Below are 55,778 nucleotides of genomic sequence, written 5' to 3' on the forward strand. Positions count from 1 at the left end.
GGTGGCCGCCGCCGCGTCGGCCGCCACCTGGCGCAGCAGGGCCTGCTGCTCGGCGGGCACGCCGTTATTGGCCAGCGCGGGCAGGGCCAGCGGCGAGGCGCCGGTGAGGGTGGTGTAGAGCATCAGCGCGGTCAGATAGGCGCCGGCCGGGGCGGAGTGGTTGCCGTCGCCGGCATGCAGAACCAGGGCCGGGTGGCGCTGCAGGGCGAGCTCCCAGGCCTGGCCGATCGGGGCCACGCAGGCCGGCTGCTGGCGCGCGATGCCGGCGTGCAGCGCGTAGATGCGCTCGGTCTCGGCCACACCCAGGCGGGGCCATTCCGGGAACATCACCGGCATCGCGCCGAGCTCGCGGGCCACCCGGATCAGGCTCTGGGCCACGCTGGTCGAGTAGCTGTTCTGGCCGGTGGTGCTGTACTTCTGCGCCTGCAGCACCAGCACCGTCCAGCGCCGGCCGCGCAGCAAGGCCATCGAAGCGGCATCGGCCAGCCGCTGGTCGAGGAACATCCAGCCCGGCGCCTCGGTGGCGGCCACGCTTTTGCCGGGCAGGCCGGCGCGCAGCAAGGCCTCCAGTTGCCGGGGCAGGGCGTTCAGCGAGGTGTGGCTGTTGCCCATCATCAGCAGCGTGATGTCGGCATCGGCGGGTGCCGGTGCCGTCGGCTGCTGCTCCGGGTCGACCGGCGCCGGGCCGCCGCCGCCGCCACCGCAGGCCAGCGCGCCCAGCGTCGCGGCCATCAGGCTCAGCCGCAGGCACCAGCTGCGTGAACCGCCATCGTGATCGTCCCGCACCCAGGCCTCCTGCCAGCGGCCGCCGAGCCCGTCCCGGCAGCCAACCTTCAGTAGGCCGCGAGCCGGGCCGGAGCCACAAGCCCGGTCCGCTCCAAACCCTGTCCAAAAAATATTTCTTATGGCCCGACAAGCACTTGCGTGCGTCGCCGGGTTCAGCGCGCCTGCATCAGATCGGCCACGGCGGTGTGGGCCAGCTCCACCCAGGCGCAGCCATCGGCGGCCAGCGCGAAGCTGGCCCGCTCCGGAAAGCTGCCCAGCGCATGGCTGCTGAGCAGCTGGGCCGGGCGCTCGCCGGCCAGATCGAGGCGGCGGAAATACTCGGCCTGGCTGCCGCGGGTCAGCAGCACCAGCCCCTGCGGCCCCAGCCGCCAGTCCAGCAGGGCTTCGCCCTCCGGCACGGCGGCCGCCATCGGCTGCTCGGGCCCGCCCGCCAGCGGGCGCCGGCGCAGCTCGTGGCTGAAGCGGGCCTGGTAGAACAGGGCGCTGCCGTCGGCCGTCCACTGCAGTGCCGGGCCGGGTGGCCGCTCGGTGTCCAGCGGCGTGGCGGCCGGGCTGCCGGCCAGGTCGAAGCGCCAGAGCTGCCAGCGCCCGCCGCGGTCGCTGGCCACCCAGACCTCGCTGCCGCTCGGATGCCAGCTGGGCCGGCCGTACTGCGCCGCGTCGGCCGCCAGCGGCCGAACTTGCCCGCTGGCCACATCGAGCAGGCACAGGCCGGCTCGCTTGCCGGGCCCGCAATTGCCGAGAAAGGCCAGCCGCTCGCCGCCCGGCGAGGCGGCCGGCGCGGCGGGCTGGAGGTCGAGCTGGGTCAGCCCCCGAGTCCGGCCGTCTTGGCCGCCTCGGGGCTCGGAGCGCCACAGCTCGGCCCGGCCGGAGCGTGCCGAGACAAAGAACAGGCCACCGGTCGCCGGATCGGCGGTCGGGGCGCGGTCGTTGACCACCGCGCCGGGCAGGCGCTGCGGCTGCGCGCCGGCGCCCCAGTCCAGCCGTGCGATGCCGATGTGCGAGCGCATCAGCGCATAGACCAGCGGGCCGCCGGCGCTGCGCAGTGGCGCGCTGCCCTCCAGGCCCAGCGGCAAGGCCTGCCCGGTCTCGCGCTGCCAGCGCATCAGCACCCGGCTGTCCTGCCAGGTCGTCGAGAAGATCAGGTCGCGGCCGTTCTCGGCATGGGTCAGGCCATGCAGCGGGTACAGGCGCAGCTGGCTCAGGCGCTGCACCCGGCCGTCCAGGCCGGTCTCGTAGAAATCGCGGCTGCCGTCGGCCGGATCCTGGCGGGCGAACACCAGACGCCGGCCATCGGGCGACCAACTCGGCTGGTGGTCCGGCATCGCGGCCGGCGGGGCGCTGCTCAGGCGCCGCAGGCCGCTGCCATCGGGGGCCACCAGGAACAGGCCGCCGACCCCCTCGGCCTCGGCGCTGAAGGCGATGCTGCGGCCGTCGGGCGACCAGGCGACGCTGGGCGTGAACAGCGCGCTGCAGCGCGCCAGCGCCTGCGTTCGCTCGCTCAGGCGGTAGACCCGGAGCTGGCACTGCCCGTCGGCGCTCGCGGCGATATAGGCGATGGCGCTGCTGTCCGGTGACCAACTCAGGCCCTGCACATCCAGGCCCTCGGGGCTGAGTGCCTGCGGCGCGGCGTCCAGCTCGGTGGCCGGGCGCAGATACAGCCGGCCCCCGCCCTGGCCCTGCCACCAGGCGAAGGCCAGCAGCCGGCCGTCGGGCGAGAGCTGGCCCAGGTATTCATAGCCGGGCTGGTGCGTCAGCGGCCTGGCCTCGGGCAGGGCTGCGGGCGCCATGTCGCCCGGCCGCAGCCACCAGACGGCGAGGAGGCCGGCCAGCACCAGCAGGCCGGCCAGCAGCGGCCAGCGCGGCGCGGGCAGTGCTGTCGTCGGCGCGGGCGCTGGGATCGGCGGTGCCATGACCTGCGGCGGCGGCAGCGCACGTACCGGCGCGATCAGCCGGTAGCCCTTCTTCGCGATGGTCTCCAGATAGCGCGGCGCTTCGGGGTCGTCGCCCAGGGCCTGGCGTATGGTCCAGACGGCGGTGTTGATGGCCTTGGGGGCGACGAAGCGGTTGCCCTGCCAGATCGTGTCGATGATCTCCTCGCGGCCCACGGTCTCGCCGGGCCGGCTGGCCAGCAACACCAGCAGAGCCATGGCCTTGTGGCGCAACGGCCGGACCTCGGCGCCGCGCTGCAGGCGGTTGCCGGCGGCATCGACACGCCAGTCGCCGAGCTCGAAGATCTCGCGGGTCGGGTCCATGGGTGAATCAGCGCTGGCGATTCGTCAACCGGCGCAGCGCCAGCCAGGCCGCCAGCGCGGTGAAGGAGGCGATCAGCAGCAGCATCAGCCAGAAGCCGTGCGCATGATCGGCCAGCGGGATGCCGCCGACATTCATGCCCATCAGGCCGGCGAACAGATTGATGGGCAGGGCCAGCACGGTGACCATGGTCAGCGTGAACAGGCTGCGATTGTTCTGCTCGGCCACCTGGGAGGCCGACTCGTCCTGCAGCAGCTTGACCCGCTCGTGCAGCGAGACGATGTCGCGCAGCGCCACCGCGAACTCGTCGTTGACGCGGCGCAGCCGGTCGCGCTCCTCGGCATTGAGCCAGGCCGGCGGGTTGGCCAGCAGGCGCAGCAGCGCGCCCGGCTCGGGCGCCAGCAGACGCTGCAGCCGCACCGAGAGGCGGCGCAGCCGCGCCAGCTCGTCGCCGCCCTGCAGCTTGTTGCGCCGTGCCAGCATCGCGTCCTCGATATCGTCGACCTTGTCGCTGGCGCTGCGCACGATGTGCTGCAGCTCGTCGGCCTGGTCGCTGAGCAGATGCTCCAGCAGGGCCACCGGGCTGACGATCGCGTCGCCGGCGCCGACCGCGCGGCGCAGCCGGTCCACCGAGCGCAGCGGCTGCACCCGGGCGCTGACCACCAGGCCCGGCTCCAGACTCAGCCACAGGGTCGCGACGTTCTCGGGGTCGAAGGAGAAGTCGAAGGTCACATCGTTGATCACCGCCATCAGCCGCTCGCCCAGCCGCGTGATGCGGGTCGAGCGTGAGCCCTCGCGCAGCGACTGGTGGAAGTCGTGCGGCAGGCTGGTGTGGGCGCGCAGCCAGCCATGGGCGCTGGTATGGGTCAGGTTGAAATGCAGCCAGATGAAGTCGGCCTCGCTGGCACTCGCGCCGCGATGCAGCCATTGCTGGGCCGCCTGCGTGTCCACGGGCCGGGCCGGCTGGCCGGCCTGGAACAGATAGCCGCAGATCAGGCCGTGGTCGTCGGCCGGGGTGGCGAAGCTTGCGGTGGGCGTGTTCATCGTCAGTCGCGGGGCTGAATGGTCGGCGCATCATAGTGACAGGCCCGGTGCTGCGGCCGTCGTCAAAGCGTCACGCCGGCGTCATCGCCCTGGCATCTGCGTCGGCGCCAATGGCGGCCATGCGCATGCCGCCGGGTTTTCATCTGCTGATCGCCGCGCAGTTCGCCTCGGCGCTGGCCGACAACGCGCTGCTGATCGTCACGATCGCGCTGCTGCACGAGCAGGGCCTGCCCGCCTGGTGGGCGCCGCTCCTGAAGTTCTCGTTCACGATTTCCTATGTGCTGCTGGCGCCCTGGGTCGGGCCGCTGGCCGATGCGCTGCCGAAGGCGCGGCTGATGGCCTGGATGAACGGGGTCAAGATGCTGGGGCTGGTGGCGCTGCTGGCCGGACTGCATCCGGTGGCGGCCTATGCGGTGGTGGGTCTGGGCGCGGCCTGCTATGCGCCGGCCAAGTACGGGCTGGTGACCGAGCTGGTGGCACCGCGCCAGCTGGTGGCGGCCAACAGCTGGCTGGAGGTGTCCATCGTCGGCGCGGCGCTGCTGGGCACGGTGCTGGGCGGGGCACTGGTCAGCGAGGGGCTGCGCGCGCTGCTGGCCTCGCTGGTGGCGCTGCCGGGGCTTGCGTCTTCGCTGAGCGCCTCGCTGGCCTTGTTGCTGCTGCTCTACGGCCTGGCCGCCGTGGCGCAGCTGGGTGTGCCCGACAGCGGCGCCCGCTATGCCCGCAGCGCCAGCCTGCGGCCCGTCGCGCTGCTGCGTGATTTCGTGCGCGCCAACCGGGCGCTGTGGCGCGATGCCGAGGGCGGCGTGTCGCTGGCGGTGACGACCCTGTTCTGGGGTGTCGGTGCGACGCTGCAGTTCGCGGTGCTGCGCTGGGCACAGCAGGTCTTGCAGCTGGGGCTGGATCGCAGCGCCTATCTGCAGGCGGTGGTGGCGGTCGGCGTTGTGGTCGGCGCTGCTGCTGCCGGGCGCTGGGTGCCGCTGACGCGGGCGCTGCGGGTGCTGCCGCTGGGCGTGCTGCTGGGCCTGCTGATGGCGGGGCTGGCCTGGGTCGATGCCTTTGCGCTGGCCCTGCCGCTGCTGGCCCTGGTCGGCGCGGTCGGCGGCCTGCTGGTGGTGCCGATGAATGCGCTGCTGCAGCATCGCGGCTACCAGCTGCTGACGGCCGGGCGCTCGATCGCCGTGCAGGGCTTCAACGAGAACCTGAGCATCCTGGGCATGCTGGCCCTCTATGCCGGCGCGCTGGCACTGGATGCGCCGCTGCTGCCGCTGATGACGGTGTTCGGCAGCCTGATCGCGCTGGTGATGCTGGCGCTGATGCGCTGGCGCCGGGCCTCGATCGGGCTTCAGCAACCGGGTTGAGCGGCCGCGATGTCGGCGCGCGCCGGAGCGGCGGGCAGGGCCCGGCCGTCGATCACCGCCGCGTAGATGTTCTCGACATTGGCGACGATGCCGGCCCAGCTCTGCGCCTCGGCGGTCAGCCGGGCGGCCTGGCCCATCGCCCGCAGCGCCGCGGGCTCGCGTGCCAGCTCGGCGGCCTGGTTCAGGAACTCGGGGCCGTTGCCGAAGGGTGCCAGCAGGCCGTTGTGGCCGGGCTTGATCAGCTGGGAGGCGGCCGCGTAGTCATAGGCCAGCACCGCCAAGCCGCTGGCCATGGCCTCGGGCGTGACATTGCCAAAGGTCTCGGTGATGCTGGGGAAGATGAAGGCGTCGGCGCTGGCGTAGTGGGCGGCCAGGTCCTCGCCATGGCGCATGCCGGCAAAGATCGCCTCGGGCAAGCGCTCCTGCAGCTGCTTGCGCGCCGGCCCGTCGCCGACCAGCACCAGGCGCGCGCGCGGCTGCACCTGGCGGAAGGCCTCGAAGGCCTCGGCCAGCGTGGCCAGGTTCTTCTCGGCCGCGAGCCGGCCCACATGCAGGACCACCGGATCGTCGGCACCGGCGCCCCAGCTCTCGCGCAGCGCGGCGCTGCGCCGCAGCGGGTTGAACAGCGCGGTGTCGACGCCGCGCGCCACCACGCTGACGCCTTTGAAGCCCAGCTCGTCGAGCTGCTGGCGCAGGCCGGCATCGGGCACCATGGTGCACTGCGTCTTGTTATGGAATTTGCGCAGATAGACCATGATGGGCTTGTGCAGCCAGCCGACGCCGTAATGCTTGCTGTAGGCGTGGAAGTTGGTGCGGAAGTCCGAGCAGATCGGCAGCTTCAGATAGCTGGCGGCCTGCAGCGCCGACCAGCCCATCGGGCCCTCGGTGGCGATGTGGACGATGTCGGGACGCCGCAGCGTCCACAGATTGACCAGGCTCTTCTTCGAAGCCACGCCCATGCGCAGATGCGGGTAGCGCGGGATCGGCAGGCCGCGCATCAGCACCTCGTGGAAGCGCTCGTCGTCGCCATCCGACTGCTCGCCCTTCAACTGGCGCGGCCGCACCAGCTGCACCGCATGATTGCGCGCCCGCAGGCCCTCGACCAGGCAGGCGATGGTGCGCGCCACGCCGTTGACCTCGGGCGGGTAGGTTTCGGTGACGATGGCCACGCGCAGAAAACGCTGCAGCGGCGGGGCCTCGTCGACCTCGATATCGGTGTGCGCGGGCAGCCTCATGCTGCGCATCATCGGCGGCGATTGCGGCGCTTCGATGACGGCGAGATGACGGTTCAGCGCGGCATGGCTGCCGCCGGCCGCTCGTACAGCACATCCGGGCAGCGCTCCTCGTTGCCGCTGCCATCCGTGAACGCGATGGCCACGAAGCCGAAGCGCTCGTAGAAGCGCCGCGCGCCGAGGTTTTGCTGGAAGGTGTAGAGCCGCAGATCCCGGGTCTGGCCGGCGATCAGTGGTCGCAGCAGGGCCGAGCCTATGCCCAGGCCGACCCAGGCGGGGCGCAGATAGAGATGGTCAACCCACCGGCAGGCATCGCCCTCGGTGCTTGCGATAAAGCCAAGCAGCTCGCCACCCTCCTGCGCCACCGTGACCTGGGCCGATGGCAGCAAGTGCTCGCGCATCCAGTGTTTCACTTCCTCGTCGCTGTGCGCCAGCGGCGCATAGGGCAAGAAGTGCCGGCGCGAGCACAGATAGAGCTGAGCGATCTCGGCGGCATCGGCCGGTGTGGCGGCGCGCAGGGCGATGTGGCCGTTCATTCAGTCCGGCGGCGCGAAGCGTGCATCGACGTAGACCCAGGCCTGCCGCCCTGAGGAGAGCTTGGCCAGCACCCGCTTGTAGGCCGAGACCTCGTAGCGGTCGGCGCTGGCCAGCTCGGCCTCGCTGATCTCGAACACCGTGCCCGGCACGCGGCTGGCCGCATCGCCGTTGAACTTGACGATGGGGTGGTGGGTCTTGCCGCTGGTCGCGATGACCTCCGGATCCTCGATGCGCAGCATCGCCATCTCGAACTCGACCAGATCATCCGGTCGCCCGCCCAGCCGCCGGCCGAAGGTGGACAGCTGGACGTTCTCTTGCTGCAGCGTGCCGTAGGAGAAGAGCAGGGGCATGGTGGGTGGTGGCTGTTCGGTTTGATGGCGCGGTGGTAATCGGTCACTGCGGCTTCGGGAAGCGGCTCAGATGCTCGTGAATGATACGAAGCTGGCCGTCTTCTCCCTTCAGCAAGACACGGCTGCCCCGGCCCTGGATGCGGAAGTCGCGGCCGTCCTGCGAGCCTTCCCAGTTGTAGGTATAGGTGGCCGTCGCGCTGAACTGATCGGTGCTCAGAACGACGATGTCCGACAGATAGAAGCGTGTCTTCCTGACCCCGGGCGTGCCGCACCATGTTTTCTCGAACACGGCCTGGATCGCCGCGCGGCCGAGGAAGTCACCATCGTTGAAGCGGAAGAATGCCCGCTCGTGAATCATCTCGCGGATCAGATCGAAGTCCTCCTTCATCGCGAGGTCCTCGAAGCGGTGCAGGAATTCGATCACGGTGTCGACGGGGATCGGGTGCTGCATGCGGGCATCTCCTGGACGGTGGCGGGTTCGATGAACCGAGGAAGGCTTCGGAGCGAATGGCCTAGCCTGGGGGCTTTGCCGCCAAACGCTTGTGTCGCATGGACCGCGCAGCGAGGAAAACGATCAACGCCAATGCCCAGCAAAAGACGGGCATGCCCCAAGGGCCAAACCCCTGATGGAGAAGAGAGCTCAAAAGGGCGTGAGCGCCGTCAAACGGAGGGTGCGGCGGATCGAGGATCAGAACAGAGCCAAAGGCTGCCGATGCACCGGCAGCAACATACAGCGCCGTTTCCTGGCTGGTCGCACCTGGACGAAACCCGCGGGTCGTGACAGACCGATGAAACGGCTTCCTCGCGGTCCTGCTTCGCTCCAAGCACTCCCAAACAATGAAAGCAGCAAGAGCGCCGAGAGACAGGAAGAGGAAGAGATCTCCGGACATTGAAGTGCATTGCAGCCTCGTGCTGCCCCTCGTTACTCTACAAAGACGGCTGTGCCGCTCGCCGTCACCATCAACAAGCCATTGGTTGTTCCTAGCGACTCGTAGTCCAGCTTGACGCCGACAACCGCATTCGCGCCGATCTCGCCCGCCCGTCCTTGCATTTGCCGAAGTGCGAGAACCCTGGCCTGGCCGATTTCCTTCTCATAGGAACTTGCACGTCCACCGAAGGTATCTCTGAACCCCGCAGCAAAGTCCTTCAGAAAGCTTGTCCCCAGGATCATCTCGCCTGTGACGATGCCACAGTATTTTGTGATCCTGGTGCCCTCGATGGTCGGTGTTGTCGTCGCGATCATGTGAGTGACTTGCTCCCTGAAGCATGACGTGATTGATGTGGCGGCCAGCGCTCGGGCTCGGCTCTACTGCTGGGAAGTCACAGTTTAGGCGGACAACTTTTGACTGCAGCTCCCACCTAAGAGGGGGGAGGCCGGGCCAGGTCATGAACCGGCGATGCGGACGGCTGTTGATCGTCGTGCCCTTCATTGCTCGGCGCAGGCGATGCCGGCCCAGCCCGACCGTCACCCACATTTCACAAACCACCGTCACCATCCCGCCACGCCCGCGCTTGGCGCGCGGGGTCAACAGGAGCGACGGTGAAAGACTTTCTGAAGGCACTCGAGATCCAGCGCTGGGATGACCCCCGCTATTACCACCACAGCCGCATCAACCCGTCGCTGCACCTGCTCAGCGCGCTGAGCTGTGTGCTGGCCTATCTGATGCTGTTCAAGGACCCGGCGGTGGCCGCGCTGATCGGCTGGTTGGTGTCGATGACCAGCCGGCAGGCCGGCCACTTCTTCTTCGAGCCCAAGGGCTACGACCATGTGAACAAGGCCACCCACGAGCACAAGGAAGAGATCAAGGTCGGCTACAACCTGCAGCGCAAGGTGGTGCTGATGGCGCTGTGGGCCGCCTCGCCGCTGCTGCTCTATATCGACCCGACCCTGCTGGGGGCCTTCGAGCCGGCCGAGGCGCCGCTGGAGTTTGTGCGCCAGGTCGGGATGATGTGGTTGTGGCTGGGTGTGGCCGGCCTGCTGTTCCGCACTGTGCATCTGTTCATCATCAAGGATGTGCAGACCGGTCTGGTGTGGATGAGCAAGATCCTGACCGACCCCTTCCACGACATCATGCTGTACCGCAAGGCGCCGCTGCACCTGCTGCGCGGCGAGCTGATCGATCCGATGGGGCATGCCGCCGAGCGCGGCTGAGCTTAGGCAGAAACCTGGTCCTGGCTCTGAGTCGTGGTCGGGCGGGGCCCCGGGCTGCGGGCGGAAGCGTCCACGCCATGTCCTCCGGCCGCTGCGCGGCCTCCCCCGTTTACTTGCGTGGCCGCTCCCGCCCGCCGCCCTGCGTCGTCACCACTGATCAAAACCGCTCGGCCAGCATCTCCCTCAGGATCTGCCGCTTGATGGTCTTGTTGCTGAGTCCTTCGCCCTGCCACCACCAGCCGTCCTGCTGCATGCGGCGGGCGGCGGCCAGGCAGCGGCGGCAGACCTCGTCGAAATCGGCCTCGCTGTAGTCCAGGCTGAAGATCAGCCGGCCGCTGCCGACCCAGGACAACCACAGCCCCTGCTCGCGCAGATAGAACTGCAGCATCCAGTTGTAGCGCGAGGGCAGCTCGAAGGTCAGGGTCCAGATCGAGGACAGATGGGCGGCGCGCAGCGGCAGCCCGGCCTCGCTCATCAGGCGGTTGAAGCGCGCGGCGCGCGCGTCCTGCTGCGCCTCCAGATCGCGGTAGAGGGCCTGCACCTCGGGCCGCTGCAGATGATCGAGAAAGACTGACATCGCCCCCATCACATAGGGATGGGCGTTGAAGGTGCCGCGCGCGAAGCAGATGTCGGCTGGCCGCTCCTCGCGCCAGCGCTTCATCAGCGCGGCCTTGCCGCAGACCACGCCCACCGGCAGGCCGCCGCCCAGGCTCTTGCCGTAGGTGACCATATCGGCCTTGACGCCGAAGTACTCCTGCGCGCCGCCACGCGCCAGCCGGAAGCCGACAAAGACCTCGTCGAAGATCAGCACGATGCCGCGCTCGCTGCAGACCTGGCGCAGCTGCTGCAGCCAGGCGGTGTAGGCGGCGCGGTCAAAGCCGGCGCTGCGCGAGCTGTCCACCAGGGTCGAGTCGCCCGGCGCGCCGCGATTCGGATGCAGGGCCTGCAGCGGGTTGACCAGCACGCAGGCGATGTCGCGCCGCGTGCGCAGCACCTGCAGGCTTTTCTCGTCCATGTCCTTCAGCGTGTAGGTGTCACGCGGCGGCTGCGGGTTGCCGGGGCCGGGCTGCACGTCCTCCCACCAGCCGTGATAGGCGCCGCAAAAGCGCACCAGATGGCTGCGCCGCGTGTGATAGCGGGCCAGGCGCACCGCCTGCATCACCGCCTCGGTGCCCGACATATGAAAGCTCACCTCGTCCAGGCCCGAGATCGCGCGCAGCCGTGCGACGTTCTCGGCCACCACCGGGTGGTAGGCGCCCAGCAGCGGCCCGAGCTCGGCCACCCGCGCGCCGCCCTCGGCGATGCTGCGCTTGTAGAACTCGTGGCCGAACAGATTGACGCCGTAGCTGCCGCTCAGGTCCCAATAGCGCTGGCCGTCCAGATCGATGAGGCGGTTGCCCGCGCTGGCCTGCATGAAGCTGCCCAGCTTCAGGTGCTCGCGCAGATAAGGGCTGAACTGGAAAGGCACGCGATAAGCGCCGGTGAACTGCAGATCGGAGATCGCCTCGCGGGCCTGGGCCGTCAGCGCGATGCTCCGGGCATGACGGCTGTTGAGCTCGGCAGCCAGTGCGGCGAAGCCGGCGCGGCGCGTCGCCTGCACCTCGACGGGGGCCGCGTCGGCGCCGAAGAAGCGTGCCTCGTCATAGGCATAGCCGGGCAGCAGGCCGGCGACGCGCTTGGCCATGCGCGAATGGCCGGCCAGCGAGCGGTGCTTGGCACGCGAGAGCTGCAGGCGCTGGCGCGCGCGCGGCAGCGCCGCCACCAAGGCCAGCGCGGCGGCGGCCACCAGGGTCAGCTGAAAAACGGGCAGGGTTTCAATCATCGCGGCTCACCATCGAGATGTCACAGAGGACGGGCAGACTGCATCTGTAACCCAGGCTCTTGACTCCTTGATGAAAGCCATCCAAGCCGCCGCCACCCGCTGGCGCGACCGCCTGCTGCTGCAGGAGGACCTGAACTTCCTGCTGACCAACCGGATCCCCCGCATCGCGGTGAGCCGCTGGATGGGCCGCTTCAGTCGCATTGAGAGCCCGCTGCTGGCGCGGCTGGCTATTGCCGTCTGGCGGCTCTTCACCGAGCTGGACCTCAGCGACGCCAAGCACAGCCGCTTTCACAGCCTGCACGACTGCTTCATCCGCGAGCTCAAGCCCGGTGCACGGCCGCTAGCTCCCGAGCCCGGCGCGCTGGTGAGCCCCTGTGACGCCATCGTCGGCGCCTGCGGCCGGGTCGAGGCCGGCCGGCTCTACCAGGCCAAAGGCTTTCCGTACCGCATCGAGGATCTGTTCGGCGATGCCGCGCGCGCCGCGCCCTATCGCGATGGCAGCTTCGTCACCTTGCGGCTGACATCGGCGATGTACCACCGCTTCCATGCGCCGGCCGATCTGCGCATCGAGCATGTGACCCATATCGCCGGCGACACCTGGAACGTCAATCCGATTGCGCTCAAGCGCATCGAGCGCCTGTTCTGTCGCAACGAGCGCGCCGCGCTGCATGCCCGCCTGGCCGATGGCCGGCCGATCGCGCTGGTGCCGGTGGCGGCCATCCTGGTGTCCAGCCTGCGTCTGCATGCGCTGGACCTGCTGCTGCACACCGGCTATGCCGGCCCGCATGAGCTGCCCTGCGATGCGAGCTATGCCAAGGGCCAAGAGATGGGCTGGTTTCAGCATGGTTCGACCATCATCGTCTTCCTGCCGCCGGGCCTGGCGCTGCGGGTAGGTAGCGGCCAGCGCTTGCGCATGGGCCAGCTGCTGGCCTCTTGAGGCCGAGGCCAGCCCCCCCGGGAAACAAGGCTTGATTCTTGCGGCCGGGCATAGCATGCTCGGGCCGAGGTCCTCCACCCCCACCATGCTGCCGCCCACCGTTCTCGATGTTGAAGCCTCCGGATTCGGCCGCGGCAGCTATCCGATCGAGGTCGGTTTCGTCGAGCCCGAGGGCGGCCTGTTCTGCAGCCTGATTCAGCCCTTGCCCGACTGGCAGCACTGGGACGAGCAGGCCGAGGCCTTGCACGGCATCAGCCGCGATCTGCTGCACAGCCGCGGCAAGCCGGCCGACTGGGTGGCGCATCAGATCAATCTGCGCCTGCACGGCCAGACCGTCTACTGCGACGGCTGGGGCCATGACTATCCCTGGCTGGCGCGGCTGTTCGAGAGCACCGGCCAGGTGCCGGGCTTCAAGCTGCAGGACTTGCGCATGCTGCTCAGCGAGGCCGAGGCGGCGCGCTGGCACGAGACCATGCTGCAGGTGCGCGCCGAGCAGAACCTGCGCCGCCATCGCGCCAGCAGCGATGCGCGGGTGCTGCAGCTGGCGCTGCAAAGAGTCAAGCGGGTGGCGGCGCTGCTGTAGCGGGGCCGCCGCGATAGCAGCCGCGGCCGGCCCGCTTGGCCTCGTAGAGCCGGGCATCGGCCTCGGCCACCATGCTGTCCAGATCGGCCGAACCACCGGCGGCCACACAGTAGCCGATGCTGACGCCGATGCTGAGCTCCAGCGCCTCGATGCTGAAGGGCTGGGCAATCGCCCGCAGCAGCTTGGCCGCCACCGCTTCCGCATCCGCCGCCGAGGGCAGGGCCGGCAGCAGCACCGCGAACTCGTCGCCGCCCAGCCGCGCCACCAGATCCTGGGGCCGCAGCGCATGGCGCAGCCGGCCGGCCACCGCCTTCAGCAAGGCATCTCCCACTGGATGGCCGTGCTGGTCATTGACCGGCTTGAAGCGGTCCAGGTCCAGATAGAGCAGGGTCAGCAGGCTGTTGTGCTGGCGGGCGTGGGCCAGCTGCTCATCGGCACGCAGCGCGAAGCCGCTGCGGTTGAGCAGCTGGGTCAGCGGGTCGGTCTGCGAGGCGTCGCGCAGCCGCGCCTCCTCGGTGCGGACCTCGGTGATATCGCGGGCAATGCTGATCACGCCTTCAATCTCGCCACTCTCCAGCTGCAGCGGCGCATAGTGCAGCTCGATGACCAGCGGCGGGTCGGTATAACTCTTCTCCAGATAGGCGACGCGGCCGGCCAGCGCTGCCTCGATCAGCGGCCGGCTCAGCCCATAGTCGGCCTCGCCCAGCAGCTCGCTCAGGGGCCGGCCCAGCCAGTGTTCGCGTTCGCGCTCGATCCGGAAACGCTGGGCGAAGGCGCGGTTGAAGAACAGCAGGCACTGATCGCAGTCCAGCACGGCAATCATCGTCGTCGCTGCCTCGGCCACCGCCTTCAGCATGGCCTCGCTGCGCTCGCGCTCGTGCTGGGCCTGCACCTGGTTCGAGATGTCGCGCAGCAGCAGCGAGACGGTCGCTATCTGCTGGCGCTCGTTGCGATGCACCAGCACCGTGCTGGCCACCGGCACTTCCCGGCCCTGCAGGTCCAGCACCGCGCTGCGGCCCTGCCAATGGCCTTGCTGCAAGGCCTCGGCCGGCACCGTGTCGAGAAAGCCGCGCGGCTCGCTGCTGCGCATGAAACGCCGATAGTCCAGCCCGTCCAGCGCGGCATCCGGTGCCAGGCCCAGGCGCTGCCGGCCGGCCGGGTTCAGATACAGCAGCCGGCCTTCGGTGTCGAACTGGCAGACATAGTCGGGCGTGCGGTCGAAGATCGCGCCCAGGGTCAGCTCGGCCTGGCGCTGCGCGACCCGCTCGGTGACATCGTCGACCGTGCCGGCCGCGCCGACCACCCGGCCGTTGACACGCAGCGGCGCGGTACGCACCGAGAACAGGCGCTGCTGGCCGTCGGGCCGCAGCAGCGAGCGCATTGCATTGATGGCCTCGCCCTGGCCGATACGCTCACGCCAGCGCTCACGCACCTGGGCCCGCTCGGCCTCGGGCACCATCTCCAGCCAGCCCCATTCCTGCCGCTCGGCACCGAAGCCATGCAGGCGCAGATAGGTGTCGTTGGCGTAGACGATGCGGCCGTGGGCGTCGCAGCGGAACAGGCCCAGCGGCGAGGCATTGCTGGTGGCCAGCAGCGCGGCATCGCGCTCTCGCGCAGCCCGCTGCATGCGGGCCAGCATCAGCGTGATCAGCAGGGCCGCGACCGAGATCCCGGCGCTCAGCGTCAGCAGCAGATTGCGCTGCTCGGCATGGTTGCCCAAGGTCGCGCTGAGGCCCTGGGCCAGCAGCACCTTGACACCGAAGTCGTCCAGGGTCTCGAAGCTGACCAACCGGGCCAGGCCGTCGGTGGCGGCGCCGCTGCTGACGAAGCTGCCGCTAGCACCCGCCAGCGCCTGGCGGCGCCTGGGCTCTTCGGCAAACAGATCGCGCCCGACAAAGCCGGCCAGCTCGGGCACGCGCAGCAGGCCCAGGCCGTCGCTGCGCAGCAGGGCCACGGCGCTCTCGTCACCACGCGAGTAGGGCCGCAGCAACTCGGCCAGGCGCCGGGTGTCTATCATGGCCACCAGGCTTTGCAGCTCGCCGACCGGCGCGCTCATGCGCATCGCCAGCGGCAGATAGATCGGGCCGCCGGCGCGCAGCTGCAGCGGTGCGCCGAGCAGGCTGCCCTCGGCCTCGGGCGAGGCCAGCAAAGTGATGAAGTCGGCCTCGGGCAGGGTCGCGAAGGGCTGGCCGGGCTGGGCCGGCAGGCGGAAGAGGCGGCCGTCGGCGCTGGCCAGCATCACATCGACCAGCTCGCGCGAGGTGCCGCGCAGGGTCTCGGCCAGCTGGATCAGCGAGGCATCGTTGAGCGGGTCGCCGCGGCTGCGGGTCAGCAGCCACAGATCGAGGGTGCGCAGATTGCCCTCGGCATCGCGCAACACCGCCTCGGTCTGGGCGGACGCGGCGGCGGTCTGGCTGGCCAGCTCGCGCTTGTACTCGTCCATCAGCCGCTGCGGGTAGACGATGGAGAACCAGGCCACCACGCCCCACAGCATCAGCAGCACCAGGCCCAGCGCGACAAAAGGCCCGGCCGCCAGCAGGCGCTGGCCGGCCCGCGAATCGAGCCAGCGGCCCGGCGCGGGTCCGGGGGCAGCGCCGGCTACGGCGTCGAGGGGCGGACTCATGGGGAGTCTATTGTGCCAAGCAGGGCGGGGGGATGCAGACTTTTACAGCCGCATCCAGGTGCCAGGTCTTGCCCGTCAGTCCGGGCCGAGCTGGCTCTGCGCGATCGGCGCGCCGCCCTGCAAGGCCTTCAGGCAGGCGATGCAGAGGCAGCGCTGGTAGTTCTCGCGCAGCTCGCTCATCAGTTCCGGCGAGAGGCGCAGGTCGAAGCACTCGCACACCGCCTCGCCGGCGCCGCAGTGGAAGGGCCCGCCGCAGCGTGGGCAGGTCTCGTTGAGGGCGGCCGCGGGTGATGGCGTCGCATCCATCAGGCGAACAGCGTCTTGTGCTGCTCGCGCAGCTGGTTCTTCAGCACCTTGCCCATGGTGTTGCGCGGCAACTCGGCCACGACGAAGACCTTTTTCGGGATCTTGAAGTTGGCGATCTTGCCTTTCAGCGCCGCGATGATGGCCTCGCCGTCCAGCGCCGCCCCGGGCTTGGCCACGACCACGGCCACCGCGCCCTCGCCGAAGTCAGGGTGGGGCAGGCCGATCACCGCCGATTCGGCGACGCCGGCCATCTCGTTGATATAGCCCTCGATCTCGGCCGGGTAGACGTTGTAGCCGCCCGAGATGATCAGGTCCTTGCTGCGGCCGACTATTGCGTAATAGCCGCGTGCGTCGCGCTTGCCGACATCGCCGGTCTTGAACCAGCCATCGGCCGTGAACTCTTCCTTGGTTTTTTCGGGCATGCGCCAGTAGCCCGAGAAGACATTGGGGCCGCTGACCTCGATATTGCCGATCTCCTCAGGCCCGCAGTCGCTGCCCTGATCGTCACGCACGCGCACGCCGACGCCGGGCAGCGCGAAGCCGACCGTGCCGCCCAGGCGATCCCCATCCTCGGCGCGGTAGGGGTTGGACGTCAGCATCACCGTCTCGCTCATGCCGTAGCGCTCCAGGATGGTATGGCCCGTGCGGCTCTGCCAGTCCTTGAAGGTCTCCAGCAGCAGCGGCGCCGAGCCGGCGATGAAGAGCCGCATGGTCTTGCAGGCCGCCTTGGTCAGCGCGGCCTCGCCCAGCATGCGCACATACAGCGTTGGCACGCCCATGAAGACCGTGGCCTCGGCAAAGCGCGCGATCACCGCCCTGGGCTCGAACTTGCTGAACCAGATCATCTTGCTGCCATTGAGCAGCGCGCCATGCGAGGCGACGAAGAGGCCGTGCACATGGAAGATAGGCAGCGCGTGGATCAGCACATCGCCCCCTTCTTCCCGAGTACGCCAACCCCAGTAGTCCTTCAGCGTCTGCGCATTGCTGAGCAGATTGCCGTGGCTCAGCATCGCCCCCTTGGAGCGGCCGGTCGTGCCGCTGGTGTAGAGGATGGCGGCCAGCTCGTCGGCGCGCTTGGATGCAGGCTGGTGCTGATCGCTCATCGCGGCGGCGCGGTCCAAGAGGGTGCCTGTGCGGTCCTCATTGAGCGTGAAGACGTTCTGGGTGCCGGCCTGGAAGGCGATCTTGGACACCCAGCCGAAGTTCTTGCCGGCACAGACCACCACCGCCGGCTCGGCATTGGCGATGAAGTACTCGATCTCGGCGGCCTGGTAGGCGGTGTTGAGCGGCAGGAAGACATAGCCGGCGCGCAAGACCGCCAGATACAGCATCAGCGCTTCGACGCTCTTCTCCGTCTGCACCGCGACCCGGCTGCCCGGCGGCAGGTCCAGCGAGGCCAGCAGATTGGCCATCATCGCGCTGGCGCGCGCGATATCGCGCCAGCTGTAGCTCAGGCCGTGGCCGTCGGCGCATTCGATCGCCACGGCATCCAGATCGGCCGGGAAGGCCGCGCGCAGCGCGGCGAAGACATTGGCATTCATCAGAAATCGAATCTAGTCAGTTGGGGACAGAGCTACTCGCTCCGCTCGGGCGGTCTGTCCCGCAAGTCAATCCAGTTTTGCTCCAGAGCTTTTCACGACCTCGGCCCAGCGCTTGACTTCGCTGCTGACGAAGTTGCCGAAGGCATCGCCGTACATGCTGGGCACCTCGGGACCGAGCCCATTCCAGGCCGATTTGCTGGCCTCGTCGGCAAAGGCCTTGCGCAGCTCGCCCTGCATCGCGCTGATCACGTCCTTGGGCGTGCCCTTGGGCGCCCACAGGCCGTACCAGGTCGCGACCTGGTAGGTCGGCACGCCGCCCTCGACACTGGTCGGCACATCGGGGAAGCCCGGGGCACGCTTGTTGGCCGCGACGGCCAGGGCCTTGATGCGGCCGCTCTTGATATGGGTGGCGGAGGAACCGAGGCCGTCGAACATCATGTCGACCTGGCCGGCGATCAGGTCCTGCAGCGCCGGGCCGGCGCCGCGGTAGGGGATGTGGGTGATGAAAGTCTTGGTCTGCAGCTTGAACAGCTCGCCGGCCAGATGATGGGAGGTGCCGTTGCCGGCCGAGCCGTAGTTCAGCTTGCCCGGGTTCTTGCGGATGAATTCCAGCAGGCCCTTCAGATCGGTGGCCGGCACCTTGGCCGGGTTGACGACGATGACCTGGGGCACGCTGGAGATCAGGGCCACCGGCACGAAGTCCTCCTCCAGCTTGTATTCAAGCTTGGGATACATGGCCGGCGCGATCGCATGATGCACCGCACCCATGAAGAAGGTGTAGCCATCGGGCGCGGCCTTGGAGGCGATGCCGGCGCCGACGGTGCCGCCGGCGCCGCCCTTGTTGTCGATGATGAACTGCTTGCCGGTCTGCTTGGACAGCACGGCGGTCAGCGGCCGCGCGAAGGCATCGGTGCCGCCGCCGGCCGGGAAGGGCACGACCCAGGTGACGGGCTTGCTGGGCCAGCTCTGGGCCTGGGCGCCGGTAGCGGCCAGCAGTGCGGCGGCGGCCAGCAAGCAGCGGCGTGTCATGGTGGGCTTCATCGGTCTGTCTCCTGTGATTGCCGCGTGGGGCGGCTTGTGGATAGGAATCAAAGCAGCGCGGCGACGCCGCGCGAGTAGGCGATCTCGCCCTGGGTGAAGGCCTCGTGATAGCCTTCGATCTTGCCGAGGTCGTACAGATAGTTGACCATCATGCCGCAGCTTTGCTTCAGCCCCTTGGCGGCGCGATTGCCCATCGGGTTGAGCCGCTCCAGGCGGGCACCGTTGTCCAGATGGAAGCGCGCCACCGGATCGCCCTGCGCGCCGGTGGTCTGGCCGACCAGATAGACCGCAGCCAGACGCTGCAGCGCCTGCTGGGCGGCGCTGTCCAGCTTGGCCAGCGTCTCGGCCTGGCTCAGCTTGGCGAGTTCGCCGCCGCTGGCCTGCAGCAGCAGTTCGCGGGCCTCGCGGGCACGCTCGAGCTGCGGCTTCTTCAGCTGCTTCAGCGCGCTGAAATCGCTGCTGCGCTGCAGCCAGGCGGTAAAGCCGGGAATCGGCGACAGCGTGCAGAAGGTCTTCAGCTTCGGGTGCTCGCGCTGCAGATGCTCGGCCACCCGCTTGATCAGGAAATTACCCAGCGACACGCCCTTGAGCCCGGGCTCGCAATTGCTGATCGAATAGAACACCGCAACCTTGAACTTGTCCGGCGCCATGGTTTCGGCCTTCTTGTCGATCAGCGGCGCGATCGCGGCCGGCATCTCCGGCAGCAGCGCCACCTCGACAAAGATCAGCGGCTCGTCCGGCAGCTGCGGATGGAAGAAGGCGAACAGGCGGCGGTCCGGCTGCAGGCGGCGGCGCAGATCGTCCCAGCCGTCGATCTCATGCACGGCCTCGTGGCGGATGATCTGCTCCAGCAGCTGGGCCGGCGAGTTCCAGTCGACCTGGCGCATCTGCAGAAAGCCCGGGTTGAACCAGGAGCCGAACAGATGCAGCAGATCGGACTCGACACTGCGCCATTCCGGATGCCGGGCCAGGCCGCCGAGCAGATTGCGGCGCAGCCGCACCAGCACGCCGGTGGCGCCGGGCGCGCGGTTCAGGCGGCGGAACAGCTCCTGGCGCGGCGGCTCGCTGACCCGGCTCAGCGCCAGCAGATGGGCGGCATTGGGCTCGGCGGCATAGGCCTGGGCGGCCAGCAGCACGGCCTGCGGATCGGGGTTGAAGTCCAGGCTCAGCCGCTCGAACAGCTCGTCCAGCCCCTCGGGAGGCAGCCGAGCGATCTTGTCGAGCAGCTCACGCGCCTGGCCCAGGCTGTTGGCTTCGCCGCGCTCGGACAGCAGGCGGCGCGCATCGATCAGCACCTGGCGCTGCTGGCGTCGCAGCCCCCGCAGCGCCGAGGCTTGTCTGAGCTCATCCAGCATGGTTCACCTCGGCACTGTGGTTCATCGCTTGCAGGGCGCCCAGCTGGGCCAGCAGATGCGCTTGCATCTCGGCCTCGGCGCCGGCCGCGTCGCCGGCCAGCAGCGCGGCCAGCAGGCGGCGGTGCTCGTCCAGCGAGGCCTGCAGCCGGCCCGGCGACTTCAGCTGGCGGCCGCGCAGCAGGCGCAGGAACTTGCGCAGATCGCCGGTGGCGCGCTCCAGCCAGCGGTTCGCCGCCAAGGTCTGCAGCAGGCTGTGAAAGACATGGTTGACGCGATAGTAGCTGTCGATGTCGCCGGCTGCTGCGGCCAGCTCCAGCTGCTCGTGCAGCTGCTGCAGCTGCAGCAGCTGGGCCGGCGTGGCCTTGCGCGCGGCTTCGAAGGCGCAGCGCCCCTCCAGCATCGCCATTACCGGGAACAGATCGTTGGCGTCGGTGTCGTGCATCTCGATGACGCGGCAGCCCTGGCGCGGCAGCAGCTCCAGCAGACCTTCGGCCACCAGCACCTTCAGCGCCTCGCGCAGCGGCGTGCGGCTGATCGCCCATTGCTCGGCCAGCGCCTTCTCGTCGACCAGCGCGCCGGGTGCCAGCTCGCGCTCGAAGATCATCGCCCGCAGGCGCGCCGCCACCGCATCGTGCATCGAGCTGCCGCGCAGGGGGAGGTCGGGGCTGTTCATGGGTTGTGGCGAATTGGTGATTACATAATTACAGCCCTGTGCGGAGCCCGCATCGGGGTAGACCCGCAGCCGCGCCGACGGCCTTGGCGCACTGCTACATTGCGCAGGCTGTGGCCGGCCGGCCGCCGTTTCCCGCTGCGCAGACATTCGTGATCAACAGCTCCCAACTCCCGCTCGATGCGCCCGGCGTGCTGCGCCTGGCGGCGCGCACGATGTTCGAGCTGCTGGAGTCCAGCGCCCAGGGCATGATGGTGCTGGACCGCGAGCACCGCATCGTCTGGATCAGCGAGGGCTACAAGCGCTTCCTGCCCGGCCTGGGTTTCGAGCACGAGTCCGACTTCGTCGGCCGCCGCGTCGAGGAGGTGGTGCCCAACACCTTGATGGCCCAGGTGATCGACAGCGGCCAGCCCATCCTGGTGGACCTGCTGAGCAACAAGGCCGGTACCTTTCTGGTCAGCCGCCTGCCGCTGCGCAGCGACGCCGGCGAGGTGATCGGTGCGCTGGGCGTGGTCCTGCTCGATCACCCGGAGACCACGATGCAGCCGCTGATCGCCAAGTTCGGCCGGCTGCAGCAGGAGCTCGACGAGGCGCACCGCCGGCTGGCGGCCGAGCAGGTCAGGAATCGCCGCCCCAAGCACACCATCGCCAGCTTCATCGGCGCCGGCCCGGCCGCGCTGGAGCTCAAGCGCCAGGCCCGCCGTGTTGCGCAGACCGATGCGCCGGTGCTGCTGCTGGGCGAGACCGGCACCGGCAAGGAGCTGCTGGCGCACGGCATCCATGCGGCCTCGCGGCGTGCCGGCGGGCCGCTGGTCAGCATCAATATCGCGGCCGTGCCGGACACCTTGCTGGAGGCCGAGTTCTTCGGCGTCGCGCCGGGCGCCTATACCGGCGCCGACCGCAAGGGCCGCGACGGCAAGTTCGCGCTGGCCGATGGCGGCACGCTCTTTCTCGACGAGATCGGTGACATGCCGCTGGCGCTGCAGAGCAAGCTCTTGCGGGTGCTGCAGGAGCAGGAGTTCGAGGCGCTGGGCAGCAACACGGTGCGGCGCGTCGATGTGCGGGTGATCGCCGCCACCAGCCGCGACCTGGCCGCGATGGTGGCGGCCGGCGAGTTCCGCGCCGACCTCTTCTACCGGCTCAATGTGCTGCCGCTGAAGCTGCCGCCGCTGCGCGAGCGCCTGGAGGACATCGAGGCCCTGGCCGAGACGCTGGGCGAGGACATCGCGCGGCGCAGCGGCATGCCGCAGCGCCAGCTCAGCCCCGAGGCGCTGGACTGGCTGGCCCGGCAGCCCTGGCCCGGCAATATCCGCCAGCTGCGCAATGTGCTGGAGCAGGCCAGCCTGATGAGCGACGAGATCCAGCTGGGCGTGCACAGCTTCGATCCGGCCGCGCTGGCCTGCCTGCCCGCGCCGGCCGAGGCGCCGCCGGCTGCTGCGCAGGCACCGCACCACATCCGACCGCTGCCCGAGCGCATCGAGGCGCTGGAGCGCGAGGCCATTGCCGAGGCCCTGGCGCTGACCGAGGGCAATCGCATGGCGGCCGCCCGGCTGCTGCAGATCTCGCGGGCCTCTCTTTACGAGCGCCTGACGCGCTGGCCCGATCTCGGCGCGGCGTGACAAATAGCCGCCAGCCCGGGGCGGCCTGAGCCGAGATCAGTTGTTTGTGCGCGTCTCGCCCTTGCGCCGCGCCGACGCTTGCCCGCATAGTGGCCGCGCGGTGATCGCGACGATAAGAAGGAGACAGTCATGGGCAATCTGATGTTGGCCACCCGTTTGCGCCTGGCGGTGCTGGTGGTGGTGCTGGGCTTTGTGGCCCTGGTGCTGCTGCTGACCTACCGGGCCTCCAGCAGCCTGCTGGGCGTGAAGATGCTGACCACGGTGGATCAGGTCAAGCTGGGCGAGAAGATCGCCCGCGAACACTATGAGAAGGCCAGGTCCGGCGCGATGCCCGAGGCCGAGGCCAAGGCCGCCGCAGCGGCGGCCATCGGCAAGATCCGCTACTCGGGCAACGAGTACCTGTGGATCAATGATATGAGCCCGCGCATGGTGATGCACCCGATCAACACCAAGCTCGATGGCCAGGACCTGAGCCAGAACAAGGACCCGAACGGCAAGCGCCTGTTCATCGAGTTTGTCGAGGTGGTCAAGGCCAGCGGCGCCGGCTATGTCGACTATCTGTGGCCCAAGCCCGGCGCCAAGGACCCCGAGCCCAAGCGCAGCTATGTGCTGGGTTTCGCGCCCTGGGGCTGGGTGATCGGCTCGGGCGTCTATGTCGACGATGTCAAGGCGGTGGCGCGCCAGGACGCGGTGTTCACGCTGGTGCTGGTGCTGCTGGCCGGCGGCCTCGCGCTGGGCGGGGTGGAGCTGTTCGTGCGCGGCCTGCGCAAGCGCCTGGCCAGCATGCAGGCGCTGATGCATGCGGTGGCCGGTGGCGATCTGCGCGCCGACATCCAGCCCGGCCGGCCCGATGAGCTGGGCCTGGTGCTGCGCGAGGTGGTGGCGATGCAAACGCGCCTGACCGAGCTGGTGCGGGCCATCCGCGAAGCCACCGAGTCGATCGGCCATGCCTCCAGCGAGGTGGCGCTGGGCAGCCAGGATCTGTCCTCGCGCACCGAGCAGGCCGCCTCGAATCTGCAGCAGACGGCGGCCTCGATGCAGGAGCTGACCCAGCAGGTGCGCCACTCGGCCCAGGCGGCCGACCAGACCAATGCGCTGGCCGACACGGCCGCCGGGCAGGCCCGCGCCGGCGCGGCGGCGATGCAGGAGGTGGTGCGCACGATGGACGGCATCTCGGACGCCAGCCGCAAGATCACCGACATCATCAGCGTGATCGACGGCGTGGCCTTCCAGACCAATATCCTGGCGCTGAACGCCGCCGTCGAGGCGGCCCGGGCCGGCGAGCAGGGGCGGGGCTTCGCGGTGGTCGCGGCCGAGGTGCGCAGCCTGGCGCAGCGCTCGGCCCAGGCGGCCAAGGAGATCAAGGCCTTGATCACCGATTCGACCGAGCGGGTCTCGGCCGGCAGCCAGCAGGTCAGCCGCGCCGGCGACACCATGGGCGACATCCTCGGCGCGGTGCAGCGCGTCACGACCACGGTCAGCGAGATCAGCCAGGCCAGCAGCGGCCAGTCCGAGGGCATTGCGCAGATCAACCAGGCGGTGGCCCAGCTCGACGACATGACACAGCAGAATGCCGCCCTGGTCGAGCAGACCGCGGCGGCGGCCGAATCGCTGAAGCAGCAGGCCCAGCAGCTGAGCGCGACGGTGGCGGTGTTCAAGATCTAGACACAGGCCGCCGATTGACTGTCTGAATTTCAGGCAACGCCTGCTTTCCGGACGCGCGTTCGATGCGGCTGCCCGGCCGAGCGCCGCCCATCGGGGCGCTTGGCCGGTGGCTTCTCGGGGTTTACACCAGTTTGGTGCGTTCGGGCATGGGATGTGCATCTTGATGGGGCAAGCTCAGCGAGCCACAACAAGGAGACGACCCGATGACCACCCCATCCCTTTCCAGCAAGCGCCTTGTCCTCACCGCTCTGATCGCAGCCTTGGCCGCCGTGTATGCGCCGGCGCCCGCGCTGGCCCAGGCGGGCAAGGACATCCGCATCGCCCATATCTACAGCAAGACCGGGCCGCTGGAAGCCTATGGCAAGCAGACCCAGACCGGCTTCATGATGGGCCTGGACTATGCGACCGGTGGCTCGATGGTGGTGGCGGGGCGCAAGCTGGTGGTGATCGAGAAGGACGACCAGGGCAAGCCCGATGTGGGCAAGAACCTGCTGGCCGCGGCCTATGGCGACGACAAGGCCGATCTGGCCGTCGGCCCGACCTCGTCCGGAGTGGCCCTGGCCCTGCTGCCGGTGGCCGAGGAGTACAAGAAGATCCTGCTGGTGGAGCCGGCCGTGGCCGACTCGATCACCGGCGACAAGTGGAACAAATACATCTTCCGCACCGGCCGCAACTCCAGCCAGGACGCGATCTCGAATGCCGTCGCGCTGGACAAGCCGGGCGTGACGATTGCGACCCTGGCCCAGGACTATGCCTTTGGCCGTGACGGCGTGAAGGCCTTCAAGGACGCGGTCAAGAAGGCCAAGATCGTTCACGAAGAGTACCTGCCAACGACGACCACCGACTTCACCGCCGGCGCCCAGCGCCTGATCGACAAGCTGAAGGACCAGCCCGGTCGCAAGGTGATCTTCATCATCTGGGCTGGCGCCGGCAACCCCTTCAAGATCGCCGATCTGGACCTGAAGCGCCATGGCATCGAGATCGCTACCGGCGGCAACATCATGCCGGCGATGGTCAATTACAAGGCCTTCCCCGGCATGGAAGGCGCGACCTATTACTACTTCGGCATCCCGAAGAACCCGGCCAATGAGTGGCTGGTGGCCAACCACTACAAGCAGTTCAAGAGCCCGCCGGACTTCTTCACCGCCGGCGGCATGAGCGCGGCGATCGCGGTGGTCGAGGCGCTGAAGAAGACCGCCGGCGACACCAGCACCAACAAGCTGATCAAGACCATGGAGGGCATGAGCTTCGAGACGCCGAAGGGGAAGATGACTTTCCGCGCGGAAGACCATCAGGCCATGCAGTCCATGTATCACTTCAAGATCAAGGTGGATCCGGCCTTCCCCTGGGGCGTGCCGGAGTTGATCCGCGAGATCAAGCCTGAGGAAATGCAGGTGCCCGTTCGCAACAAGCGTTGAGGGCGCCGGCTACTGCGCGAACGCAGGCCGTCGTTGCGGGTCCTCCCGTGGATCCTCACGTACAGGAAGTACGTTCCGGTCCACGGGTCCCCCCGCGCCTAGTCCTGCGTCCGCTCGCTACGCCTCGGGCTGTGCCACTTCGTTGTGAAATACCATGCTTGAAACCCGCGATCTCACAATAAGGTTTGGCGGCCATGTGGCCGTCGACCGCGTGTCCTGCGCCTTCGCGCCGGGTACGCTGACCGCCATCGTCGGCCCCAACGGGGCCGGCAAGACGACCTACTTCAACCTGATCTCGGGGCAGCTGCGCGCCAGCGCCGGCTCGGTGTCGCTCGACGGGCATGACCTGACCCCGCTGTCGGCGCCGCAGCGCACGCGCCGTGGCCTCGGGCGGGCCTTTCAGCTGACCCAGCTGTTTGCTAACCTGTCGGTGCTGGAGAACGTGCGGCTGGCGGTGCAGGCGCGGCGCGGCATGGGGCTGAACTTTCTGAGCGTGTGGCTGAGCCACCGCGAGCTGCTGGACGAGGCGCAGGCCATCGTCGAGCGGGTGCGCCTGGGCGCCCGGGCCGACGCACCGGCGGCCAGCCTGCCGCATGGCGACCAGCGCAAGCTGGAGGTGGCGCTGCTGATCGCGCTGCAGCCCAAGGTCTATATGTTCGACGAGCCGACCGCCGGCATGAGCGTCGACGAGGTGCCGGTGATCCTGGACCTGATACGCGCGCTGAAGGCGGAAGGGCGCCACACCATCCTGCTGGTCGAGCACAAGATGGACGTGGTGCGCGAGCTGGCCGACCGCATCATCGTGCTGCACAACGGCCAGCTGGTCGCCGATGGCGAGCCGGCCGCCGTGATCGCCTCGCCCGTGGTGCAGAACGCCTATCTCGGGGTGGCGGCATGAGCAAGCCCTTGCTGAGCCTTGAGGGGGTGCATACCCATATCGGCGCCTATCACATCCTGCACGGCGTCGACCTGGCCGTGCCCGAGGGCCAGGTCACGATGCTCCTGGGTCGCAACGGCGCCGGCAAGACCACGACGCTGCGAACCATCATGGGCCTGTGGAAGGCCAGCCAGGGTCAGGTCTTGTTCGACGGCCGGCCCATCACCGCCGCGACCACACCCGAGATCGCGCAGCGCGACGTCGCCTATGTGCCCGAGAACATGGGCATCTTCGGCGACCTGACGGTGCGCGAGAACCTGCTGCTGGCCGCGCGCAAGGCCCGCGCCATCGACGAGCTGGACACGCAGCGCCTGGACTGGCTGTTCGGCCTCTTTCCGGCGCTGAAGACCTTCTGGCTGCATCCCGCGGGCAAGCTCAGCGGCGGTCAGAAGCAGATGCTGGCCATCGCCCGCGCGATGATAGAGCCGCGCCGCCTGCTCTTGATCGACGAACCCTCCAAGGGCCTGGCGCCCGCCATCATCCTGAACATGATCGAAGCCTTGCGCGAGTTGAAACGCAGTGGCAGCAGCACGGTGCTGCTGGTCGAGCAGAACTTCATGGTGGCCAAGGCCTTGGGCGACCGGGTCGCGGTGATGGACGATGGCCGTGTCGTGCACAGCGGCGCGATGGCCGAGCTGGCCGGCGACGAGGCACTGCAGCAGCGTCTCCTGGGTCTGTCGCTGGGAGCGCACCAATGATCATCAGCGCCGAACGCAAGAACCTCATGCCGCTGCTGTTGCTGCTGGGCCTGGCCCTGGTCGCGCTGCCGCTGATCGGCAGCCCCAGCACCTGGGCCACGCTGACCCTGGCCGGCCTGGCGATGGGCTTGATCATCTTCATCATCGCCTCGGGCCTGACCCTGGTGTTCGGGCTGATGGACGTCTTGAACTTCGGCCATGGCGTCTTCATCGCGCTGGGCGCTTTCATGGCGACCACGGTGCTGGGGGCGATGAGTGGATTCACCGCCAGCCCCTCGCTGCTGAGCAATCTGATCGCGGTGGCTGCGGCTTGCGCGGTGGGCATGGCGGTGGCCGCGGCGGTCGGCCTGGCCTTCGAGCGGGTGCTGGTGCGGCCGGTCTACGGCATGCATCTGAAGCAGATCCTGATCACGATGGGCGGCATGATCATCGGCGAGGAGCTGATCAAGATGATCTGGGGCGCGCAGATGATCGCGCTGCCGCTGCCCGAGGGCCTGCGCGGCGCGCTGCTGTTCGGCGATGTGGCGGTCGAGAAGTTCCGCGTGCTGGCCGTGCTGCTGGGGCTGGCCGTGTTCGCCGGCCTGCTGTGGCTGCTGAACCGCACCAAGCTCGGCCTGCTGATACGCGCGGGCGTGCAGGACCGCGAGATGGTCGAAAGCCTGGGCTACCGGATCCGCCGGCTCTTCGTCGGCGTCTTCGTCGGCGGCTCGGCGCTGGCCGGCCTGGGCGGCGTGATGTGGGGCCTGTACCAGCAGAGCGTGACGCCGCAGATCGGCGCCCAGGTCAACACCCTGATCTTCATCGTCATCATCATCGGCGGCCTGGGCTCGACCCTGGGCTGCTTCGTCGGCGCGCTGCTGGTGGGCCTGATGGCCAACTACACCGGCTTTCTGGCGCCCAAGGTGGCGCTGTTCTCGAATATCGGGCTGATGGTGGCCATCCTGTTGTGGCGCCCGCAAGGGCTTTATCCGGTCACGAATCGATGATGCTCAAAGCCCTTCTTTCCCACGACCTGCCGCGCAGCAGGCTGCTGTCGCTGCTGCTGATCGCCACGGTGCTGGGCCTGGCGCTGACGCCCTTCATCTTCCCGTCGACCCGGGCGCTGAACGTCGCCGCCAAGATCCTGATCTTCATCGTGCTGGTGGCCAGCTACGACCTGCTGCTGGGCTATACCGGCATCGTCAGCTTTGCCCACACGATGTTCTTCGGCATCGGCGCCTATGGCATCGCGATCGCCAGCTCGCGGATGGGCCCCGGCTGGGCCGCGGTGGGGGCAGGTCTTGCCGGTGCGCTGGCGGTCTCGCTCCTGCTGTCCCTGCTGATCGGCCTGTTCAGCCTGCGGGTCAAGGCGATCTTCTTCGCGATGATCACCTTGGCCGTGGCCTCGGCCTTTCTGACCCTGGCCTCGCAGCTGTCGGACTTCACCGGCGGCGAGGACGGGCTCAGCTTCAAGGTGCCCGAGGCCCTGCAGCCCGGCACCGAGTATCTGGAGCAGCCTTTTCTGGGCGCGGCCATCGACGGCCGCTTCGCCTCCTACTACCTGCTGTTCTTCGCCACCGTGGCCCTGGTGCTGCTGATGCTGCGCATCGTCAACTCGCCGTTCGGCCGCGTGCTGCAGGCGATCCGCGAGAACGACTTCCGAGCCGAGGCCATCGGTTACCGCACCGTGGTCTATCGCACCTGGTCCAACGTGCTGGCCGCGCTGTTCGCGACCCTGGCCGGCGCGCTGCTGGCGCTCTGGCTGCGCTACAACGGGCCCGACACCTCGCTGTCCTTCGAGATCATGCTGGACATCCTCCTGATCGTCGTGATCGGCGGCATGGGCACGATCTACGGTGCGGTGATAGGCAGCGTGCTCTTCGTGCTGGCGCAGAACTATCTGCAGGACTTGATGAAGCTGGGCGCCGGGGCGGTGGAGGGCGTGCCGCTGCTGTCGCAGCTGATCGCACCGGATCGCTGGCTGCTCTGGCTGGGCCTGCTCTTCGTGCTGGCGGTCTATCACTTCCCCAGCGGCATCGTCGGGCGGCTGCGCGCCCGGGCCCAGGAGAACTCGCCATGAGTGCATCCTTCAGCTCCCACTACCTGCGCTGCGCCGGCCGCGAGATCCATTACACCGAATGGGGTGCCGGCAATGCCGAGGTCGTGATCGCCTGGCATGGGCTGGCGCGCACCGGCCGCGATATGGACGAGCTGGCCCGCCATCTGAGCGGCCGCTACCGCGTGATCTGTCCCGACACGCTGGGCCGCGGCCTGTCGCAATGGAGCCCGGCCCCGGCCAGCGAGTACTGCCTGGACTTCTATGTGAAGCTGGCCGTGGACCTGGTCGACCAGCTGGGCCTGGGCGCTTTCCACTGGGTCGGCACCTCGATGGGCGGCGCGATCGGCACCCTGGCCGCGGCCGGCCCCTTGCGCGGCCGCATCCGCCGCCTGGTGCTCAACGACAACGGCCCGCAGCTGGCCGAGGCGGCGATCGCACGCATCCGCAGCTATGCCGGCAACCCGGCGGCCTTCGACACGGTGAGCGAGCTGGAGCAGTATTTCCGCCAGGTCTACAAGCCCTACGGTGCCTTGAGCGACGCGCAGTGGCGCCATCTGACCGAGACCTCGGTACGACGCCTGCCCGACGGCCGTGTCACGCCGCATTACGACCCCGCCATGGTCCAGCAGTTCATCCACCACCCGCAGGACTACCAGCTCTGGGACGCCTGGGACAGTCTGGACCTGCCGGTGCTGTGCCTGCGCGGCGAAGACTCCGACTTGCTGCTGGCCGAGACCGCCGAAGCGATGCGCAGCCGCGGCCCGCGCGCCGTGGTCGCCACCATCGCCGGCTGCGGCCATGCGCCGGCGCTCAATGTGCCGGAGCAGTTTGCGCTGGTGGAGCGGTTTTTGGGTGGGGTGCGAGGGGGCGGGATTGCAGCGATAGCGGCCGGTCAACCCTAAGCAAACTGGCTGCGGCATGGCCGCGGCGCGGGATGCCAGACAGCGGTCATTCGCGGGTGCCAGCGATCGACCCGAAGGCGACACTCACAGCCTCTAGCTTGCAGCCGCAGAGCCGCCGCTCGGACCATGCAAGTCCCATCCGAAAGAGGCCTCGCAGCGCATGGTTCAGGCCAGCTGGGTTATCCCCTGCTCAGAGATTCAACGGCAGGTTCAACTTACAAGCCATGCTGCACGACTTGATCGGCTATGCCGGACCGTCGGCGGGACGAACGTTGCCCGAACGGTCGGTGCCGGGAACTTCTATCTTGCCGAATGGGTGCCTCAACCCAGATGCTTCAGCAATAGAAAACTGGACGGGTCTGAAGCTGTCATCAATGTGGAGGATTCCGGACAGCCTGCGCGCGCTGGACACTGCCTTTACCTAAAGGAGCTCTCATGGCGCATGGATCCATCGGCACTTCATGGAGGATTGGACTGCTGGTCGCCGTCGTTTCAGGGCTCGCAGGATGCGGCACCGCAAAACTCTCGGCGGCTGACAAGTATGCCGGTGGCATAAAGGCATCGACCGATGCCCTTCAGGCGCTGGTCGACGACCAAGCGTCTGCGAGCCGAATATACGCCGCGGCCTTGACGGTGTCGCCCGCCGATGCAATGAGCCCCGAGATGACCACCACTTTCAAGGACCTTGCGTGCCGCGCGTATGAGCCCAGTTTGGTCGACCTGTCACTTGCGCTGGCGCAGTTGGGGGCCTACCAGGCTTACGTCGCTGCTGCGGCCGGTAATCCGGACGATGCCAGCCTGGCTGGCAAGGTGGCCAGTGTTGCCGCGGCAGGAAAACTCGTGTACGAGACTCCGGCAACCCAGGAAATCCGCGACGAGATGCTCAAGCGCAAGACGGCATGCGACGCCGATGTGGCCGCCTTGTTGCCGACGCCGAAAGTGAAGGGCTTCTCGGCGGTCGTCGCGGTCTGGCCCAGCATAAAGACGCTCCTCGAGTTCGTTGCCGGGGCCGTCGACACTCAGGCACGAGTGGCCGCATTGAAGCGACTCGCGCGTGACGAGAAAGCCTCCAGAGAGTTCAAGGCGGCTCTCGAAACACTGCGCAATTCGAAGGAACTGCAAAACAGCCTCCAGCATCGTCGCCAGGAAGCCCTGTGGCTCGCAGCCGCACACTACAAGCAATCGCAGCAGATGTCGGCAGCGGATGCGTTCGTAGGGCGCCACAAGGCCGCTACAAGGATGAATACCGCTCTCGAGGCCTACCAGCGCTACGCCGAGGTCGACCTGGTCACCCTGCTGAATAAGGTGCAGAAGGCGCAAGATGCCTTCGCAAAGAACACACTCGACAACGATGCGAGCCTCGCCGACCTCATAGCTGTGCTCGACTTCCTTTCCGGCCTATCGGAGAAAGTTGCAGACGCCAAGAAGAAGATCAATGAAGCCAAGGAGTAAGCGACATGAAGAGAAAGCAAGTGCTCCACGCTGCGGCGCTCGTCGTGATCGCCATCGGTGCCATTGCGCACGATCCCGTTTCAGCCGAAGGTAAGAAGCGCATCAAGGAAGAACGCTCTTTTGTCGTTAAGGGCTCTGTACCCTACGTGGCCACCATCCGGCGAGCCCTGGCCGGCAATGACTCGCAGCGCGTCGTCGGTGGCGAACCGGCGCAGCCCGGCTCTCGCCCTTGGCAAGTCGGTCTGCTGGTCGCGGGGATCAACGACAACGCGCAGGCGCAGTTCTGCGGCGGCACCCTCATCGCGCCCAAATGGGTGGTGACTGCAGCCCATTGCGTCGACGGCGGCATGTTGCCGTCGCAGGTCGCGGTGCTGCCCGGCACGCACTCGCTCTCGGACGCGAAGTCGCGCCGCGTCGAGGTCAAGCTGCTCGTGGTACATCCGCAATGGAACAAGGACACTAGCGACCACGATATCGCGCTGCTCGAACTCGCAGTCCCCTTGACGCCCGGTCCCGCTATTTCGCCGATTCGCTTTGCCACTACCACGAAGGAACCATCGGCAGGTACGCCTTTAACGGTCTCCGGCTGGGGCGCAACCAAGCAGGGGGGAGCCGGGAGCATCTTGTTAATGACTGTGGATGTCCCCGTCGTACCCCTCGGCCGTTGCAATCAGTCCACCAGTTACGACGGCGCTATCACCGCTCGGATGGTGTGCGCGGGACGCGACGAAGGCGGCAAGGACTCGTGCCAAGGCGACAGCGGCGGCCCTGCGGTCACCGCCGGTGACGAACCGACGCTGGTCGGCGTGGTCAGCTGGGGCCACGGTTGCGCCAAGCCTTGGAAATACGGCGTATACACTCGCGTAGGTGCATTCGCGGAGTGGATCCGCAAGACCTCCGGTGTCGGCGCGCCCTGACTTGGCCATGGTCACGCCAAGCTTGGTTTTGAGTTTAGCCGCTGCGCTGTTTGCGATGGTGGCAATGGTCGCGCCCGCCGCCGCGCTGGAGCAGTACAAAATCCACGTAGCAACGAGCACGTCCGCCAGCGGTGCGGCGTACAGAGTTCCGTCGGCCTCGCAGGATCACACCGAACGGGCGTCCGTTAATCTGCAGGGCACCGAGGATTCGCAATGCATGCCGTACGGCCGCCGCAGCACGGCGGTTGCCGGGGCGACGATCTTGTCGCGCCGGGTGGAAAAGGATTCCGCCACCATTCATGCCACGATTAATGCGGAGGCGGCGGGTGGCCACTTTCGCAACTGCGTGACGTGTGGTGGCAATGCCTGCCTGGGTATCTTACCTAACGACACCGTGGGCCGAGCCAGCGCGAAGGTCGGCGCGGTATTCACAATCTCTTTCGACGCCGACGCGCGCGTACAACCGTATGAATTGGTGGTCAGCACACCCGGTTCGCTGCAGAACGTGAGCGCTTCGGTGGAAGCGAAGGACGAAGAGGCAAAGTCCATTCCGGTGCCGTCGGCCGGCGGCAAAGTCACGATCCAAGGCGGACCTGGGCGCGTGTACACGGTATCGGCTAAGCTAGACGCAAACGTCGCCAACGAGGGCGGCTGCTGTAACGCCTCCGCGCGTGCTGACGCTCTGGTCGGCGTCAGACTCGTGCGCGCACCACTGCTGGAAAGCGCAAAGTTGTACCCGCGAATTGTCGGCGGCCGTGACGCGACTGCAGGTCAGTTTCCGCAGGTTGGGGCCCTTCTGCAGGAGGGGCGCCCCCACTGCTCGGCCACGTTGATCGCCGAAGACACCCTGCTCACTGCGGCGCACTGCGTATACGAGCGCGACATTAAGCGGCTGACCTTCGTAACGGGACTCAACGCGTGGAAGCCGGAGGGGTCCGTCGCCGTCAAAGGCGTTCGATTCCCAAAAGGGGAGCTCGGATTCAAATACGACGATAAGTCGTTGAAGGACGACATCGCGATCGTGAAGCTGCATGGAATGGTCAGCGGAGTCATGAGCACCGTGAAGCTTCATACGGGCACACCAGCGATGTCCGAGCTGCTAGACAAAAAGACGGCGTTGACGTTCGTCGGATACGGCTACCAATTGGTGGACAACTCGCCGGCGGATCTCGGCGTTAAGCGCTTCGTGCCCATCCCGATTTCTGAACTGAACGCCACTACCTTTAAGTACGACTTTCCGGATGTAAACACCTGCCAGGGCGACAGCGGCGGGCCCGCCATGTTTGTGCTGGATCAGGGAGGCAAGAAGGAATGGGTGGTCGCCGGCGTCACATCGGGCGGCGACCTAGCCTGTCTCAAATACGGTAGGAACACGCGCGTAGATCGCTACCTCGGCTGGATTGCGCTGGAAAAGTAATTGTCGGTGTCGGAGCGAACCTGACCTGACGAGCGAATCGCAATCCCGGCTACTCTAGCTTCGGTCGAACTCTGCTTCAGGGTAGTGTGTGTTGGGCGTTGAACGGACGCAGATGCCAGACCTGCGATTGAGCGCCTTCGGATTCATGGTCTCTAAGGCAAGTCTGCCGAAATGCAGTCGCTCGCGAACTAGCGTTCCTTGCCGAGTCGAGCCCGCCAGCTTTCGGAACTGCTCGCCCTGAAGCGGCTGTTCAGGACGCAACCTCTGAGGGACTGCTCTCGGGCGATGAACTTCGCCGAGTGGACACCAGCACCCGGCCACAAGCCGACCGCCACCAACGACCGCTTCGCGGTAGCCAATCGACCAATAGGCCCGGTGGTGCGTCTCACCTTCGAGAACGTCGCCCGTGCAGTTGCAGTCGACCGCCAGCACAGGATTGATCAGAACGGCAGTCCCCAGAATAGCGATTCAAGTCTTGCCCTGAAGCGGAGTCCTTGAAGATCGGCTGAGCCCCCGGCCACGACCTTTCGCTCGACGCGGCCGCTTCCGGGTCTCAGCTAGTCCTGCTTGCCAGTCCTCCCTAACTCGAAGGGTCGCCGCAACGTCGCCGCGCGGCGCAAGTCGCATTGGCGCGCCCACAATGTGGATCATCGCGCTCTAACGAACGGCGCAATGCCTTTGGTACCGCGCTTGCTGAGCCACTTTGGGGGAGATCACCGATGAAAATGGTGCTTGCTGTCGTTCGCGCTGTTGCCGCCAGCCTTTTCTGGCTTGTGGCTCTCGCGACACTCGCAACCGGTGCGCGCGCTGCGGACCCAAGCAAGTTCGACAAGGTGCTTTCGATTCAGCCCTACACGATTTGCCAGTCCGACGGATCGGATTGCTCACCCGCGCTCGTTCATCAGGACTATCGGGCATTCACTGAAGCAACCTTCCTGCAGGACAACGCCAGGATCGCGATTGCCTACCTTCCGACCAAAGTGATATGGAATAGCGACTTAAAGGTGCTTAGTAATAAGAACGATCTGCCCACGAGCGAATCCAGGGTCGTCAATGCGTTCTTCACCGACCGAGTCGAGATTGACGAGGGGATAGGTGTGAGTGGGCTGTTCACAGGCGCGCGGGTCTTGGTGGATTCCAAGTGGGTGCTCGGCAGGCCCGAAAAGAGCGTATTTCCTCATGAACTAGGACATGCACTTGGATTGAGGCAAGGGGAAGGAGGTCATTTCTGCTGCGACAACGACAACCTGATGCGCGATGGTCTTTACCGGAATAGCAACGGCAACAGGTTGACTCAGAGTCAGATCGCCATCATCCGCGACAGCGACTTCCTGAGGCCTGCGCCGGTCGTCACCCTCTCGTTGAATCCGAACGTCGAATCTTCCGACCCATCGTTTTTTAAACTGACCTTCGACTCGCTGGCTGCTCGCGACTACCTGCGAGCCATGAGTATCAGCATTGACGGAACAGGGCTGACTTTCGATCCGACCGCTGCGCTGCCGGGTCCTGTGGGTTCGCCCTTCGTATTGGGCAACCTGGTGGGCCTTGATATTGCAGACATTTCGCATTCTGGCTTTCTCGATGGCGCCAGCCTGGGCCTGCTGAGATTCAACCCGAAGACCTTTCAGGACGGTGACTCTATGACCTTCGGTATCGGCCTGACGAATTGCAAGGTAGCCGATGTGCCAGAGTGCGTGGATGGCAGTTGGGGCGCCGCAGACCTGGCTGGTAGGATGAAAGTTTCTTTTGGCTTCGAGAACGGCCTCGTGACCGAGGTATTCCTGGACGAGCACGGCATTGCGGTGTCCAACGGTCTCGGCGCCACGTTCCTCGAAGGCCTCCCCGGTGAAGCGCCGGCGGGGCCGATCCCCGAGGCGCCGACCTACGCGATGATGTTGCTCGGCCTCATGTACTTGGCCCGGCGGGCCGCGACGAGCGATCTGGGGCTTAGACATGCCCGGTAGCCACTGAACGTCTGCTCTGCGTCATTGAGGTCGCTGACAGGAACGGCAGCAACGGGTCGGACGCCGGCACAGGCGAATGACTGCTGACCGGCAGCCTGCCCCACACCACCTTGGCGCCGACATGCCGCACAGGCGAACGGCTGCTCACAGCCTGAAGCCGACAGTCCCACCCCCAGCGCAGCCCTCGGCCTCGCGGCACTTCACGCGCTCAATTCAACCCCGGCAACTTCAACCACCGATGCAGCCGTGTGCGCAACGCGACAAAGTCCAGCGGCTTGGTCAGGTGCTCGTCCATGCCGGCGTCCATGCTGGCCAGCACATCGGCTTCCAGCGCGTGGGCGGTCAGGGCCAGGATGGGGAAGGCGGGCAGCTGGCCTTCGCGCTGCAGCTCGCGCAGGCGGCGGGCGCATTCGAGGCCGTCCATGCCGGGCATCTGGATGTCCATCAGCACCAGATCGGGCGGCGACTCCAGGCACAGCGACACGGCTTCCAGGCCGTTCTTCGCGAGCCGGCTCTGCACCCCCATCAAGGCCAGGAACTCGAGCGCGACGACCTGGTTGATGTGGTTGTCCTCGACCAGCAGCACGGTGGGCAGCGCGGTGGCAGGCTGCGGCTGTGAGGTGTCGCTCTGCGCGCCCGTGCTCAGCGGTCCCGACTCCTGGCCCGACTGCGCCAGCAGCGGCGCCATCAGACCCGGCCTGTGGATATTGATGAGGGTTGTTGTTTGCATTGATTGATAAGCCTCGAAGCTTCCCATCCATCCCGTCGCTGAACTCCCGGCACCTGCGGTGCATCCCGCTGGCAATGCGGCTCCCAAGCCTATCGCCACCAGGCCCCCGGCGTCTCGTTCAATTCAAGGGTTTTCCCTTGTTTTTGGGTGGAGGGCCGGCCGTGGGGTCAATTGTTGCCTGTGAAGCGCCCCAGCGCAACGCCCAGGGGCCCTGCACTGCGGGCCTTGACATCGGCCCTGCTGACAGGATTGTGCCGCTCGCTCCCTAGAATGTCCGGTCTCCTCCCTGCCAAGGCTGCCAAGCAATGTCCGAAGGTCTGATCCGCATACGCGGCGCGCGTCAACACAATCTGAAGAATCTGGATCTGGACATTCGCACGGCGGAGCTGACGGTGGTCACCGGCCCCAGCGGCTCGGGCAAGTCCAGCCTGGTGTTCGACACCCTCTATGCCGAGGGCCAGCGCCGCTATGTCGAGACCTTCAGCGCCTATGCCCGCCAGTTCCTGGACCGCATGGACCGGCCGGCGGTGGACAAGGTCGACGGCGTGCCGCCGGCGATTGCGATCGACCAGACCAACCCGGTGCGCACCTCGCGCTCGACGGTCGGCACGATGACCGAGCTGAACGACCATCTGAAGCTGCTCTATGCCCGCGCTGCCGAATTGTTCGATAAGCAGACGGCGCAGGGCGTGCGGCACGACACGGCGCAGACGATTTACGCCGAACTGCTGGCGCGGACCTCGGCAACTGATCCCAGACTGATACTGACCTTCCCGGTCGAGTTGCCCGGAAACACCACGGCCGAGCAGATCGAGCAGTGGCTGTCGGCCAGCGGTTTCACCCGCGTGCAGGCCGAACGGGAGGTCGGCACGCCGACCGGGCCGCGCAAGGTTCTGGATGTGGTGGCCGACCGCTTCCGCATCCAGGGTGCCGACAAGCAGCGCGCGATGGAGGCCATCGAGCTGAGCCTGAAGCGCGGCAGCGGCCGCATGAATATCTATGCGATGCCGGCCGAGGGCGAGGCCGAGCCCGAGCTGTGGCGCTATTCGACCGGCCTGCACTGCCCCGACAGCGATCTGCGCTACCAGGACCCGCAGCCGCCGCTGTTCTCCTTCAACTCGGCGATGGGCGCCTGCGAGACCTGCCGCGGCTTCGGCCGCGTGATCGGTGTCGATATGGGCTTGGTGATCCCGGACGAGAAGAAGACGCTGCGCGGCGGCGCGATCAAGCCGATGCAGACGCCGGCCTGGGAGAGCTGCCAGGCCGACCTGATGAAGTACGCCGGCGAGGCCGGCATCCCGCGCGACACCGCCTGGATGCAGCTCAGCGCTGCCCAGCGCGACTGGGTCGTCGAGGGCTCGCCGAACTGGAGCGGCAACTGGAACAAGCAGTGGTACGGGGTCAAGCGCTTCTTCGAGTACCTGGAGAGCAAGGCCTACAAGATGCACATCCGTGTGCTCTTGTCCAAGTACCGCAGCTACACGCCCTGCGGCACCTGCGGCGGCGCGCGGCTGAAGACCGAGGCGCTGCTGTGGCGTGTCGGCTCCAAGGCCCTGGCCGATGCGGTGCTGCCGGCGGCGCAGCGCATCATGCCGATGGGCGTGGCCTGGAACCGTGCCCAGCTCGAAGCCCTGCCGGGCCTGAATCTGCACGACCTGATGCAGCTGCCGATCCACCGGCTGCGCGCCTTCATGGATGAGCTGCAGCTGCCCAGCACCCTGCTGGACGATGCGCTGAAGCTATTGCTCGACGAGATCCGCAACCGGCTCAAATCCCTGGTCGATGTCGGCATCGGCTATCTGACCCTGGACCGCCAGAGCCGCACCCTGAGCGGCGGCGAGGTGCAGCGCATCAACCTGACGACGGCGCTGGGCACCGCGCTGGTCAACACCTTGTTCGTGCTGGACGAACCCAGCATCGGCCTGCACCCGCGCGATATGAACCGCATCGTGCAGGCCATGCACCGGCTGCGCGATGCCGGCAACACGCTGGTGGTGGTCGAGCATGACCCGGCCGTGATGCTGGCGGCCGACCGCCTGATCGATATGGGCCCCGGCCCCGGCGAGAAGGGCGGCGAGATCGTCTTCGACGGCACGCCGGAAGCTATCCGTGCCGCCGACACCTTGACCGGCGCCTATCTGGGCGGCCGCAAGCATGTGGGCATGGGGCTCAAGCGCCTGGTCGAGGCCAGCACGCCACGGCTGATCCTCGAAGGCGCGCGCGAACACAATCTGCGCAATGTCACGGTCGAGTTCCCGCTGCAGCGCATGGTGGTGGTCACCGGCGTCTCGGGCTCGGGCAAGAGCACCCTGATGCAGGACGTGCTGTACCCGGCGCTGGCCCGCCATTTCGGCCAGGCCACCGAAACGCCCGGCACGCACGACCGCGTGTTGGGTGCTGACTGGCTGTCCGGCGCGGTCTTCGTCGACCAGTCGCCGATCGGCAAGACCGCGCGCTCGAATCCGGCTTCCTATGTCGGCGCCTTCGACGAGCTGCGCAAGCTGTTCGCCGATGCACCGATGGCGCGCGAGCGCAGCTACACGGCCGGCATGTTCAGCTTCAATGCCGGCGACGGCCGCTGCCCGACCTGCGGCGGCTCGGGCTTCGAGCATGTGGAGATGCAGTTCCTGTCCGACGTCTATCTGCGCTGCCCCGACTGCGATGGCCGGCGCTACCGCGGCGAGATGTTGGATGTGAAGCTCTTGCGCGGCCCGCGCGAGCTCAGCGTGGCCGATGTGCTGGACCTGACCGTCAGCGAGGCAGTGAGTCTGTTCAAGGACGACCGCGAGGTGGTCGCGAAGCTACAGCCCATCGTCGATGTCGGCCTGGAATACATCAAGCTGGGTCAGCCGGTGCCCACGCTGTCGGGCGGCGAGGCCCAGCGCCTGAAGCTGGCCGGCTTCCTGGCCGAGGCCGCCAGCACGGCCAGCAAGACGCGCCAGGCCGTCGCGAAGAAGGGCACGCTGTTCCTGTTCGACGAGCCGACCACCGGTCTGCATTTCGACGACATCGCCAAGCTGATGCGCGCGATGCGCAAGCTCCTGGGCGCCGGCCATTCGCTGATACTGATCGAGCACAACCTTGATGTGATTCGCGCGGCCGATTGGTTGATCGACCTCGGCCCCGAGGGCGGTGAGCAGGGCGGTGAGCTGGTCTGCCAGGGCACGCCCGAGGAGGTCAAGGAGCACCCGAGCTCGCACACCGCGCTGGCGCTGCGCGAGTACGCCGCCCATATGGACCGGCCGGCGCTGGCGGTGGAGGAGGGCGTGCCGCTGCAGACCCTGGTGCGGGCGCGCCGCAAGGCCCAGGACGAATCCATTCGCATCGTCAATGCGCGCGAGCACAACCTGAAGTCGGTGGACGTGTCCATCCCGCGCGGCAAGTGCAATGTGATCACCGGTGTCTCCGGCTCGGGCACGTCGACGCTGGCCTTCGACAGCCTGTTCAACGAGGGCCAGCGCCGCTACCTGGAATCGCTGACCGCCTATGCGCGATCGATCGTGCAGCCGGCCGGCCGGCCCGAGGTCGACGCGGTCTGGGGCATTCCGCCGACCGTGGCCATCGAGCAGCGTCTCTCGCGCGGCGGCCGCAAGAGCACGGTGGCCACCACCACCGAGGTCTGGCATTTCCTGCGCCTGCTCTATGTGAAGCTGGGCGTGCAGCACTGCATCCACGACGGCACGCCGGTCAAGCCGCAAAGCGTCGAATCGATCGCCGCCCAGCTCTTGCGCGACCACAAGGGCCAGCATGTGGGCCTCTTGGCGCCGCTGGTCGTCAACCGCAAGGGCCTGTACACCGATCTCGCCAAATGGGCCAAGGCGCGCGGCCACACGCATCTGCGCGTCGATGGCGAATTCCTGCCGACCGCGCCCTGGCCGCGGCTGGACCGCTTCAAGGAACACACCTTGGAGCTGCCGGTCGGCGATCTGGTAATTCGTCCCGATAACGAGGCGCAGCTGCGCGAGCTGCTGGCCAAGGCCCTGGACCTGGGCAAGGGCGTGTTGCACCTCTTGAGCCCGCTGGACGGCCTGCACGCGGCGATTGCCGATGGCCAGAGCACGGCCCGGATTGGCAGCGTCAAGGTGTTCTCGACCAAGCGCGCCTGCCCGACTTGCGGTACCAGCTATGGCGAGCTGGACCCGCGCATGTTCAGCTACAACAGCAAGCATGGCTGGTGCACCAGCTGCGTGGGGACAGGCCTTGCCCTGACCCGCGAGCAGCGCAAGGCTTTGGACGATTCGGTTCAGGACAAGGACAACAAGGGCCGCGAGCAGAGTTTCCCGTCTGAGGAGGCCGAAGTCGAGGGCCTGGTCGACCAGCCTTGTCCCGACTGCCATGGCTCGCGCCTGAACCCGTCGGCCCGCGCCGTGACCTTCGAGGACCAGGCCATCAGCACGGTGGCCGGCTGGAGCGTCAAGGATGCCCGGGCCTGGGTCGATGCGCTGGAGTTGACCGGCCGCGACGCCGACATCGCCCGCGACGTGGTGGTCGAGATCAAAGGCCGGCTGGAATTCCTCGAAGAGGTGGGCCTGGGCTATCTGACCCTGGACCGCGCTGCGCCGACCCTCTCCGGCGGCGAGGCCCAGCGCATCCGCCTGGCCGCCCAGCTGGGCAGCAATCTGCAGGGCGTCTGCTACATCCTCGACGAGCCCACCATAGGCTTGCACCCGCGCGACAACCAGATCCTCTTGAAGGCGCTGGGCACACTGGGCGACAAGGGCAACACCCTGGTGGTCGTCGAGCACGACGAGGACACGATACGCCGGGCCGACCACATCATCGACATCGGCCCCGGCGCCGGCAAGCGCGGTGGCCGGGTCGTCGCCGAGGGCACGGCGGCCGATCTGGCGCTGCAGCCGGACTCGGTCACCGGCCGCTTCCTCGCCAACCCGCTGCTGCACCCGCTGCAGGCGCGGCGCGAGATGTTGGATGGCGCACCTAAGCTGCGCGTGCTCGACGCGACCCTGCACAATCTGCAGCAGGTCAGCATCGATGTGCCGCTGCACCGCCTGGTCGCGATCACCGGCGTCTCAGGCTCGGGCAAGAGCACCCTGGCGCGCGATGTGCTGCTGGCCAATATGGCCCAGGCCGTGCCGCTGCGCCGCGCGCCCAACCCCTGGATCGGTTGCGCGGGCATCGAAGGTCACGAGCAGGTGGACCGGGTGCTGGAGGTCGATCAGACGCCGATCGGCAAGACGCCGCGTTCCTGCCCGGCCACCTATATCGGTTTCTGGGACGCAATCCGCAAGCTCTTTGCCGAGACGCTGGAGGCCAAGGCGCGCGGCTATGCGCCGGCGCGTTTTTCCTTCAACACCGGCGAGGGTCGCTGCCCCGGCTGCGAGGGCCAGGGCATGCGCACCATAGAGATGAGCTTTCTGCCCGATGTGAAGCTGCTGTGCGACCAGTGCCATGGCCAGCGTTTCAATCCCGAGACCCTGGGCGTCAGCTGGCGCGGCAAGAGCATCGGCGATGTGCTGGCGATGGAGGTCGACGAGGCGGTCGAGTTCTTCGCGGCCATGCCCAATATCGCGCACCCACTGCAGCTCTTGAAGGATGTGGGCCTGGGCTATCTGACCCTGGGCCAGCCCTCACCGACGCTGTCGGGCGGCGAGGCGCAGCGCATCAAGCTGGTGTCCGAGCTGGTCAAGGTGCGCGACGACGTCACGCGCCGCGGCCAGAAGGCGCCGCACACGCTCTATGTGCTGGACGAGCCGACCGTGGGCCTGCACATGGCCGATGTCGAGAAGCTGATACGCGTGCTGCACCGCCTGGTGGCGGGCGGGCATTCGGTGGTCGTGATCGAGCACGATCTCGATGTGATCGCCGAGGCCGACTGGGTGATCGATCTGGGCCCCGAGGGCGGCACGGCCGGCGGCAGCATCGTCGTGGCCGGCACGCCGGAAGAGGTGGTGGCCTCGGGTTCGCATTCGGGACGGGCGCTGGCGCCGGTCTTGCTGCGGGGGCAAGCCGCCTGAAGCGCTAATGCGGCTTGCGCGGCTTGTCGAACTGCTTGGGGCGGTAGACGTTGCCGTCCCACTGGCCGCGGTCGGTGTCGGGGGCGCTGCGCTTGGCGCGGTTGATGGCTTCCATCGCGGCTTCGTGCGCGGCGCGGCGGCGCTCGCGGGCATCGAAAGGGCTGATGGCTCGTTTGGAGATCCAGCGCCAGCCCGTCGCCCACCAGGCTTCCATGCGCAGCTGATGGCGCCGGCTCAAGCACATATGCAGGGCCAGCACGAGGCAGATCGCGAGGCCGAGGCTGGCAAAGATCTTGACGAGCATGGGGCGGGCGGATGGACCCAAGACGGGTAGGGCGGATATTAACTGAGAGACCTGCGGCCGCGTGCGATTTGGCTATGCCTTGCGGCGGCCGCCGGGCCGGGCCACCCTAGAATCCCTCCGCCCGAAGCGCGGGCTGCTCGGGAGTTATCGATTTGGCACCTTGGAAATCCGTCTCTGTGGCCGCCGCCCTGCTGGCCGCCCTGTCCCTTGGCGCCGGCCTGCAGCCGGTGCTGGCCCAGAACCCCTCGCCGCTGACCTTGGAGTCGCTGTTTCGCGACAAGCCCTACCGGGGCGAGCCGGCCCGCGAGCCCGCCTTCAGCCGCAGTGGCCGCTATCTGGCCTATCTGTGGAACCCGCATGGCGAGCCCGGCAGCGATCTCTATGTGCATGACACGCGCAGCGGCAAGACGCTGCGCCTGACATCGCCGGCCCTGATGCAGGCCCATGACGCGCCGGAGGATCTGGAGCGTTTCGAGAAGAAGCGCCTGCAGCGCGAGCGTGAGCAGGCCGAGCGCCAGGCCCGCGAGGAGGCGCAGGCCGCCTATCTGCGCGGCGCGACGGTCGATCTGGCGCAGTGGGAGCTGGCCGAGATCGCGGCCCTGAAGCTGGAATTCGCCGAGAAGAAAAAGCGCGAGGACGCGCAGAAGGCCGCCGACAAGGCCGAGGCCGAGGCCGAGAAACGCGCTGCCGAAGCCCTGGCCGCGCGGCGTGCCGGCAAGCCGGCCAGCGCCGCTGCCTCGGCCGCCGCAGCGGCCAGTGCCGCGGCCTCGCTGCCTGAGAAGGACAAGGAGCTCTGGGAATGGCGCGACGAGCTGAAGAAGAAGCTGGCCAAGGACAAGCTCAAGCCGACCGACCTCTATCCCGGCGTCAGCCAGATCGTCTGGGCGCGCCAGCGCGATGAGCTGATCTTCCAGTACCGCGGCGGTCTGTTCCGCTGGCAGGCCGATGGCAACCGCCTCACGTCCTTGCTGGGCACGCAGCGCCAGCTGCGCATCGTGGCCTACACGCCCGACGACCAGGGCTTTGTCTATATGGACGAGAGCCGGGTCTTGCGCGCGCGCTTTGCCGGCATGGCGGTGCAGGTGATCAACCGCGAGCTGATCCATGCCGACGAGGAGGAGGCGGCGAAGAAATACCGCATCGAGTCCACCGTGCTCAGCGAGGACGGCCGCTGGATGTCGCTGCTGGCGCGCGCGCCGCTGGTGCCGCCTGCTGGCGCCAGCGGCCCGGCGCCCAAGCCCGGCCGCCAGGTCGAGATCATGAATTACGGCGAGCGCTTCGCGACGGCCAAGAAGGTCGATCGCGAGGTCTCGGACGACAAGCGCATGCAGCAGCCGCTGGCCCTGTATATCCGCCGGGTGCCGGGTCTTGACGGTGCGCCGGCGCGCCAGCCGGCGCCGGTCTTCACCCAGGCCGGCGGCGACGGCTGGTTCGAGATCAGCCCGGTGGCCTGGGCCCGCGACGGCAGCCACTACGCCTTCGCGACCTGGGAGCGCGAGAAGGAGCTGCTGCGCGTCTACCTGGGCCGGGCCGACGAAACGGCCAAGCCGGAGGTCGTGATCGAGCGGCGCGGCGATGTGCACCATGAGCTGGTCAATGTGTTCGCGCCGCGCTTCACGCCGGATGGCAAGCGGCTGATCGCGCTGCTGTCCGACAACGACTTCCGCCAGCCCTGGGCCTGGGACATCGCAGCGCGCCAGCTCAAGCCCCTGCTCCAGGGCGAGTTCGAGGCGCATCAGCTGCTGGGCTTCACGCCGGACAGCCGCGCGATGTTTGTCGCGGCCAACCGCGACGATGCGGCCGCGATGAATCTCTACAAGGTCGAGCTGGCCGACGGCGCGATGCAGGCGCTGGGCAGCGCGCCCGACTAGCACCGCAATGCGGTGGTCTCGGAGGACGGTCGCTGGCTGGCCGCCAATGCCGGCCACTGGGCCCAGCGCCCCGAGCTGAAGCTGATCTCCTCAGCGCCCGGCCAGCCGGCGCGCGTGCTGACCCAGAGCCATGACCCGGCCTGGGCCGAGGTGGACCGGCTGCGGCCCGAGCGCTTCAGCTTCAGGAACCGCCATGGCGACAACATTCCGGCCTATGTGTTCAAGCCGTCCGGCTGGCAGGCCAGCGACCGCCGCCCGGCCGTGGTCTACACCTACGGCGGCCCGCTGAACGACCGCCATTCGGTCGAGACCGACAGCTTCCAGCCGACCGGCTATCTGTTCGCGATGTATATGGCGGTGCGCCACGGCTATGTGATGGTGACGGTGGACCCGCGCGGCCATTCCAACTACGGCCGCCGCTTCGCCGGCGCCAACTGGGAGCAGCCGGGCCAGCCGCAGAGCGAGGATCTGGAGGACCTGCACCGCTACATGGCCGCGAACCTGGGCGTCGATCCGGCGCGCGTGGGCCTGAACGGCTGGAGCTTTGGCGGCTTCCAGACCCAGTACACGATGTATACGAAGCCCGATCTGTTCGCCGCCGGCATTGCCGGGGCCGGCCCGACCGAATGGGAGAACTACAACAGCTGGTACAGCGGCCGCACCATCGGCCCGGTGGACCGCAAGAAGCCGGTGCTGCGCAAGTACTCGCTGCTGCCGCTGGCCAAGGGCCTGAAAAAGCCGCTGCTGCTGGTGCACGGCATGCTGGACCCGAATGTGCTGTACCAGGACACGGTCAATGTCTACCGCGCGCTGATGGAGGCCGGCAAGCAGCCCCTGGTCGATCTCTTCCTCGACCCCGATGGCGAGCACGCGATGGGCGGCGCGGTCAAGACCGTCGGCTGGCACCGCAAGTACGAGGCCTTCTGGCTGCAGCAGCTGGGCCGCGCCCAGCCCTGAGCAGGGCTCAGGAGGCCTGTCGCGAGGCCAGCAACTGCAGGATGTTGTCCGGCACCGCGCGGCTCAGCGCGTCGCGCTGCAGCGGGTCGGCCAGGCGGGCGGCGTCGAGCTCGCTGAGCTGCGACTCCTCGCTGCCCAGCAGCGTGATGGGCTCCAGCAGCGCGGCGGTTTCGGCGTTCTCGAACAGCGGCTTCCAGGCGCCAGGCGCCAGGTCCACCGCGCTGAGAAAGCCCAGCGACCAGTCGCCGGCATCGGTCAGATCCTGCTCATCCACTTCGGCGATGCTGAAGATCGGCTCCCAGGCCTCGGGTCGGGCGGCGGCCAGCTCCCACTGATGGGCGATGGCGCGCAGATGGCGCAGCACCAGCAGCATCACGCGCTTTTTCTGCTTGCCGCTGACGAAGGGCCAGGTGTCGGGCTGGCCTTCCTCGCCGTCGCCGCCCCAGACCAGGGGCAGCCAGTCCGAGCCGGGCAGCTCGGCCAGCGGCTGCGGGCTCAGGAGCAGGCCGGACAGATAGCCGTCCAGCGCCTCGATATTCATCGCGCCGTCGCTGGGCAGCCGGGCCAGCATGTCATCCAGCGTCGACAACTCCTCGTCGGAGAGCGGGAGGTTGTCGGACTGGGGGTGGTATTGGGGGTCTTCCATCGCGCGATTGTCGCCGGTCCGGTTCAGAACCGGCTCTTGGCCTTCTTGCCGTCGAATTCGGCCAGTTGGGCCTTCAGCAAGGCCATCAGCACCCGGGCATTGGCCTCGGTCATGCTGATCAGGGTGCTGGGCTCTATCCCCTCGACCGGGGCCTTGGGCGTGACCAGGGCATCGACCTTGAACACCATCAGGCCGTTGATCGTGTTGGAGGCGGCTTTGAACTTCTGGATCTCGACATTGTGGATTTTCATGCGGCCATCCTCGTGAATCTGCAAAAACGCGGACCGGTATTAGACCTCAGCGCTTGCCGCTACATTCCAACAGCTATGCGAACCGATAACAACAGCCTGCGACCCCCGCTTCAGCAAATACAGGCGGACCGCCTGGGCCGGCCGCTGTCCGGCTGGCGCCTGAAGGTCTACACCGTCATCTTCGAGGCCGACACGCGCGCCGGCCGGGCCTTCGACATGGTGCTGATCGCGCTGGTGCTGGCCAGCATCGCGGTGGTGATGCTGGAGAGCGTCGCCCCGATCAAGGCGCGCTGGGGCGGGTTGTTCCGTGTGCTGGAGTTCGTCTTCACCGCGCTGTTCACGATCGAGTATCTGCTGCGCCTGGCCTGCGTGCGCCATCCCTGGCGCTATGCGCGCAGCTTCTACGGCATCGTCGATCTGCTGGCCGTGCTGCCCACCTATCTGGCGCTGTTTGCGCCGGAGCTGTACTTCCTGGTCGATGTGCGGGTGCTGCGCCTGCTGCGGGTGTTCCGCATCTTCAAGCTGGGCGCCTATGTGGCCGAGTACGCGATGCTGGCCCATGCGCTGCGCGCCAGTGCGCGCAAGATCCTGGTGTTCCTGTCGGTGGTGTTGATGGTGGTGCTGATTCTGGGCACGGTGATGTATGTGGTCGAGGGCCCGGGCAACGGCTTCACCAGCATCCCGACCAGCCTCTACTGGGCCATCTCCACCATCACGACGGTGGGCTTCGGCGACATCACGCCCAAGACCGATCTGGGCCGCGCGATCGCCTCGCTGATGATGCTGCTGGGCTGGGGCGTGCTGGCCGTGCCGACCGGCATCGTCACCGCCGAAATGACGGCCCAGCGCCACGGCCGGCCGACGACGACGCGCAGCTGCCATGACTGCCTCAGCGAGGGCCATCTGCCCGAGGCGCGCTTTTGCCGCGACTGCGGCGCCGAGCTGCCGCCCTACCAGCGCGATGTGCCGGGCGGCAGCGAACTCAAGACTTGACCCCGCGCCAGATCTTCTGAACGCCGCTGACTAGGCCCAGCGCGAGCAGGCCGGCCACGATGCCGACCACGGCATCGGCCAGCAGACCCAGCAGGCCCTGGACGAAGCCGTTGCCGCTGATGCCCTGCACCGCATGATGGATCAGCTCATGGGCGCCCGGAATGCCATGGGTCAGGATGCCGCCGCCGACCAGGAACATCGCCGCCGTGCCGGCCACCGACAAGGCCTTCATCAGCCAGGGCGCGGCCGCCAGGATCAGCGCGCCCAGGCGCTGCTGCAAGGCACCGGCCTGACGGCTCAGATAGAGCCCGGCGTCATCGAGCTTGACGATGCCGGCCACCAGGCCGTAGACGCCCACCGTCATCAGCACGGCGATGGTGCTGAGCACCAGCACCCGGGTCGTGAAGTCGCTGGCCGCGACCGTGCCCAGCGTGATCGCGATGATCTCGGCCGACAGGATGAAGTCGGTGCGCACGGCCCCCTTGATCTTGTCGCGCTCCAGCGCCACCAGATCGATGGCCGGGTTCTTGACCGCCTCGCTGAGCGCCTGCTCGTGAGCGGCATCCTCGGCGCTGTGCAGGAATTTATGGGCCAGTTTCTCGACCCCCTCGAAGCACAGAAAGGCGCCGCCCAGCATCAAGAGCGGCGTCACGGCCCAAGGTGCCCAGGCGCTGATGGCCAGCGCCGCCGGCACCAGGATCAGCTTGTTGACGAAGCTGCCCTTGGCGACGGCCCAGACCACCGGCAACTCGCGCTCGGCGGCAACACCTGTCACCTGCTGGGCATTCAGCGCCAGATCGTCGCCCAGCACGCCGCTGGTCTTCTTGGCAGCGAGCTTGCTGAGCACGGCCACATCGTCGAGCACCGTGGTGATGTCATCGAGCAGGGCAAGCAGACTGGAGGCCATAAGTGGGTTCGGTCGTGGTGGTCAGGCCGAGTTTGTACCTCAAACAACGGACGCGCCGGCCGGCGGCGGGCCTGGCCGGCGGGGTCAGGCCTTGCCTTTTGGGGTTCGATGGCCTAAGTTTCTTCATGGCCAGACCCCCACGCATCGAATTCGCCGGCGCCGTCTACCTGCTGAGCTCGCATGGCGAGCAGGGCGCGGCGATCTTTCGCGACGACGCCGACCGCGCCACCTTGCTGGCGGTGATGGCCCAGGCGGCCCAGCGCTTCGACGCCCAGGTGCTGGCCTACAGCTTCGCGGGCGATGCCTACCAGCTGCTGATCTACACCCGCCAGGCCAATCTCTCGCGCCTGATGCGCCACCTCAACGGCGTCTACACGCAGAGCTTCAACCGCCGCCACGGCGGCACCGGCCCCTTGTTCCAGGGCCGCTTCAAGGCGGTGCTGGTGGACCGGGAGCGGCTGCTGCTCGATGCCTGCCGCTATGTCGATCTGAGCGCCGAGCGCCAGGGGCTGGTGCGGCGCGGGGCCGACTGGCCCTGGCACAGCCTGGGCGCGCACCTGGGCCAGCAGCCGGCGCCGGACTGGCTCGATGTGCAAGGCCTGTTCAGCCATGTGCTGGGCCGCGAGGCCCGGGGCGCGGCCGACCGCAAGCGGGCCGCCGAGCGCTACGCCAAGCTGCTGGCGGCCGAGCCCGGGCTGGACATCTGGGTCCATCTGCGCCACCAGATCTTTCTGGGCGACGAGGCCTTTGCCCAGCGCATGCTGGCCCAGGCCGGCGCTGGTGCCGGCCGGGTGGCCAGGTCGGCGCGCAGGGCTGCGGCGCCCAAGGCCTTTGCCCAGTGGCGGCGTGACAGCGCCTCGCGCGAGCAGGCCCTGTACCGCGCCCATACCGAGGGTGGTCTGTCGATGACGGTGCTGGCCGGAGAACTGGGCCTGTCGGTCTCGCGCATCAGCCGGCTGATCGCCGGCCACGAGCGCAGCCTCAGTGCATCGTGAGCCTGTCTTGAGCGCGATGCGCTACTGCGCCTGGGTGCTGACCCTGCTGGCTCTGCTGGCCTTTGGGGCCTGCGCCGCGCAGGCCGCGCCTTACGAGGGCCCGCTGTTCGACGCCCATCTGCACTACAACGACGAGGCCCAGGGGCCGCATCCGCTGCCCGATGTGCTGGGCCGGATGCAGCGCAGCGGCGTGCGCGCCATCGTCGCGAACAGCCGGCCCAACGCCGGCACGCTGAGCCTGGCCGGGGCTGGCGAGGCGACGCGCGCGGCCGGCCTGCGGGTCGTGCCCTTTGTGCGCCTGTACCGCAACCGCGCCGACTACGGCGGCTGGTTCGCCGACCCGACGATCTACCAGATGGTGCTGGACGAGCTCAAGCGCGGCACACCGGCCGGCCCCTATCGCGGCCTGGGCGAGTTCCATCTCTACGACAGCGCCAATGCCGATGGCCCGGTGGCGCGCCAGCTGATGCAGCTGGCGGCCGAGCGGGGGCTGGTGGTGCTGGCCCATGTCGACGATGTGGCAATTGACAAGCTGATGGCCCACGCACCGAAGGCGCGGCTGATCTGGGCCCATACCGGCATCGGCGGCGTGCCGATCACGCGGGTGCGCGAACTGCTGAAGCGTTACCCGAGCCTGCTGGGCGAGCTGTCGTACCGGCCCGGCCTGACCGAGAACGGCCGCCTCAGCGCGGACTGGCAGGCCCTGCTGAGCGAGCAACCCGAGCGTTTCCTGATCGGCTCGGACACCTGGGTCAACCAGCGCTGGCAGTATTACGAGGCGCTGATGAGCGAGGCCCGCCAATGGTTGGGCGAGCTGCCGAGCGAGGCCGCGCGCAAGATCGCCTGGGGCAATGGCGCGGCCTTGTTTGGCCTCGATTAGCCTCGATTAGCCCGCTTGCGCCAGCAGCCATTGGCGCAGGCTGCGCAGCGTCCGCTGCGTCTGGCTGGCGCGGCGGGTGCACAGCATATAGCCGCGACTGATCTGCACCGGCTGATCAAAGGGGATGACGATGCGGCCGGCGGCCAGCTCGTCGGCGATCAGGCAGCGCTGCACGACGGCCACGCCCAGGCCGGAGACGACGGCTTGCACCAGCATCGCCACCTGCTCGAAATCGGCGCTGGGCTTGAGCTGAGCGTCGTGCACGCCGACCGCCTCCAGCCATTGCCGCCAGTTGTCCGGATAGTTGCTGTGATAGAGCAGGGGCCGGCTCAGCAGATCGGCCGGCTCGCGCAGCGCCTGGCGGCCGCGCAGCTCCTGCGGGCGGCAGATTGGCACGATGTCGCGGCCGACGATGTAGTCGGCCGTGATGCCGGCCGGCCACAGGTCCTCGCCGGGGCGCAGCCAGGCGTCGACCTCGGGGTCGCCGAAGTCCTCGTCGCGCCGGTAGGGCGCCAGGCTCAAGGCGATCTGCGGATGCAGGGCCTGCCAGTCGGGCAGGCGCGGGATCAGCCATTTGGTCGCCAGCGTGGGGGCCACCGAGATACGCAGCCGCGTCGGCCCCTCGGCCGCGCGCTGCGCCACCGCCGCCGACTCCAGCGTCTGCAGTGCCGGCTCGATCAGCTCCAGATAGCTGCGGCCCACCGGGGTCAGCTCGTTGCCGCGCGGCTGACGCAGCAGCAGGCTTTGGCCCAGATGCTCTTCGAGCCGGGCGACGGCTCGGCTGACCGCCCCCTGGGTCACGCACAGCAGCTCGGCCGCCTTCGAGAAACTGCCCAGCCGGGCGGTCGCGGCAAAGGCATGCAGCTCATGCAAAGAGGGGGATCGGATGCGCATGGGCCGATTTTGCTATGAGCGTGGCGCATGACTGCGTGAGAACTTGTCGACTCATGCGCCGAGCGCAGGTCACAGAATCGCGCCATCCTGTTCAACACCTGAGCCCCTCGCCATGCGCCTTCACCGCCGTCCCCTGCTGACCGCCGCCTTGCTGCTTGCCTTGCCGCTATCGGCCCTGGCCGAGTATCCGGACAAGCCGGTCAAGCTGATCGTGCCCTTCGCGGCGGGCGGCTCCACCGATATGGTGGCGCGCCTGCTGGCCGAGAAGATGGGGCCTTTCCTGGGCAAGACCGTGGTGGTCGAGAACCGCGGCGGTGGCGGCGGCACCCTGGGCACCGATGCGGTGGCCAAGGCCGCGCCGGACGGCTACACCATTGGCATGGCGACGCAAAGCACCCATGGCGCCAACCCGGCCGTCTACACCAAGCTGCCCTATGACGCGGTGAAGGACTTCGCGCCGATCACCAACGTGCTGGCCGTGCCCAGCGTCTTCGTCGTCCACCCCAGCGTGCCGGCAAAGACCATGAAGGAATTCATTGCGCTGGCCAAGGCCGCGCCGGGCAAGTACAGCTTCGCCTCGCCGGGCAATGGCTCGCTGGGCCATGTGAACATCGAGCAGTTCATGGACCTGGCCGGCATCGAGTTGCTGCACATTCCCTACAAGGGCGCGGGCCAGGCCTCGACCGATGCGCTGGCCGGCGTCGTCAATGCGATGACCGACAACCTGCCCTCGACCCTGCCCCATATCAAGGCCGGCAGGCTGCGCGCACTGGCCGTGCTGGCGCCGCAGCGGGCGGCCGTGCTGCCCGAGGTGCCGACCTATAAGGAGCTGGGCTTTGCCGAGATGGCCGAGGGCGGCTGGTTCGGCCTGGTGGCACCGGCCGGCACGCCGCCGGCGGTGCTGAAGAAGCTGCACGAGGCGGCCCACAAGGCGATGCAGACGCCGGAGTTCAAGGAGAAGGCCGCTTCGATCTCCGGCATCGCGATGGCCAACAGCCCCGAGCAGTTCGCCCTGCAGATCCGCGCCGCGCTGGACAAATATCAGCGTATCGTCACCAAGGCCAAAATCCGCCTGGACTGACCACGATGCGCTTCACGCCCGACACCGCGTTCCGCCTGCAGCTGCCCGGGGGGCAAGACCTGCCCCCTGAGATCCCCTTGATCTGCGACTCGCCGCACAGCGGCATCGAGTACCCGGATGACTTCGACAGCTGCCTGCCGCCGCTGACATTGCGGCGCGGCGAGGACACCCATGTGGACGCCCTCTGGCAGGCCGCGCCGGCCCAGGGCGCGACGCTGCTGGCGGCGCGCTTCCCGCGCAGCTATATCGACCCGAACCGTGAGCTGGCCGACCTCGATCCGGCGCTGCTGGCCGAGCCCTGGCCCGAACCGCTGGCGCCCGGCGAGAAGACCCGGCTGGGCTATGGCCTGATCTGGCGCCAGGTGGCCAAGGACCAGCCGATCTACGCGCGCAAGCTCTCGGTGGCCGAGGTGCAGGCCCGCATCGCCAACTGCTGGAAGCCCTATCACGCGGCGCTCGACGCGGCGGTCGAGCGCGCCCATGCCCGCTTCGGCGCGGTCTGGCATCTGAACCTGCACTCGATGCCCAACAATGCCTTCGAGCGCCTGGGCCTGACGCGCAGCGATGCGCTGGCCGATTTTGTGCTGGGCGACCGCGACGGCACGACTTGCGAGCCGGCCCTGCTGGATGTGATCGAGGCCAGCCTGCGCGGCCACGGCTATAGCGTCGCGCGCAACGATCCCTACAAGGGCGTGGCCCTGATCGGCCGCATCGGCCGGCCGGCCGAGCGCCGCCACAGCCTGCAGATCGAGATCCGCCGCCCGCTCTATATGGACGAGTTCAGCCGCGAGCGCAATGCCGGCTTCGAGCCGCTGCGGCAATGCCTGACGGCGACGCTGGCGGCGGTGGCTGCCCATGTGCGAAGCCAGCTGCGCTGAACTGTCCCCGCCCGCTGTGGACAAGTTCGTGGGCAAGCTGCCCACAGTGGCGCCAAGTGATTGATTCCTAAGGGGTTTGCTTGGCCTGCTGCAATATGAGGCAGGTCAGGGTTGCTCGGCCAGCGCCTTCAGATTGGCCAGGCCGGCCTCGAAGTCGGGGCCGACCATGCGGTCGCCGAACAGGGCCAGCCAGCGGAATAGCGGGTTGCTGCCCATATCGCCGTTCATCACCCAGCTGATCTTCGTGCCCGAGCCGCTGGGCTCCAGGCGCAGTTCGCCCTGCGAGGTAGTGCCGAAGTCGGGGAAGAACAGCTCGTAGCCCAGGCGCTGGCCGGGCTCGGCGGTGGTGAAGGTCATGCGGCCGTCGCCCTCGCTCTTGCTCTTCCAGGCCCAGACGGCGCCGCTGCCCGATTCGGGGCCGCTGTACTCGATCTGCATCGCCGGGTCGCGCTGGTTCCAGACCGACCATTGCTTCCAGTGGCGCGGGTTGGCCACCAGCGCATAGACCTTGTCCGGTGCGGCCTGGATCTGCGCCGTGCGCGTCACGGTGAACTTGGACGACAGCAGCAGGCCACCCAGCAGCAGCACCGCGACCAGTCCGAGAATCAGCACAGCGAGTGTCTTCAGCAGTTTCATGGCGATCTCCAGGCCGCTCAGCTTGCCGCCGTGCCCGGCACCTCGCAATGGGGGCAGGCCCTAAACTGCAGGCCACCAGGAGTGATGCATGCTGAGCCAAGAACAGAAATCCAGCTTTGACGAACAGGGCTTCCTGATACTGCCCCATTTCAAGAACGCCGCCCAGATCGCCGCGCTGCGCGCGCGTGCCGAGGCCCTGGTCGAGGCCTTCGACCCTGGCGAGCAGCGCGCCATCTTCACAACCCAGGAGCAGGAGCGCAACGTCGACGACTATTTCCTCGACTCCGACGACAAGATGCGCTGCTTCTTCGAGGAGGAGGCCTTCGACGCCCAGGGCCGGCTGCGTCAGGCCAAGGCCTTGTCGATCAACAAGATCGGCCATGCGATGCATGACCTGGACCCGGTGTTCCGCGAGTTCTCCAGCGGGCCCGAGCTGGTGGCCGTGGCCCGCGATGTGGGCCTGAGCCGGCCGCAGGTCTGGCAGTCCATGTATATCTTCAAGCAGCCGGGCATAGGCGGCGAGGTGCGCTGGCATCAGGACGCCAGCTTCTTCGACAGCGATCCGATCACCGTGACGACCTTCTGGTTCGCGCTGGAGGATGCGACGCGCGACAACGGTTGCCTGTGGGCCGAGCCGGGGGGCCATCGCGGGCCTCGTGGCGTGTTGCGCGAGCGCTTTGTGCGCGAGGGCCGGCGAGCCTGGATGGAGACGCTGGACGAAACGCCCTGGCCCTCGGTCGATGCGCTGGCCGAGCCGCTGGAGGTCGAGGCCGGCGCGTTGGTGATCTTCCATGGCCTGCTGCCGCACTACAGCGCGCCGAACCGCTCGGCGCACTCACGCCATGCCTACACCTTGCATGTGACCGATGCAGCTAGCGCCTATTCGCCGCGCAACTGGCTGCAACGCGGGCCGCAACTGCCGGTCCGGGGCTTCTGAGGATTCTTCAGTGAAGCAGTGAGGCAGGGCGGTCCGGATCGGAGCGCTCGCGCCAGGCTTCCTGGGTCTGCTCGCGGGCGGCCTGCAGCTGCTGGCACAGCTCGAACACGCCCAGGCCATCGGCCTCGCCGGCCACCGCTTCCGGCGTCGCGACGGTGGCCAGCGCCGGCAGGTCGGCCAGCGCGCCCAGCAGCTCGAACAGCAGTTCCAGGCCCGGCTCGCCACCGGGCTCCAGCTGGCGCGCCGCGCCAAGGCTGCGGCACAGATACCAGCAGGCGCTGGCGGCGTCGTCGCAGCGGGCATGCTCCAGCGCCAGCTGCTCAAGCGCCGCGCTGCGCTCGGCCGCCTCCTCATCGACCTCGGCCCGGCACTCATCCAGGCCTTGCCAGGCGGAGTCGTGCTCAGGCTGCACGGATTCGCCAGCTCGCTGCTTGATAAGGATCGCCATGACTGCAGGCCTTGAAGAAGAAACTGCTGCCAATGCTAGGCACCGGGCCGTCCCGCAGCTGTCCCTTGTTCATGGTTGTTGAGGGTTATTGGCGGCCATGGCCCCGGATTCTCGTGCATTTGTCACGGCTCAGCGCTTTTTGCTCGGGCGGGTCCAGCCAGCGATGCCGGCCTGTTTGCCGCGTGCCACAGCCAGCTCGCCGGCCGCCACCGGTTTGGTGATCGTGGAGCCGCCGCCTATCGTCGCGCCGGCGCCGATCTCGACCGGGGCCACCAGCACGCAGTTGCTGCCCACATGCACATCGGCGCCGATCACGGTGCGGTGCTTGTTGGCGCCGTCGTAATTGGCGGTGATGGAGCCGGCGCCATAGTTGACCCGCTCACCCACCGTGGCGTCGCCCAGATAGGCCAGGTGATTGGCCTTGGCGCCCTTGGCCAGGGTCGAATTCTTGACCTCGACAAAGTTGCCGATATGGACCTCGGCGCCCAGTTCGGCGCCGGGCCGCAGCCGCGCGAACGGCCCGATCAGCGCGCCTTCGCCGACCGTCACGCCCTGGGCCTCGCCGTCGATATGGGTGAACTCATGGATGCGGGCGCCGGCTGCGATGCGGGCATTGCGGATCACGCAGTTGGCGCCGATGCGCACGCCGTCGCCCAGCACGACCTGACCCTCGAAGACGCAGTTGACGTCGATCTCGACATCTTGGCCGCAGCTCAGCGTGCCGCGCAGATCGAAACGCGCCGGGTCGGCCAGACGCACGCCTGCCTCCAGCAGCGCG

At 67.8% G+C, this 55,778-nt stretch carries 50 protein-coding genes (1 of these 50 running past the window's edge); 26 read left to right on the plus strand and 24 right to left on the minus strand.

The genetic code is table 11. The annotated features are described in order from the left end of the window. From PO768_RS03455 to PO768_RS03465, 3 genes are all read right to left on the minus strand, one after another. On the minus strand, positions 1-786 hold a 786-nt coding region (locus PO768_RS03455; RefSeq protein ID WP_272644905.1), incomplete at its 3' end, for a hypothetical protein. Between the two features lie 152 nt (positions 787-938). Next, a complete protein-coding gene (locus PO768_RS03460; RefSeq protein WP_272644906.1) occupies positions 939-3,041 on the minus strand; it encodes a winged helix-turn-helix domain-containing protein in 2,103 nt (700 codons plus the stop codon). A gap of 7 nt (positions 3,042-3,048) precedes the next feature. Beyond that, positions 3,049-4,083: a transporter gene (locus PO768_RS03465; RefSeq protein WP_262970221.1), complete on the minus strand. Its 1,035-nt coding sequence runs from the start codon at positions 4,081-4,083 to the stop codon at positions 3,049-3,051. A gap of 119 nt (positions 4,084-4,202) precedes the next feature. On the opposite strand from PO768_RS03465, the gene lplT reads away from it, so the two are divergent. Next, complete coding sequence (gene lplT, locus PO768_RS03470) at positions 4,203-5,441, plus strand: lysophospholipid transporter LplT (protein ID WP_272644907.1); 1,239 nt, start codon at positions 4,203-4,205, stop codon at positions 5,439-5,441. Here the strand turns inward: lplT and PO768_RS03475 are convergent. From PO768_RS03475 to PO768_RS03495, 5 genes are all read right to left on the minus strand, one after another. After that, complete coding sequence (locus tag PO768_RS03475) at positions 5,426-6,676, minus strand: glycosyltransferase family 4 protein (RefSeq protein ID WP_272644908.1); 1,251 nt, start codon at positions 6,674-6,676, stop codon at positions 5,426-5,428. The two genes, lplT and PO768_RS03475, sit on opposite strands and share 16 nt — an antisense overlap. A gap of 53 nt (positions 6,677-6,729) precedes the next feature. Continuing rightward, on the minus strand, positions 6,730-7,209 hold the full coding sequence (locus tag PO768_RS03480; RefSeq protein WP_272644909.1) for a GNAT family N-acetyltransferase: 480 nt from the start codon (positions 7,207-7,209) through the stop codon (positions 6,730-6,732). After that, entirely contained in the window at positions 7,210-7,560 is a 351-nt protein-coding gene (locus PO768_RS03485; RefSeq protein WP_272644910.1) for a gamma-glutamylcyclotransferase family protein, read from the minus strand. It lies immediately after the preceding gene. Between the two features lie 43 nt (positions 7,561-7,603). Then, the gene (locus tag PO768_RS03490; RefSeq protein ID WP_272644911.1) at positions 7,604-8,011 is read right to left on the minus strand and encodes a YybH family protein; all 408 of its coding nucleotides are present in this window, start codon (positions 8,009-8,011) and stop codon (positions 7,604-7,606) included. Positions 8,012-8,482: 471 nt separating this feature from the next. After that, complete coding sequence (locus PO768_RS03495; protein ID WP_272644912.1) at positions 8,483-8,803, minus strand: heavy metal-binding domain-containing protein; 321 nt, start codon at positions 8,801-8,803, stop codon at positions 8,483-8,485. 297 nt (positions 8,804-9,100) lie between these two features. On the opposite strand from PO768_RS03495, the gene PO768_RS03500 reads away from it, so the two are divergent. Next, complete coding sequence (locus tag PO768_RS03500) at positions 9,101-9,712, plus strand: hypothetical protein (RefSeq protein WP_272644913.1); 612 nt, start codon at positions 9,101-9,103, stop codon at positions 9,710-9,712. A gap of 157 nt (positions 9,713-9,869) precedes the next feature. Here the strand turns inward: PO768_RS03500 and PO768_RS03505 are convergent, their stop codons facing one another. After that, a complete protein-coding gene (locus tag PO768_RS03505; protein WP_272644914.1) occupies positions 9,870-11,534 on the minus strand; it encodes an aminotransferase class III-fold pyridoxal phosphate-dependent enzyme in 1,665 nt (554 codons plus the stop codon). 70 nt (positions 11,535-11,604) lie between these two features. Between PO768_RS03505 and asd the strand changes: the two genes are divergently transcribed. Further along, positions 11,605-12,471 carry an archaetidylserine decarboxylase gene (asd, locus tag PO768_RS03510; protein WP_272644915.1) on the plus strand — a complete coding sequence of 289 codons (867 nt, stop codon included), beginning with the start codon at positions 11,605-11,607 and terminating at the stop codon, positions 12,469-12,471. 85 nt (positions 12,472-12,556) lie between these two features. Beyond that, entirely contained in the window at positions 12,557-13,054 is a 498-nt protein-coding gene (locus PO768_RS03515) for a 3'-5' exonuclease (RefSeq protein ID WP_137943636.1), read from the plus strand. On the opposite strand, the gene PO768_RS03520 is transcribed toward PO768_RS03515, so the two are convergent. From PO768_RS03520 to PO768_RS03545, 6 genes are all read right to left on the minus strand, one after another. Continuing rightward, entirely contained in the window at positions 13,029-15,677 is a 2,649-nt protein-coding gene (locus PO768_RS03520) for a diguanylate cyclase domain-containing protein (RefSeq protein WP_272644916.1), read from the minus strand. The two genes, PO768_RS03515 and PO768_RS03520, sit on opposite strands and share 26 nt — an antisense overlap. A 75-nt stretch (positions 15,678-15,752) precedes the next feature. Continuing rightward, positions 15,753-15,983, minus strand: a complete 231-nt coding sequence (locus PO768_RS03525) for a cysteine-rich CWC family protein (RefSeq protein WP_272644917.1) — start codon at positions 15,981-15,983, stop codon at positions 15,753-15,755. After that, positions 15,983-17,524: a malonate--CoA ligase gene (locus PO768_RS03530; protein ID WP_442953167.1), complete on the minus strand. Its 1,542-nt coding sequence runs from the start codon at positions 17,522-17,524 to the stop codon at positions 15,983-15,985. Before PO768_RS03530 ends, PO768_RS03525 begins: the two co-directional genes overlap by 1 nt. A 66-nt stretch (positions 17,525-17,590) precedes the next feature. Beyond that, positions 17,591-18,565, minus strand: coding sequence for a Bug family tripartite tricarboxylate transporter substrate binding protein (locus PO768_RS03535; RefSeq protein ID WP_272644918.1), 975 nt, complete (start codon positions 18,563-18,565; stop codon positions 17,591-17,593). 47 nt (positions 18,566-18,612) lie between these two features. Further along, positions 18,613-19,920, minus strand: coding sequence for a malonyl-CoA decarboxylase (locus tag PO768_RS03540; RefSeq protein ID WP_272644919.1), 1,308 nt, complete (start codon positions 19,918-19,920; stop codon positions 18,613-18,615). After that, positions 19,910-20,593, minus strand: a complete 684-nt coding sequence (locus PO768_RS03545) for a GntR family transcriptional regulator (RefSeq protein WP_262970208.1) — start codon at positions 20,591-20,593, stop codon at positions 19,910-19,912. Before PO768_RS03545 ends, PO768_RS03540 begins: the two co-directional genes overlap by 11 nt. A gap of 149 nt (positions 20,594-20,742) precedes the next feature. On the opposite strand from PO768_RS03545, the gene PO768_RS03550 reads away from it, so the two are divergent. The 13 genes from PO768_RS03550 to PO768_RS03610 all read left to right on the plus strand — a co-directional run bounded on the left by PO768_RS03550 (position 20,743) and on the right by PO768_RS03610 (position 35,617). Next, a complete protein-coding gene (locus PO768_RS03550; protein ID WP_272644920.1) occupies positions 20,743-22,209 on the plus strand; it encodes a sigma-54 interaction domain-containing protein in 1,467 nt (488 codons plus the stop codon). 129 nt (positions 22,210-22,338) lie between these two features. After that, on the plus strand, positions 22,339-23,874 hold the full coding sequence (locus tag PO768_RS03555; protein ID WP_262970207.1) for a methyl-accepting chemotaxis protein: 1,536 nt from the start codon (positions 22,339-22,341) through the stop codon (positions 23,872-23,874). Between the two features lie 203 nt (positions 23,875-24,077). Next, the gene (locus tag PO768_RS03560) at positions 24,078-25,292 is read left to right on the plus strand and encodes a substrate-binding domain-containing protein (protein WP_272644921.1); all 1,215 of its coding nucleotides are present in this window, start codon (positions 24,078-24,080) and stop codon (positions 25,290-25,292) included. A gap of 154 nt (positions 25,293-25,446) precedes the next feature. Next, positions 25,447-26,190, plus strand: a complete 744-nt coding sequence (locus PO768_RS03565; RefSeq protein WP_272644922.1) for an ABC transporter ATP-binding protein — start codon at positions 25,447-25,449, stop codon at positions 26,188-26,190. Then, positions 26,187-26,927 (plus strand): ABC transporter ATP-binding protein, encoded by a 741-nt coding sequence (locus PO768_RS03570; RefSeq protein WP_272644923.1) that lies wholly within the window; start codon positions 26,187-26,189, stop codon positions 26,925-26,927. Before PO768_RS03565 ends, PO768_RS03570 begins: the two co-directional genes overlap by 4 nt. Further along, positions 26,924-27,913: a branched-chain amino acid ABC transporter permease gene (locus tag PO768_RS03575; protein WP_269841214.1), complete on the plus strand. Its 990-nt coding sequence runs from the start codon at positions 26,924-26,926 to the stop codon at positions 27,911-27,913. The genes PO768_RS03570 and PO768_RS03575 overlap by 4 nt, the downstream gene beginning before the upstream one ends. Further along, positions 27,913-28,986 (plus strand): branched-chain amino acid ABC transporter permease, encoded by a 1,074-nt coding sequence (locus tag PO768_RS03580; protein WP_272644924.1) that lies wholly within the window; start codon positions 27,913-27,915, stop codon positions 28,984-28,986. Before PO768_RS03575 ends, PO768_RS03580 begins: the two co-directional genes overlap by 1 nt. Further along, positions 28,983-29,867: an alpha/beta fold hydrolase gene (locus PO768_RS03585; RefSeq protein WP_272644925.1), complete on the plus strand. Its 885-nt coding sequence runs from the start codon at positions 28,983-28,985 to the stop codon at positions 29,865-29,867. The genes PO768_RS03580 and PO768_RS03585 overlap by 4 nt, the downstream gene beginning before the upstream one ends. A gap of 224 nt (positions 29,868-30,091) precedes the next feature. Then, positions 30,092-30,292 (plus strand): hypothetical protein, encoded by a 201-nt coding sequence (locus tag PO768_RS03590; protein WP_272644926.1) that lies wholly within the window; start codon positions 30,092-30,094, stop codon positions 30,290-30,292. A gap of 10 nt (positions 30,293-30,302) precedes the next feature. Beyond that, positions 30,303-31,319: a hypothetical protein gene (locus PO768_RS03595; RefSeq protein ID WP_272644927.1), complete on the plus strand. Its 1,017-nt coding sequence runs from the start codon at positions 30,303-30,305 to the stop codon at positions 31,317-31,319. 5 nt (positions 31,320-31,324) lie between these two features. Beyond that, positions 31,325-32,236, plus strand: coding sequence for a serine protease (locus tag PO768_RS03600; protein ID WP_272644928.1), 912 nt, complete (start codon positions 31,325-31,327; stop codon positions 32,234-32,236). Between the two features lie 7 nt (positions 32,237-32,243). Beyond that, on the plus strand, positions 32,244-33,653 hold the full coding sequence (locus PO768_RS03605; protein ID WP_272644929.1) for a S1 family peptidase: 1,410 nt from the start codon (positions 32,244-32,246) through the stop codon (positions 33,651-33,653). Positions 33,654-34,372: 719 nt separating this feature from the next. Next, a complete protein-coding gene (locus PO768_RS03610) occupies positions 34,373-35,617 on the plus strand; it encodes a hypothetical protein (RefSeq protein WP_272644930.1) in 1,245 nt (414 codons plus the stop codon). Positions 35,618-35,825: 208 nt separating this feature from the next. Here PO768_RS03610 and PO768_RS03615 read toward each other — a convergent pair whose 3' ends face one another. Beyond that, positions 35,826-36,347, minus strand: coding sequence for a response regulator (locus PO768_RS03615; protein WP_272644931.1), 522 nt, complete (start codon positions 36,345-36,347; stop codon positions 35,826-35,828). 305 nt (positions 36,348-36,652) lie between these two features. Between PO768_RS03615 and uvrA the strand changes: the two genes are divergently transcribed. Continuing rightward, the gene (gene uvrA, locus PO768_RS03620; protein ID WP_272644932.1) at positions 36,653-42,322 is read left to right on the plus strand and encodes an excinuclease ABC subunit UvrA; all 5,670 of its coding nucleotides are present in this window, start codon (positions 36,653-36,655) and stop codon (positions 42,320-42,322) included. 4 nt (positions 42,323-42,326) lie between these two features. On the opposite strand, the gene PO768_RS03625 is transcribed toward uvrA, so the two are convergent. After that, positions 42,327-42,626, minus strand: coding sequence for a hypothetical protein (locus PO768_RS03625; RefSeq protein WP_137943653.1), 300 nt, complete (start codon positions 42,624-42,626; stop codon positions 42,327-42,329). A gap of 176 nt (positions 42,627-42,802) precedes the next feature. Between PO768_RS03625 and PO768_RS03630 the strand changes: the two genes are divergently transcribed. Further along, positions 42,803-44,497, plus strand: a complete 1,695-nt coding sequence (locus PO768_RS03630; RefSeq protein ID WP_272644933.1) for a DPP IV N-terminal domain-containing protein — start codon at positions 42,803-42,805, stop codon at positions 44,495-44,497. Between the two features lie 12 nt (positions 44,498-44,509). Then, positions 44,510-45,454 carry an alpha/beta hydrolase family protein gene (locus PO768_RS03635; protein WP_272644934.1) on the plus strand — a complete coding sequence of 315 codons (945 nt, stop codon included), beginning with the start codon at positions 44,510-44,512 and terminating at the stop codon, positions 45,452-45,454. Positions 45,455-45,461: 7 nt separating this feature from the next. Here PO768_RS03635 and PO768_RS03640 read toward each other — a convergent pair whose 3' ends face one another. Further along, entirely contained in the window at positions 45,462-46,100 is a 639-nt protein-coding gene (locus PO768_RS03640) for a UPF0149 family protein (protein ID WP_272644935.1), read from the minus strand. 23 nt (positions 46,101-46,123) lie between these two features. Continuing rightward, a complete protein-coding gene (locus PO768_RS03645) occupies positions 46,124-46,351 on the minus strand; it encodes a hypothetical protein (RefSeq protein WP_262970195.1) in 228 nt (75 codons plus the stop codon). Positions 46,352-46,426: 75 nt separating this feature from the next. Between PO768_RS03645 and PO768_RS03650 the strand changes: the two genes are divergently transcribed. Then, on the plus strand, positions 46,427-47,344 hold the full coding sequence (locus PO768_RS03650) for an ion transporter (protein WP_269841204.1): 918 nt from the start codon (positions 46,427-46,429) through the stop codon (positions 47,342-47,344). Here PO768_RS03650 and PO768_RS03655 read toward each other — a convergent pair. Beyond that, positions 47,334-48,251 (minus strand): DUF808 domain-containing protein, encoded by a 918-nt coding sequence (locus PO768_RS03655; protein WP_272644936.1) that lies wholly within the window; start codon positions 48,249-48,251, stop codon positions 47,334-47,336. The two genes, PO768_RS03650 and PO768_RS03655, sit on opposite strands and share 11 nt — an antisense overlap. A gap of 125 nt (positions 48,252-48,376) precedes the next feature. On the opposite strand from PO768_RS03655, the gene PO768_RS03660 reads away from it, so the two are divergent. Together PO768_RS03660 and PO768_RS03665 are read left to right on the plus strand one after the other, a co-directional pair. Next, positions 48,377-49,246 carry a transposase gene (locus tag PO768_RS03660; RefSeq protein WP_272644937.1) on the plus strand — a complete coding sequence of 290 codons (870 nt, stop codon included), beginning with the start codon at positions 48,377-48,379 and terminating at the stop codon, positions 49,244-49,246. Positions 49,247-49,262: 16 nt separating this feature from the next. Continuing rightward, positions 49,263-50,126: an amidohydrolase family protein gene (locus tag PO768_RS03665; protein WP_272644938.1), complete on the plus strand. Its 864-nt coding sequence runs from the start codon at positions 49,263-49,265 to the stop codon at positions 50,124-50,126. A gap of 6 nt (positions 50,127-50,132) precedes the next feature. Here PO768_RS03665 and PO768_RS03670 read toward each other — a convergent pair whose 3' ends face one another. Next, positions 50,133-51,020 carry a LysR substrate-binding domain-containing protein gene (locus PO768_RS03670; RefSeq protein ID WP_272644939.1) on the minus strand — a complete coding sequence of 296 codons (888 nt, stop codon included), beginning with the start codon at positions 51,018-51,020 and terminating at the stop codon, positions 50,133-50,135. Between the two features lie 112 nt (positions 51,021-51,132). Between PO768_RS03670 and PO768_RS03675 the strand changes: the two genes are divergently transcribed. After that, complete coding sequence (locus PO768_RS03675) at positions 51,133-52,101, plus strand: tripartite tricarboxylate transporter substrate binding protein BugE (RefSeq protein ID WP_262970190.1); 969 nt, start codon at positions 51,133-51,135, stop codon at positions 52,099-52,101. A gap of 5 nt (positions 52,102-52,106) precedes the next feature. Beyond that, positions 52,107-52,979 (plus strand): N-formylglutamate amidohydrolase, encoded by an 873-nt coding sequence (locus tag PO768_RS03680; protein ID WP_272644940.1) that lies wholly within the window; start codon positions 52,107-52,109, stop codon positions 52,977-52,979. Between the two features lie 105 nt (positions 52,980-53,084). Here PO768_RS03680 and PO768_RS03685 read toward each other — a convergent pair whose 3' ends face one another. Continuing rightward, a complete protein-coding gene (locus PO768_RS03685) occupies positions 53,085-53,615 on the minus strand; it encodes an SRPBCC family protein (protein WP_137943663.1) in 531 nt (176 codons plus the stop codon). Between the two features lie 88 nt (positions 53,616-53,703). On the opposite strand from PO768_RS03685, the gene PO768_RS03690 reads away from it, so the two are divergent. Further along, complete coding sequence (locus tag PO768_RS03690; protein ID WP_272644941.1) at positions 53,704-54,552, plus strand: phytanoyl-CoA dioxygenase family protein; 849 nt, start codon at positions 53,704-53,706, stop codon at positions 54,550-54,552. 7 nt (positions 54,553-54,559) lie between these two features. On the opposite strand, the gene PO768_RS03695 is transcribed toward PO768_RS03690, so the two are convergent. After that, entirely contained in the window at positions 54,560-55,000 is a 441-nt protein-coding gene (locus PO768_RS03695; RefSeq protein WP_137943665.1) for a hypothetical protein, read from the minus strand. 129 nt (positions 55,001-55,129) lie between these two features. Further along, a protein-coding gene (glmU, locus tag PO768_RS03700; RefSeq protein WP_262970185.1) for a bifunctional UDP-N-acetylglucosamine diphosphorylase/glucosamine-1-phosphate N-acetyltransferase GlmU crosses the window boundary here: on the minus strand, positions 55,130-55,778 show its final stretch. 734 nt of this gene lie beyond the right edge of the window; the window shows 649 of its 1,383 coding nt (coding positions 735-1,383); its start codon lies off the right edge, out of view — the gene reads right to left on this strand; its stop codon occupies positions 55,130-55,132.

It is taken from the genome of Paucibacter sp. XJ19-41, assembly GCF_028462495.1.
GTDB lineage: Bacteria > Pseudomonadota > Gammaproteobacteria > Burkholderiales > Burkholderiaceae_C > Roseateles_E.

Excerpts from the sequence above, each read along its gene's own strand:
- uvrA (WP_272644932.1), top strand. The coding sequence starts at position 36,653 with ATGTCCGAAGGTCTGATCCGCATACGCGGCGCGCGTCAACACAATCTG.
- PO768_RS03535 (WP_272644918.1), bottom strand. The coding sequence starts at position 18,565 with ATGAAGCCCACCATGACACGCCGCTGCTTGCTGGCCGCCGCCGCACTG.
- PO768_RS03495 (WP_272644912.1), bottom strand. The coding sequence starts at position 8,803 with ATGATCGCGACGACAACACCGACCATCGAGGGCACCAGGATCACAAAA.
- PO768_RS03625 (WP_137943653.1), bottom strand. The coding sequence starts at position 42,626 with ATGCTCGTCAAGATCTTTGCCAGCCTCGGCCTCGCGATCTGCCTCGTG.
- lplT (WP_272644907.1), top strand. The coding sequence starts at position 4,203 with ATGCGCATGCCGCCGGGTTTTCATCTGCTGATCGCCGCGCAGTTCGCC.
- PO768_RS03515 (WP_137943636.1), top strand. The coding sequence starts at position 12,557 with ATGCTGCCGCCCACCGTTCTCGATGTTGAAGCCTCCGGATTCGGCCGC.
- PO768_RS03655 (WP_272644936.1), bottom strand. The coding sequence starts at position 48,251 with ATGGCCTCCAGTCTGCTTGCCCTGCTCGATGACATCACCACGGTGCTC.
- PO768_RS03525 (WP_272644917.1), bottom strand. The coding sequence starts at position 15,983 with ATGGATGCGACGCCATCACCCGCGGCCGCCCTCAACGAGACCTGCCCA.
- PO768_RS03580 (WP_272644924.1), top strand. The coding sequence starts at position 27,913 with ATGCTCAAAGCCCTTCTTTCCCACGACCTGCCGCGCAGCAGGCTGCTG.
- PO768_RS03645 (WP_262970195.1), bottom strand. The coding sequence starts at position 46,351 with ATGAAAATCCACAATGTCGAGATCCAGAAGTTCAAAGCCGCCTCCAAC.
- PO768_RS03530 (WP_442953167.1), bottom strand. The coding sequence starts at position 17,524 with ATGAATGCCAATGTCTTCGCCGCGCTGCGCGCGGCCTTCCCGGCCGAT.
- PO768_RS03680 (WP_272644940.1), top strand. The coding sequence starts at position 52,107 with ATGCGCTTCACGCCCGACACCGCGTTCCGCCTGCAGCTGCCCGGGGGG.
- PO768_RS03670 (WP_272644939.1), bottom strand. The coding sequence starts at position 51,020 with ATGCGCATCCGATCCCCCTCTTTGCATGAGCTGCATGCCTTTGCCGCG.
- PO768_RS03600 (WP_272644928.1), top strand. The coding sequence starts at position 31,325 with ATGAAGAGAAAGCAAGTGCTCCACGCTGCGGCGCTCGTCGTGATCGCC.
- PO768_RS03545 (WP_262970208.1), bottom strand. The coding sequence starts at position 20,593 with ATGAACAGCCCCGACCTCCCCCTGCGCGGCAGCTCGATGCACGATGCG.
- PO768_RS03490 (WP_272644911.1), bottom strand. The coding sequence starts at position 8,011 with ATGCAGCACCCGATCCCCGTCGACACCGTGATCGAATTCCTGCACCGC.
- PO768_RS03575 (WP_269841214.1), top strand. The coding sequence starts at position 26,924 with ATGATCATCAGCGCCGAACGCAAGAACCTCATGCCGCTGCTGTTGCTG.
- PO768_RS03560 (WP_272644921.1), top strand. The coding sequence starts at position 24,078 with ATGACCACCCCATCCCTTTCCAGCAAGCGCCTTGTCCTCACCGCTCTG.
- PO768_RS03685 (WP_137943663.1), bottom strand. The coding sequence starts at position 53,615 with ATGAAACTGCTGAAGACACTCGCTGTGCTGATTCTCGGACTGGTCGCG.
- asd (WP_272644915.1), top strand. The coding sequence starts at position 11,605 with ATGAAAGCCATCCAAGCCGCCGCCACCCGCTGGCGCGACCGCCTGCTG.
- PO768_RS03665 (WP_272644938.1), top strand. The coding sequence starts at position 49,263 with ATGCGCTACTGCGCCTGGGTGCTGACCCTGCTGGCTCTGCTGGCCTTT.
- PO768_RS03695 (WP_137943665.1), bottom strand. The coding sequence starts at position 55,000 with ATGGCGATCCTTATCAAGCAGCGAGCTGGCGAATCCGTGCAGCCTGAG.
- PO768_RS03605 (WP_272644929.1), top strand. The coding sequence starts at position 32,244 with ATGGTCACGCCAAGCTTGGTTTTGAGTTTAGCCGCTGCGCTGTTTGCG.
- PO768_RS03555 (WP_262970207.1), top strand. The coding sequence starts at position 22,339 with ATGGGCAATCTGATGTTGGCCACCCGTTTGCGCCTGGCGGTGCTGGTG.
- PO768_RS03595 (WP_272644927.1), top strand. The coding sequence starts at position 30,303 with ATGGCGCATGGATCCATCGGCACTTCATGGAGGATTGGACTGCTGGTC.
- PO768_RS03540 (WP_272644919.1), bottom strand. The coding sequence starts at position 19,920 with ATGCTGGATGAGCTCAGACAAGCCTCGGCGCTGCGGGGGCTGCGACGC.
- PO768_RS03690 (WP_272644941.1), top strand. The coding sequence starts at position 53,704 with ATGCTGAGCCAAGAACAGAAATCCAGCTTTGACGAACAGGGCTTCCTG.
- PO768_RS03585 (WP_272644925.1), top strand. The coding sequence starts at position 28,983 with ATGAGTGCATCCTTCAGCTCCCACTACCTGCGCTGCGCCGGCCGCGAG.
- PO768_RS03480 (WP_272644909.1), bottom strand. The coding sequence starts at position 7,209 with ATGAACGGCCACATCGCCCTGCGCGCCGCCACACCGGCCGATGCCGCC.
- PO768_RS03590 (WP_272644926.1), top strand. The coding sequence starts at position 30,092 with ATGCTGCACGACTTGATCGGCTATGCCGGACCGTCGGCGGGACGAACG.
- PO768_RS03615 (WP_272644931.1), bottom strand. The coding sequence starts at position 36,347 with ATGCAAACAACAACCCTCATCAATATCCACAGGCCGGGTCTGATGGCG.
- PO768_RS03610 (WP_272644930.1), top strand. The coding sequence starts at position 34,373 with ATGAAAATGGTGCTTGCTGTCGTTCGCGCTGTTGCCGCCAGCCTTTTC.
- PO768_RS03565 (WP_272644922.1), top strand. The coding sequence starts at position 25,447 with ATGCTTGAAACCCGCGATCTCACAATAAGGTTTGGCGGCCATGTGGCC.
- PO768_RS03520 (WP_272644916.1), bottom strand. The coding sequence starts at position 15,677 with ATGAGTCCGCCCCTCGACGCCGTAGCCGGCGCTGCCCCCGGACCCGCG.
- PO768_RS03675 (WP_262970190.1), top strand. The coding sequence starts at position 51,133 with ATGCGCCTTCACCGCCGTCCCCTGCTGACCGCCGCCTTGCTGCTTGCC.
- PO768_RS03465 (WP_262970221.1), bottom strand. The coding sequence starts at position 4,083 with ATGAACACGCCCACCGCAAGCTTCGCCACCCCGGCCGACGACCACGGC.
- PO768_RS03460 (WP_272644906.1), bottom strand. The coding sequence starts at position 3,041 with ATGGACCCGACCCGCGAGATCTTCGAGCTCGGCGACTGGCGTGTCGAT.
- PO768_RS03570 (WP_272644923.1), top strand. The coding sequence starts at position 26,187 with ATGAGCAAGCCCTTGCTGAGCCTTGAGGGGGTGCATACCCATATCGGC.
- PO768_RS03650 (WP_269841204.1), top strand. The coding sequence starts at position 46,427 with ATGCGAACCGATAACAACAGCCTGCGACCCCCGCTTCAGCAAATACAG.
- PO768_RS03660 (WP_272644937.1), top strand. The coding sequence starts at position 48,377 with ATGGCCAGACCCCCACGCATCGAATTCGCCGGCGCCGTCTACCTGCTG.
- PO768_RS03475 (WP_272644908.1), bottom strand. The coding sequence starts at position 6,676 with ATGAGGCTGCCCGCGCACACCGATATCGAGGTCGACGAGGCCCCGCCG.
- PO768_RS03640 (WP_272644935.1), bottom strand. The coding sequence starts at position 46,100 with ATGGAAGACCCCCAATACCACCCCCAGTCCGACAACCTCCCGCTCTCC.
- PO768_RS03485 (WP_272644910.1), bottom strand. The coding sequence starts at position 7,560 with ATGCCCCTGCTCTTCTCCTACGGCACGCTGCAGCAAGAGAACGTCCAG.
- PO768_RS03505 (WP_272644914.1), bottom strand. The coding sequence starts at position 11,534 with ATGATTGAAACCCTGCCCGTTTTTCAGCTGACCCTGGTGGCCGCCGCC.